This is a genomic window from Acinetobacter sp. 479375, assembly GCF_000581715.1.
Classification (GTDB): Bacteria; Pseudomonadota; Gammaproteobacteria; order Pseudomonadales; family Moraxellaceae; genus Acinetobacter; species Acinetobacter ursingii.
Genome location: NZ_JEZN01000013.1, coordinates 1 through 57,671, shown reverse-complemented (window position 1 = coordinate 57,671; position 57,671 = coordinate 1). Strand labels below are relative to the sequence as shown.

The following is a 57,671-nucleotide window of genomic DNA, read 5'->3' as shown; positions in this document are numbered from 1 at the left end:
ATCAAACCACGGGTATCACGTCCATAAGAACCAGCTTCACTACGGAAACAAGGCGTATGCGCCGCATATTTAAGCGGCAAACGATCTGCATCAATGATTTCGTCACGCACAAAGTTGGTCACAGGGACTTCAGCAGTGGGGATTAAGTAATATTCTTTTTCGCCTTGTAGTTTGAACAAGTCTTCTTCAAACTTTGGCAGTTGACCTGTACCACGTAATGAATCTGCATTGACCAAATACGGTACATACGCTTCGGTATAACCATTTTTTAAGGTATGAGTATCTAGCATGAATTGCGTTAAAGCACGTTGTAACCGAGCTAAAGGCCCTTTCAATACGCTAAAACGTGATCCCGTCAACTTGGTTGCGGTTTCAAATTCAAGACCGCCCATCCACTCACCCAAATCGGTGTGATCTTTTATTTCAAAATCAAACTGGCGTGGTGTTCCCCATTTTGAGATTTCCACATTGTCATTTTCATCTTTGCCTTCTGGCACAGAATCATCTGGCAAGTTTGGAATACTCAGTGCTTTGTCTTCAATTTCAGCCTGTAATTCTGCTAAAGCAACTTCTGCTGCCTTAATTTCATCACCAATGGCCTGCATACGCGCCATGATCTCAGAGGCATCACCGCCTGCTTTTTTAATCTGACCTACCTGTTTAGCACCAGAATTACGTTCTGCCTGTAAACTTTCAGTTTTGGATTGAAACTCTTTACGGCGCGCTTCCAAAGATGCCCATTCAGCAGGATCAAGTTGTACACCACGTTTTGCCAAAGCCTGATTTACAGCTTCAATATTATTTCTGAGTAATTTTGGGTCGATCATAGCCAATCATAAGTTGCAAAGAAAAACTGCCTATAGTGTAAGTGCTTCACAGCAAAAAATATAGTCACTATGAAGTGACTATATTTACAAATCATGATTTTAGCTTTCAGGTATTGATTATTCTTTAGGTAGCACAGGCTGACTAGGTAAATATTCAGGTTTGACTACATCTATGGCCTGATCATAAGGTAATGTCAATTCACTTAAACCTTCGGCATAAGAAGCCAGTTCATACAGTGGATACACAAAGACAATGCCTTCATTACCATAGTAGAAGTTATCGCTCAGTTGAAATTTATCTTTGCTAATATTGTGTTCTTCCAGCCAGCTTTGATTAAAGCTATATAAGCGATCACGCACAGTTGTATCGCTTCCTTCTTTCAGTAAGTCTGCAACACTCACGCGCTTTTTCTTATTCAAGTCAAAAATGACATATTCTTCATGATGCATCCCATGTGCAGCGCCCGCTGAGTAGGTATAGCTATATAACTGAAATGAAGCCAAATTATAGTTTTGTCCTAAATAACGCACGAACATGATGCTTTGACCATCTTGTGGCATACCTTCTGGTAATTTGACTTGCTGATCCTGAATATTGTCAAAAGCATTTGGATCTGCTTTTTTTATACGATTGATAAAATATTCATTGATCCATGGCTGATTGGTTTCGACTGTCTGAAAGTTGTATTCGGTACAGCCGTCTTCCAGACACAGCTTATTTTTCGGTAATTTGACGGCGACTACTTTCGACTGAATAACAGGAATACTAACTTTTGCAACTTTGGTTTCAGTCGAAGTTTCCTTTTTACTCTCCGTTTTTGGCTGACAGCCCACAGTGAGAAATACAGCGCTTAAAAATGGCAGAATCAATAATGTTGTTTTAAAGTGTCGTGCAGACATTGCCGCCCCTTTTGATCGTTTTCGATGTTCATTTTGATCTACTATACAAAGCTCTATTTATACTGAACATTGAAAATATGTATCTATACGATCCATCAAAAAATTAACCGCCCAAAATGAGCGGTTAATTAAAACGATGTTCTGGAAATCAACGAGATATTATTGATCAATAATATCTGTTCCCTTTGGAGGGGTGAAATTGAAAGTCGAAGCGGGAATCGATGGATTTAGCTTCACATTATTAAAACGCACATAAGTCGTTTGGCCCAAAGAGTCCTGTAAAATCATCAAACTTGGGGCTTTATTTGCACCAAAACTAATGGTCAGACTTTGAAAAGCACCTTCACTATCTTTAGGGTATAAGGTGTAATAAGTTTTGCTGCTATCGGGCTGAGTCACACGATAAGATTGCATAATCTGATTGGTATTGCCTGACAACAATAACGCAGGTGTATTGGCAACCTGATCATCCAGATTTTGGCGTACCGCTTGCTGTAAATCAGGGTCATAAATCCAGACGGTTTTACCTGTTGTCGCAATCGTTTGTTTTGAGGGTGAAGTCGTTTCCCAGAAGAATTTACCCGGACGTTCTACTTTCATCACCCCTTTAAAGGTTTGATTCATATGTTGTGCGGTTAGACCTTTATTTTTTGGCGCACGGGTATTATTGGTGGCTTTTGTCGTTTGTTCAAAATTGGCAGATAAACTTTGCATACCACTCAATTGTTTCACTAGGTTTGAGGTCGCTTGCTGTTCCGAAGCTGCCGTGGCCGCAAAAGCAGTTGCGCTCATGACAGGTGCAACCACACTGGCGCTTAGAGTTAATGCATATGCCACTTTTTTTACGGAAATCATAAAATAAAACCTCTAATCAGTTTTTACTGTTATATCGATATCTTACTGTTTTTGAAAACTAAAATTGTGGAGAAACACATGGATTTTGTGTAATTAATGTCTCCAACCACAATTTTATGTACAAAAATCACTGCATTATGAAGAAAATAACAAGATAAAGATATTCAATTAGATACCGAACTATTATGAGAGGAGATATCAAAATTAAAATACAGTGTTCTATTATACGGACTGATCTTATCTGGATAAAAGTCATATGCTAAACAGATGACAATAGATTAAAAATAATGGAGTTCACCTATGAAAAGCCTTGCATTTATTCATCGCAACGATACCCGTTTTTCAGTCGGTGACTTCTACCCTGTACTTTCCGTGTTTTCTTATCATGAACTAGGCAATACCGTTTCCCCTTTTTTATTGTTGGATCATTTAGGTCCTGGCGTATTAAGTCCGCCAAATAAACGTCGTGGTGTAAATGAACATCCACATCGCGGCTTTGAAACCGTAACCTTTATGTTTGAAGGTGAGTTAGAACATCGTGATTCTACTGGCAGTGGCGGAATCATTGCAAAAGGCGACGTACAATGGATGACTGCGGCCTCTGGCGTGATGCACCGCGAACAATTTAGTTCTGCTTTTCGTGAGCACGGTGGAGCTTTTGAAATGGTACAACTTTGGGTCAACTTACCCACTAAAGATAAAATGACCGAGCCACGTTATCAAAGTTTAAAAAATGCCGATATTCCAAAGGTTGAATTGGCTCAACAGGCAGGTTCAGTTCGAGTCATTGCAGGACAATACCAACACGTACAGGGTCCCGCACTGACCTACAGTCCAATGACTGTTTTAGATATTGATCTACGTCAAGGACAGCACCTGATCTTGCCTGCCCAACATGGGGACAGCACTTTGCTTTATTTGCGTCATGGTCAGATACAATTTACCGAACAAGATGAGCTTTTAGAAGAGCAAGCGTTGGCTGTGATGTCGAGTCATGGAGACAATATTGAAATCACGGCATTGCATCACAGTAAATTACTTTTACTTTCAGGAAAGCCATTAGGTGAACCTATCAATGGTCAAGGTCCTTTTGTCATGAATACTTATGATGAAATTTTACAAGCCTATGACGACATTAAACATCATCGATTTATTCGCAATCAGGCTAAAGAGACAAGTTCGTAAAACAAGTAATAGCTTTAAACATAAAAAAACCCGCAAGATGCGGGTTTTTTAAACTATTAAAACTTATACAGATTCAACAGTTACATAGCGACGGCCAAATTGACCTTTCACTTCAAACTTTACTACGCCATCAGCAGTAGCAAATAAAGTATGGTCACGACCCATACCTACGTTAGCACCAGCGTGGAATTCAGTACCACGTTGACGAACGATGATGTTACCAGCAGTTACTGATTGACCACCGTAGATTTTAACACCTAACATTTTAGGATTCGAATCACGACCGTTTTTAGTCGATCCACCAGCTTTTTTAGAAGCCATGTCTATTACTCCTCGTGATTAGCCTGCAATACCCGTAATTTTCAACTCGGTAAACCATTGACGGTGACCTTGTTGTTTACGGTAGTGTTTACGACGACGCATTTTGATGATGCGGATTTTGTCGTGACGACCATGACCAACCACTTCTGCAGTTACTTTTGCGCCAGCAACAACTGGAGCACCGATTTGAATGCTATCACCATTTACAACCATTAATACGTCATCAAACGTAATAGTTGAGCCAGTTTCAGCTTTCAACAATTCAACTTTAAGGGTTTCACCCTCAACTACACGGTGCTGTTTACCACCGCTTTGGATTACTGCGTACATAACGTACTCCAACCAAGCCCGTGTCGTCGTGTCGATAAAGGGATATATCGATCTTAAAACGAACGCCACTGGGATGTATAAGGCGAAAGATTTTAAGGGATAACTGGGCAAACAACAAGTATTTTGATGCAAAATTACGCAAGCTAAAACAAAAAAACAAGAAGAAAGACAGTTAAACTTTATGATCGGCTGAATCAATCTAGTATTTCGTTTGAATATGTGTAAAATCGCAAATAAGGTTTAAAAACAAATTGCTACTATAAAACCACTCAACATGGAGCTTCTCCCTATCGCTGGCTAGACAATATTTAACATCAAACGTTTATACCATTGTATCGGTATGAAAACTTGTGTTTTGTCATTCATTTGAGTTTAAGATTTTATAGCTTTAAATCCATTGAGCAAATTACCAATATATTGATGAGGTTTCCTTTCATATGGCCATCGACTTTAAGCAAGATATACTCGCGCCTGTAGCTCATGACTTTGCTGTGATGGACACATTTATTAATGAAGGGATTACCTCAAAAGTCGCTTTAGTCATGGCGGTTAGTAAACATGTAGTCGAAGCTGGCGGTAAGCGTATGCGCCCCATCATGTGTTTGCTGGCAGGTCAGGCATGTGGAGTTCAAGACTTAGAACATCATCGTAAATTGGCTGCGATCATTGAAATGCTGCATACCGCGACGCTAGTACATGACGATGTTGTGGATGAATCAGGCTTACGTCGTGGCCGCCCAACAGCCAATGCGACATGGAACAATCAAACGGCGGTTTTGGTAGGTGATTTTTTAATCTCCCGTGCTTTTGATTTATTGGTCGATCTAAACGACATGGTCTTACTCAAGGACTTTTCAACAGGAACCTGTGAAATTGCCGAAGGTGAAGTGTTACAACTTCAGTCGCAACATGACCCTGAAACTACAGAAACAACCTATTTAAATATTATTCACGGCAAAACTTCCCGACTATTTGAACTGGCCACCGAAGGCGCAGCGATTTTAGCCAATACCCCCCAATATCGTGAGCCATTACGTCATTTTGCCGGTCATTTTGGCAATGCTTTCCAAATTATTGATGATATTTTGGATTACACTTCTGATGCAGAAACCTTAGGTAAAAATATCGGTGATGACTTGATGGAAGGTAAACCCACATTGCCATTGATTGCCGCGTTACAAAAAACTACTGGCGAAGAACATGACATTATTCGTAAAAGTATTTCCACAGGTGGGATCACGCAACTTGAGCAAGTCATCCAGATTGTGCAAAATTCGGGTGCTTTAGAGTATTGTCGCGCCCGTGCTGAACAAGAAACACAAGCTGCGCTTGATGCTTTAAATCAATTACCAGATAGTGAGGCGCGTCAAGCACTTACCAATCTAACTTTAATGGCTTTACATCGGATTCAATAATCTCTTTTGCCTATGCATATAAATTTATCTGATCTTTACATTCAAATGCAACAACAGCTTGATCAAACTCAAGCTGTTTTAGATGAACATATTATTATTGAGCTGATCAATCGTATTCGTCCAAGCGACAGCAAAGATCAAGATGAAATCAATGATAAGTTTGAGGCATTTGTCGAGTCTTTACTGATCGGACCTAACGCCGCCAACACCTTACAAAGCTTTTTATTACGCCTAATCAACCAATACAAACAAACCAGCTTATATGCCGACAGTGGCATATTGTCTTTAGATGGTTTTTGGAACCAGTTAGTCAAACGTCTTGGCGCACATTTTCTCCCTTTGATTCAGGATGACCATGACCTAAGTACCTTGATTGGCAAGGTATTTCATCAACGTAGTGACAAATATTGGCTAAATGCGATTGATGAAAAGCACTGGTATGCTCTTTTTGAAATCATTGGGCAAAGTAATAGCAATATCGATGAAAAACGTGCCATTCAGGATCAAATGATTAAAGCCATTACGGTTTTATCTTACCGTATCAGTGGTATTGGCTTATATCCAGAATTTATTAATGCACAGCCTGAACTGACCGAATATGAATCGCCCTTTTTAGTGCAAAATCGAGAAGTGATCGATTTTATTGAAAAATTTAAAAAGCAGCATTATACCGGTCACGAAGTTGCAGTGCTCGAACCGCCTGATGCCTCTCAAGCCTTTGTTATGTTTGAGCAATGTCGGGAAGTTGTACTTAAAATACGACGAGCCACCAAACGGATCGGTGTCAGTCTGAGTCTGACTTATTTATTGTCCTTGCTTGAGCAATGTCTGGATCGAATTGAGTTACTTTTAAATATTGTGGTGGGTGATGCCCAAATTCGTTATCTCTCACTGGGTGAATTTTTAGAAGATATTACAGAAGCACATTATAGTGAAAAAAGCGTACGCTCACTGATGACCACAAACAGTGAGTTAATCGCCTTACAAGTGACAGAAAACGCCAGCCGTACTGGTGAACACTATGTAAGTACCGATAAAAAAGGTTTTTTTGAAATGTATCGGGCCGCCGCAGGTGCAGGTGTGATCATTGCCATCATGGCAACGCTGAAAATATTGGCAGCACGACTCACCCTTGCCCCCATGATGCATGCCTTTATTTATAGTATGAACTATTCATTGGGCTTTGTTCTGATTCATGTTTTGCATTTTACTGTTGCGACAAAGCAGCCTGCCATGACTGCGGCTGCGCTTGCTTCGACTGTACAACAACGTAAAGGCTCAAGAACGGCTCAAATTGCAGAACTGGCAGCCCTGATTATCAATATTATCAGGACACAGTTTGTTGCGATTTTAGGAAATATTTCTATCGCCATTCCTACGGCTGCCATCATTACTTATCTGTGGCAATACTTTTTGGATGAACCATTACTCAATCACGCAAAAGCCAATATCGTACTGCATAGTTTGAACCCTTTTACCTCGCTGGCTATTCCCCATGCCGCTATTGCTGGTGTGTGTTTATTTTTATCAGGCTTGCTGGCGGGTTATTTTGACAATATGGCTATCTATCGTAAAGTCGGCCCACGGTTGAAAGCACACCAACGGTTGGCAAACTGGATGGGTCAAGAGCGTCTCAATAAATTTGCCGACTACATCCAACGTAATCTTGGCGCACTTTCGGGTAATTTTATTTTCGGGATTATGCTCGGGAGTATGGGAACCATAGGCTTTATTTTAGGTTTACCTCTAGATATCCGACATATTGCGTTTGCTTCTGCCAACTTTATACAAGGTTTGATGTGTATTAATGGCCCCCCAGATATTGGACTCATTATCGTATCGTTTATGGGGGTATTGCTGATTGGTTTAACCAACCTTTTCGTCAGTTTTACATTGACGATTATTGTTGCTTTACGCGCACGTCGGGTACGCTTTGAACAATGGAAACCTTTAGCCAAACTGGTAATCACACATTTTCTCACTCGTCCTAGTGATTTTTTCTGGCCACCCAAACAGCCTCTTGAAGTGGATGATGGTACAGCCAAGTCAGGATCAGCATCACACTAGCCTCGGCTCTAATAATGAAGAAAATGTGCCAAAATTCACTTAAAATTGTTATATTTGTGTGCTGATAGTTAAATATTTTCAAAAAAGAAATTAGTATAAATAACCTAGTCTTGAAAAAAAGTGTACTGGCGAGTACACTTCATAACCATATTCCAACCGATAAGCTTGGTTAAACTGAAGGTTGTAAGCATGCCCTACCTAATACTCTGTATTGGTTGCATTTTATTTTTGTTGAGTGTGTTTGGTTTATACTCTCCCGTCATCTCAGGATTTGATCTACATGCAATTCAAATCCTGAATGAACACCGAAATAAAACGCTCAATCAAATTGTAATTACTTTAGCTTATTTAGGTGGCATGCCTTTTGTATTATTTTTTACTATGGTCTGGTGTTTAGTCTGCGCATGGTATAAAAAATACTCAACACTCATCTTCATTTTAATAGGTGTGAGCGGAAGTATTGTTTTAGGATGGTTATTAAAGTGGTGTTTTAATCGGCCCAGACCGCCAGAAGTCTATCAGCTGGTGGTCAACTATGGCGCATCATTTCCCAGTGCTCATAGTGCCTACGCGGCTACTCTTGCCAGTTTAGTCATCTTGATTTATCAAAATCATCCTAAAAGATTATATTTCCTAATGGTTTCCTGTTTTTGGCTGCTTAGTATGGGGCTCTCAAGAGTGTATGCAGGTGTTCATTATCCTACAGATGTATTAGCGGGTTGGAGTATCGGTTTTATTTGGATCTCACTGCTTTGGTTGTGGAAACAAAGCAAGTTGAACAACAACAAATTATTTTTAGATAAAGCTCTAAATGAGGTGAAACAATGATGTCTGCAAAGCTTTGGGCTCCAGCCCTTACTGCTTGCACATTAGCAGCAAGTATCGCACTTGTTGGCTGTAGCAAAGATCCAAAAGATGCGCAGCAAGCTGGTGCAGCTCAGCAAATGCCCCCGACTGAAGTGGGTGTGCTTGTCGCACAGCCACAAAATGTCGAACAAACAGTTGAGCTTTCTGGGCGTACAACAGCCTATCAAGTTTCTGAAGTGCGTCCTCAAACGAGCGGTGTGATTCTGAAGCGTTTATTTACAGAAGGAAGTTATGTTCGTGAAGGTCAGTCATTGTATGAACTGGATTCAAGAACAAATCGTGCCACTTTAGATAACGCCAAGGCAGCATTGTTACAACAGGAAGCGAATCTAAACTCACTTAAAACCAAGATGAATCGTTATCAACAATTGGTTTCAAGTAATGCGGTTTCAAAACAGGAATATGATGATCTGGTTGGACAAGTAAATGTTGCGCAAGCTCAGGTTACAGCCGCTAAAGCGCAAGTTAAAAATGCCGAAGTCGATTTAGGTTACTCAACTATCCGCTCCCCAATTTCTGGTCAATCTGGTCGTTCCTCTGTAACGGCTGGGGCATTGGTTACTGCGAATCAGACCGATCCATTGGTGACGATTCAACAGTTAGATCCAATTTATGTTGATATCAACCAATCGAGCGCAGAATTGTTACGTTTACGTCAACAATTAAGCAAAGGCAATCTGGACAACAGTAATAATACTAAAGTCAAAATCCGCCTAGAGGATGGTTCAACCTATCCAGTTGAAGGACATCTTGCATTTTCAGATGCGAGTGTAAGTCCAGATACGGGCAGTGTTACTCTACGCGCAGTATTCTCAAATCCAAATCATTTATTACTTCCAGGCATGTACGCAACCGCTCAAATTACACAAGCGGTTATTCCGAATGCTTATCTGATCCCACAGCAAGCGATTACTCGTACGCCAACAGGCCAGGCGACCACTATGCTGGTCAACGATAAGGGTGCGGTAGAAACCCGTCAGATTCAGACTGCGGGTGTCCAGGGGACAGACTGGATTGTAACGGAAGGGCTTAAAGCAGGCGATAAAGTAGTTGTTGATGGTGTGGCTAAAGTGAAAGAGGGTCAGAAGGTTTCAGCTAAGCCTTATCAGCCGCAATCAAAAGCAACGCCAGCACAAGTACAAAAGCCTGATGCTGATAAAGCGAAAATAGCTGAATCAAATAAAGTTCAACCTGAACAAAAAGCTACTTCAAATACATAAGGGGTAGACTGAATGGCTCAATTTTTTATTCATCGCCCCATCTTCGCATGGGTGATCGCACTGGTAATTATGCTGGCGGGTATTATTACCCTCACCAAAATGCCTGTTGCACAATATCCGACGATTGCTCCCCCCACGGTAACGATTTCTGCAACTTATCCTGGGGCTTCTGCTCAAACTGTTGAAAATACTGTCACTCAAATCATTGAACAACAAATGAACGGTTTGGATGGCTTACGTTATATTTCATCGAATAGTGCGGGCAATGGACAAGCATCCATTAACTTGAACTTTGCACAAGGTGTCGATCCAGATATCGCCCAAGTTCAGGTTCAAAACAAATTGCAATCTGCAACAGCACTTTTACCAGCTGACGTACAACGTCAGGGTGTAAAGGTGACAAAGTCAGGCGCAAGCTTTTTGCAAGTGATTGCCTTTTACTCACCAGATAATAGCCTTTCTGCTTCTGACATTAAGGACTATGTAAACTCAAATATCTCTGAGCCACTTAGTCGTGTCGCAGGTGTAGGTGAAATTCAGGTATTTGGTGGTTCGTATGCAATGCGCATCTGGCTAGATCCAGCCAAGCTCACGAGCTTTAAACTTACACCAAATGATGTTGCAACAGCCATTCGTGCACAAAACTCTCAAGTTGCGGTAGGTCAGTTAGGTGGTGCACCATCGACCGAGGGTCAAGTGCTGAATGCGACTGTCAATGCGCAAAGTATGTTGCAAACACCTGAACAATTTAAGAATATATTTCTAAAAAATACATCTTCTGGTGCTCAAGTCCGTTTGAGTGATGTTGCGCGTGTTGAACTCGGGTCAGATAACTATCAGTTCGACTCTAAATTTAATGGTAAGGCTGCTGGCGGTGTTGCGATTAAACTGGCAACTGGTGCAAATGCACTAGATACAGCAGCGGCTGTAGAAAAGCGCCTCAGTGAACTTCGTAAAAACTACCCAAATGGTTTAAAAGATCAACTGGCTTATGACACTACACCGTTTATTAAGCTGTCGATTGAAAGTGTTGTACACACGTTGATTGAAGCTGTCGTGTTGGTGTTCATTGTCATGTTCTTATTCTTACAGAACTGGCGTGCCACGATTATCCCAACATTGGCTGTTCCAGTGGTTGTATTGGGCACATTTGCTGTCATTAACATCTTCGGTTTCTCAATCAACACGCTCACTATGTTTGCGATGGTCTTAGCGATTGGTCTTCTGGTCGATGATGCGATTGTTGTGGTGGAAAACGTTGAACGGGTAATGCAGGAAGAACATCTGGAACCTGTCCCTGCGACCGAAAAGTCGATGAGTCAGATTTCAGGCGCCTTAGTCGGTATTACCAGTGTGTTAACAGCGGTATTCGTACCGATGGCGTTCTTTAGTGGAACCACTGGGGTAATTTATCGTCAATTCTCGATCACGCTGGTTACTGCGATGATCTTGTCATTGATCGTAGCACTTACCTTTACCCCTGCCCTATGTGCAACCTTGTTAAAACAGCACGATCCAAACAAGCAGGAAAGCAACAATATTTTCGCGCGTTTCTTCCGTTGGTTTAACCGTAGCTTTGAAAGACTTTCGGAGAAATACCAAGGCGGTGTCAATCGTATGACCCACCACAAGTTATTCTCTGGGGTACTTTATATTGTTGTGATTGCCGCTTTGGTTGGCATTTATAAAGTTTTGCCATCTTCATTCTTACCAGAAGAAGACCAAGGTGTGGTGATGACACTGGTTCAGTTACCACCGAGCGCGAGCTTGGAACGAACCGACAAAGTCATCGATACCATGACAGGCTATTTCTTGAATAAGGAAAAAGAAAATGTAGAGTCAATCTTTACAGTTGCTGGTTTCTCATTCACAGGGGTGGGTCAAAACGCGGGTCTTGCCTTTATTAAATTAAAAGACTGGAGTGAGCGTACGACACCAGAATCACAAATTGGTGCCATCATCCAACGTGGTATGGCATTGAATATGATTGTGAAAGACGCATCTTACATCATGCCATTACAGTTACCTGCAATGCCTGAATTAGGTGTATCTGCTGGTTTTGACATCCAATTAAAAGATGCGAGTGGTCAAGGTCATGAAAAACTGATTGCTGCACGTAATGCGATTTTAGGTATGGCTGCACAAGACAAACGTCTTGCAGGCGTCCGTCCTAATGGTCAAGAAGATACGCCTCAGTATCAAATTAGTATTGACCAAGCACAAGCAGGCGCAATGGGTGTGAGTATTGCGGATATCAATACAACCATGAGCATGGCTTGGGGTGGTACTTATATCAATGACTTCGTTGACCGTGGTCGTGTGAAAAAGGTATATGTCCAAGGTGAAGCAAATACACGTATGATGCCTGAAGACTTGAACAAGTGGTATGTGCGTAATAGCAGTGGCACGATGGTTCCTTTCTCAGCATTTGCAACAGGCGAATGGACTTATGGTTCACCACGTCTAGAGCGTTATAACGGTGTATCTTCTGTAAACATCCAAGGTACTCCAGCACCGGGCGTAAGTTCAGGTGATGCAATGCTCGCGATGGAAGAAATTATTGGTAAGTTACCTTCTATGGGCTTAACCGGTTTCGACTATGAATGGACAGGTTTATCTTTAGAAGAACGTGATTCGGGCAATCAAACAGCACCTCTTCTTGTTCTTTCATTATTAATCGTATTCCTGTGTCTTGCTGCACTCTATGAAAGCTGGTCTGTACCTGTTTCGGTATTGCTGGTTGTACCTTTAGGTATCGTCGGTGCATTTGCCTTGACATGGTTAGGTATGATCATTAAGGGCGATCCAAACTTATCCTTTAACATTTACTTCCAGGTTGCAATTGTTGCCGTAATTGGTCTATCCGCGAAGAATGCGATCTTGATCGTAGAGTTTGCAAAAGAGTTGCAAGAACAAGGTGAAGACTTGTTTGATGCAACCCTTCATGCTGCAAAAATGCGTTTACGCCCAATTATCATGACCACCCTTGCATTCGGTTTTGGTGTACTTCCGCTTGCCCTTTCAACAGGTGCTGGTGCAGGTAGCCAACACTCGGTAGGCTTTGGTGTCCTTGGTGGTGTAATTAGTTCTACACTGTTGGGTATTTTCTTCATTCCAGTATTCTTTGTTTGGATTCGTAGTATTTTCAAATACAAACCTAAGAAACAAAATAATCAGGAGCAAACATCGTGATGCAAAAAGTATGGTCTATTTCAGGTCGTAGCATTGCGGTATCTGCACTTGCGCTTGCTTTGACTGCATGTCAAAGCATGCGTGGTCCAGAACCCATCGCTCAAGCGGATATCCCAACAGGATATATTGGTTCAACGACAGGTCCATCTGTTGCAGAACAAGGCTATAAAGACTTTTTTGCTGATCAGCGTTTAGTCCAAGTCATCGAGTTAGCACTAGCCAATAACCGTGACCTCCGTACGGCGACTTTAAATATTCAACGTGCTCAGCAAGCGTATCAAATTAGCGAAAACAACCAACTGCCAACCATTGGTGCAAGTGGTAGTGCTGTTCGTCAAGTCACACCGACTCGTGATCCAAATAATCCTTATTCCACCTTTCAGGTCGGATTAGGAGTGACCTCTTATGAGTTGGATTTTTGGGGACGTGTTCGTAGTCTAAAAGATGCTGCCCTCGATAATTATCTCGCGACGCAAAGTGCGCGTGATGCGACACAAATTAGTTTGGTCAGTCAGGTGGCTCAAGCTTGGTTAAGTTATTCTTTTGCTAGTGCGAATTTGAAACTGGCTGATCAGACCTTAAAAGCTCAACTTGATTCATATAATTTGAACAAAAAACGCTTTGATGTCGGGATCGATAGTGAAGTTCCTTTACGTCAGGCGCAGATTTCTGTTGAAACTGCACGCAATGATGTAGCGAACTATAAAACCCAAATCGCGCAAGCACAAAACTTGTTAAATTTACTGGTCGGGCAACCTGTTCCACAGAACTTACTACCAAATCAACCTGTTAAATCTGTAACACGTCAAAATTTATTTGCGACGGGCTTACCAAGTGACCTGTTGAATAATCGTCCTGATGTAAAATCTGCGGAATATCAATTGAGTGCTGCTGGTGCCAATATTGGTGCAGCAAAAGCTGCGTTGTTTCCAACGATTAGTCTTACAGGTTCGGCAGGTTATGCGTCTGCTGAATTAAGCGATTTGTTTAAATCTGGCTCAGGTATGTGGTCAATTGGACCAAGTATTAACCTGCCAATCTTTGATTGGGGCACTCGTCGCGCGAACATTAAAATTTCTGAAACTGATCAGAAAATTGCATTGTCTGATTATGAGAAATCAATTCAGTCAGCATTCCGTGAAGTTAATGATGCATTAGCCACACGTGCCAATATCGGAGATCGTATCTCAGCGCAACGTCGTCTGGTGGAAGCAACCAATACAACTTATAACTTATCTAATGCCCGCTTCCGCGCTGGTATTGATAACTACTTAACGGTATTGGATGCACAGCGCTCATCTTACTCAGCAGAACAAGGCTTATTGTTACTTGAACAAGCCAATTTGAATAATCAAATTGAGCTATACAAGACTCTGGGGGGTGGTGTTAAAGCCAATACCACAGATACTGTTGTTCATCAGCCATCAAGTGCTGACTTGAAAAAACAGTAATTCTCAATAGTTTGAATAAGCTCACTTCGGTGGGCTTTTTTATTGCATCTATATGACTTTTTTTATATCTTCATAACACCATTTTTAAAAAAATAAGTATATGTTATTAAGTAATTTAGAAAGTATGCCAGGTTATCTCATCAGACAACAACTTGATGTCGTGTACGGAAGCACTGTTCGTAGTAAACATGCGGGACGCGATTTACTTGCAGGTTTAAAAAATATCGTAGGCGGTGAACTCACCGCATATACCGAGCTTCTGGAGGAATCCCGTCAGGAGGCTATGCAACGTATGATTGCTAAAGCTGAGCAATTAGGTGCAAATGCAATTGTAGGAATACGTTTCTCGACATCTAACATTGCACAAGGTGCATCCGAACTTTTTGTGTATGGTACCGCCGTGATTGTGCAACCTCATGCACCCAAACTCCCCGACCCTTTTAGTTCTTAAGGCATACTTATGGAAAATCTTATTTTTCAGGTTGTTCTTTTTTTGATTCTTTGTGCTATTGGATGGGGTTTTGGTCGGTATTTTGAACGAAAACACTGGCGTGAACTTGAGCACAAAGAGCAGCAACTTGCTCATATTCGCATTGATAGTAATCGCTTTGTCTATAGTGAATTATCAGGTCAATTTATTTCAAGTAATGTTGTGATTTCTCATGATTATTTTAAATACATCATTGCCAATATCCAGAATTTTTTAGGGGGGCGACTCACCAGTTATGAAACCGTAGTCGATCGTGCACGAAGAGAAGCCATTGTCCGACTTAAACAAGAAGCTATTCGTCACGGCGCAGATAAAATCATGGGACTACGTTTAAGTACCACGGAACTCGGTATGCAAGGCGGTATGGTCGAAGTATTTGCTTATGGAACAGCTATTTTTGCTAAAGCTACAGCAGAACAATCAAGAAGTTGAGAGCAACTTCTTGATAAAACCAAATAAAGCTATTATTTCACTTTCATTTTACGAATCATTTTATAAAGTAAAGAAGGGGCTAAGCGAGAGATTAAAACACCTAGTTTTTCTTTAGTCCCCCCGACTACAATATATTCCTGTTCCTGCATAAGTGCCTTCACCACTTCCTGCGCAAATTCATCGGCTTCCAGTCCATTCTCAATTGCTTCATCCTGATGAGCTTGTGGCTTTCCTTCGCCATTAAGCGCATTAAAAGACACATTGGTTTTAACAAAGCCTGGAAAGATCACCGAAACTCCTACGCCAAACTGCGCAATTTCAGCACGTAAGCTATTCGCCCACATATGAATCGCTGCTTTAGCTGCCGAATAACTAGCGCGATATTGAGTGCCTAACAAACCCGCCACACTAGACACAAAGGCAATTCGACCTGATTTTTGCTGAATAAATGTCGGAAGTACGGTTTTAGTCAGATAAACTTGTGAAAAATAATCCACTTCCATAATCGCACGTTCAGTTTGCATAGTGGTGTCCTGAATGAGCGCGCGTTGACTCAATCCTGCATTGTTAATGAGCCAGTCAATTTTTCCTTTTTCTTCCAGAACTTGTACATAGGCATGGCGAATTTGAACTTCGTCGGTAATATCCGCAGCAATTGAAAGATGTCGTTCAGGTTTAAATAAACTGATTCTGACATTTTCCAGTTCATCGTATCGGCGCGCGGTTAAGATAACCTGCGCTCCCTGTAATGCACATTCACGTGCTAAAGCTTTGCCTAAACCCGATGATGCCCCAGTAATCCAGACGACTTTATTTTCAAGTGTTGTTAACTTCGCCATGTTTATTTCCTTATAAATAATGAAACTATGTTTCTTTTTGCATAAAAATCAGAAAGTGTTCAATATATTCATTTGCTGTGCTTGAATCAATTTTTTCACCTAATTTTTCAAGACGTTTGTATCCTAGATGCGTGGTCATCTTAATCACACCATTAAGGGTTTTATCGACAACCAAATTAAATTTGAGCAGTTTCTTAGGCTTACGAATAAGACTGGTAACCCCCTCGTCCACAATCTGAGTCAGTACCTGAAATGCCTTAGGCACATAACTCATCTGCCCTTCGCGCACTTTTTCAATATGTGCAAAAGCTTCTTGAACCAAGGATGGATCTAACTCATAACGAACATAAATTTGTCGATTATGCTCACTTAATAAATCTGAAAAATAGTTGACTAGCGGTGTTAATCGTTCATTGCTAAAAAAAGAAACAGACCACGGCATATATTTACGCATAGTCTCTAAAACCTGTTGAACTACTTTTTCTGATTCTGCGACATGCTTTTGCGCATCTACACTATTCTTTTGCTTTTGTTGATATAACAAATCGGCAAAGACCTGCTCAATAATTTCACAGGCAATTTCAGATAAGACATTCCCCAATGCCTTAGACTGACTTTGTTCAGCGCCCAAATTTAATTGGGTACGAATATTTTCAAAACGACCATGTGTTGCTTCATTAATTTTTAAAAAAACTGCATATCCCATTGCATCATCCCTAAATTCCTAACATCTTCTGTAGTTTGTTTTTATAGACCAGTGAAACATTGATCTGATGTAAATTTAACAAGTTTCGATTAAAACATAAACTTTTTTACTGACTCTACAGATTACTTTTGCACCAAAATAGATAACAATTTTTTAGCCCAATCCAATCTGATCGTAACACGCCATTTTCATTGTTTTTTTGCTACAATAGATGCAATTTTTTATACACTTTTGACTTTTAAATTATGTCTGACGCAAACGCTCCATCTGCTCAAAACATTGCGACCACTTACGATCCGACTGAGATTGAAAAAAAATGGTATCAAACTTGGGAACAACAAGGTTACTTTAAGCCATCTGGTCATGGTGAATCATTCTGTATCATGATTCCACCGCCGAATGTCACGGGTAGCTTGCATATGGGACATGGTTTTAATAATACCATTATGGACGCTTTGACCCGTTATAACCGTATGATGGGAAAAAATACCTTATGGCAACCGGGAACGGATCATGCAGGTATCGCTACGCAAATGGTGGTTGAGCGTCAATTGGCCGCGCAGAATGTCAGTCGTCATGACTTGGGGCGTGAGCAATTCATCGACAAAGTCTGGGAATGGAAAGAACAATCTGGCGGCACCATTACCAAACAAATTCGTCGTTTGGGTTCTTCGGTTGACTGGTCGCGTGAACGTTTTACCATGGACGAAGGTTTATCTAATGCCGTTAAAGAAGTCTTTGTTCAACTGCATGAACAAGGTCTGATCTATCGTGGCAAACGCTTGGTCAACTGGGATCCAAAACTCCAAACTGCCCTATCTGACCTTGAAGTTGAATCAGTTGAAGAAAAAGGCTCTTTGTGGCATTTCAAATATTTCTTTGAAGATAAATCTCTTAAAACCCAAGATGGCAATAACTATCTCGTCGTTGCAACCACACGTCCTGAAACCTTATTAGGTGATAGTGCAGTTGCGGTACATCCTGAAGATGAACGTTATCAACATCTGATTGGCAAAAATATCGTATTGCCGATTACTGGCCGTTTAGTGCCGATTGTTGCGGATGAGTATGTCGAAAAAGACTTTGGTACAGGCTGCGTCAAAATTACCCCTGCGCATGACTTTAATGACTATGACCTAGGCAAACGTCATGACTTGCCAATTATCAATATTTTTAATAAAAATGCCGAAATTCTGGCTGATTTTGAATTTATTGCAAAAGCAGGCGAACAGATTTCAGCGACGATTGCGGCACCGACAGACTATATCGGTCTGGAGCGTTTTGCTGCACGTAAAAAATTGGTTGCACAGGCAGAAGCAGAAGGCTGGTTGGATCAAATTCAACCGTATGACTTAAAAGCACCTCGTGGCGACCGTTCAGGTGTCATTGTTGAGCCATTATTAACTGATCAATGGTATGTGAAAATTGCACCGCTTGCCAAACCTGCGATTGAAGCGGTTCAAGATGGACGCATCAAGTTTGTTCCAGAGCAATATACCAATATGTATATGGCATGGATGAACAACATTCAGGACTGGTGTATTTCACGTCAATTGTGGTGGGGTCATCGTATTCCTGCATGGTACGACGTTGATGGCAACATCTATGTCGGTCGTAACGAAGAAGAAGTCCGTGCCAAACATAATATTGCTGACAATGTGACTTTACAGCAGGACGAAGATGTTTTGGATACTTGGTTCTCATCGGGTCTTTGGACATTCTCCACCTTAGGCTGGACTGGTGATGCTGCCAAAGATAAAGAAAACTATTTCTTAAACACTTTCCACCCAACTGATGTGTTGGTGACTGGTTTTGACATTATCTTCTTCTGGGTGGCACGCATGATCATGCTGACTATGCACTTTATGAAGAATGAAGATGGTACTGCACAAGTACCGTTCAAAACTGTGTACGTACATGGTTTGGTTCGTGATGGCGAAGGTCAAAAAATGTCAAAATCTAAAGGGAATGTACTTGATCCTTTAGATTTGATTGACGGGATTGACTTGGAAAGTCTGGTGGCGAAACGTACTTTTGGTTTAATGAATCCAAAACAAGCTGAAAAGATTGAAAAATCAACGCGTAAAGAGTTTCCCGAAGGGATTAATGCTTACGGTACAGATGCGGTACGTTTTACTTTCTGTGCACTTGCCAATACTGGCCGTGACATTAAGTTTGATTTAAAACGTGTCGAAGGCTATCGTAATTTCTGTAATAAAATCTGGAATGCCACTCGTTTTGTCTTGATGAATGTAGAAGGTCAAACCGTGGCTCAGGAAGCTCGCCCAGAGCTTTGGGAACTTCCAGAACAATGGATCATCAGCCGTCTGCAAAAAGCAGAACAAGCCGTTCATCAAGCATTTGCAACTTATCGTTTGGACCTTGCTGCACAAACCATTTATGACTTTATTTGGAATGAATATTGCGACTGGTATGTTGAACTGACCAAACCCGTCCTGAATGATGCAGAAGTATCTTCCGAGCGTAAAGCAGAAGTTCGTCGCGTACTACTTGCGGTGATGGAAGCATCTTTACGTTTGGCGCATCCACTCATGCCATACCTGACCGAAGAAATCTGGCAAACGCTTGCGCCGATGATTGGTAAAGGTGGCGACACCATTATGACGGCGCAATACCCTGTACCTGAAGCTGCAAAAATCAATGATCAAGCCGAAGCTGATATGCAATGGCTTCAAGGCTTGATTGGTGCCGTACGTAATATCCGTGGTGAAATGGGCTTGGGTAATGCGCGTTTGTTGCCAGTGTTGCTTCAAAACATCTCAGATGCCGAACGTACTCAGATTGAGCGTATTGAGCCGCTCTTTAAAGCGTTGGCAAAAGTTGAAAGCATTGAATTTTTGACCAAAGATCAGGAACCACCGCTTTCTTCTTCGAGTGTAATTGGTCATGCGTCTGTCTTTGTTCCAATGAAAGGTTTGATTGATCCGAAAGCTGAACTGGGTCGTTTGCAGAAGGATTTGGATAAAGTTCAAAAGCAACATGACCAGATTGCCAATAAACTGGGCAATGAAGGTTTTGTGGCAAAAGCTCCTGCTGCTGTAGTTGAAGGTGAAAAAGCCAAGTTGGCTGAATGTGCGGATCAGTTAAGTAAGATTAAAGCAAGTATGGAGCAGATTGCTGCGCTTTAAAATACTTATTCTCAACATAAAAAATACCCATCCTAATTTTATTTAAGATGGGTATTTTTATGTCATTCAATAAACAAGCTCAAATTAAAATATCATCTAGATAAATTTATGAAGTATCAATTTACATATAACCAATCCATAAGTTCGTTATCTTTTCTACATTAGCTCTCAATTAATTTGGGCTAAGTCCACTTAAAAATATTAAAACATGCATAATCTTCATATTTTATGGTTGTAAATCATTAACAATCGTCATTACAGCTTTTTCGATATCCTCGATTTCATTCTGTGGAGTACCAGTACTAGATAAATCACGAGCTATTTTTTAAAATTTCCTATCATTCCACCTTTAGATGCTATTTGTTGTTTACGTTGAAACGTTTGAACGACTTCTCCGTTATAAGTAACTTTCACATTGTAAGTAAAAACAGTATCCGCATAGCCACCAACAAGTTTATCTCCACCTATAAACTTTAACCCTTCTCCCATAAATACTCGTTTATGAATTAAGCCTATATCTACTAGTGCAAACCCTGTCGATACATTAGTTATATTCTTATGCTGACGTTCTAGTTGCTTATTTAGCTCATCTACGTATGTTTGCTGAATGTTGTCTTTTGTGAGAAAACCTTCCTTTTGCACACTGCTCTCTAACCGAATATTTACGTCATTCAATTTATATTGTTTAGGGTGCATATTGGTGAAGGCAATAATATTTTGTGATTTTTTATCAATATTAGGTGGATTAGATGCACAACCAACCATACCCAAGACTACTGGTAAAATCACCATTAAAAATTTTTTCATATTTTAATTTCACATAAAGATTAATATAAGCATTAACAAAGACTAAGTCTTTGAACGCATCAAAATTCTATCTGCTTTTCAAATTAAATTACATGCATATTTAAAACTGAAATAACAGGATATTTAAACTATGTCTTTTCAAAGTAAAAGCGTTAAATAAATTTGATTACAGATACTTATCAATATCATCCCCAAACAAATCACCAAACACAACGTCATTGCAGCACACAAAGTCTGTAAACTAATCACCGCAGCCATTAGTTGGCTATCTGCTTTTAAAACTTTAGTTAAAATATAAACTGTCGATGTAGTCGGTAAAGCAAAGAAGTTCATTACAATCTGGATTTCAAGATGCGATAACCCAAACCACAGAGACTTCGTTTACTCATCACTACAAGCACCATATTTGCCCAATATGCACCACAATTATTGAAAAAATGATGAATCACATCCAAACTGGTGCGTTTTTTGCTTAAAGTTTCAAATTATCAAAGCATAATGACTTTGGTTCCTATTTTTTAGATTTACTAAACCATTTTGGTGCATTAACTTTAAAAGTTATGTATTAAAACTGGTTTATAGCACCTATTTTGAGCAAACTATGCAAAATGTAGATCTCTTTTTCTTATTGCTTGGAGCAGTACTCGTCTTAGCCATGCATGCTGGTTTTGCATTTTTAGAGCTAGGTACAGTTCGCCATAAAAATCAGGTCAACGCCCTCAGTAAAATTTTAACCGATTTTTCTATTTCAGCAATTGCCTATTTTTTTATCGGTTATTACATCTCCTATGGGCTGCATTTTTTTCACATGGGCACAACGCTTTCAGCAGAACATGGTTATAACCTGATGCGTTGTTTCTTCTTACTGACGTTTGCCGCAGCCATTCCTGCCATTATTTCAGGTGGTATAGCCGAACGAGCCAAGATGCGACCACAAGCGATTGCCACCTTTTTATTGGTTGCTCTGGTTTATCCATTTTTTGAAGGTATTGCATGGAATGGAAATCTTGGTTTACAGAATTGGTTACAAACACATTTTGGTGCGCCATTTCATGACTTTGCAGGTTCAGTTGTGGTACATGCCATGGGTGGCTGGATTGCACTTGCCGCCGTAATTTTATTGGGTGCGCGTCATGGTCGTTATAAAAATGATGGTCGTGTCAGCGCGCATCCACCCTCTTCAATTCCTTTTCTGGCCTTAGGTTCATGGATTTTGATTGTTGGCTGGTTCGGCTTTAATGTCATGAGCGCCCAGCGCGTCGATGCAATTTCTGGCTTGGTGGCAATCAACTCATTGATGGCAATGGTTGGCGGTACATTGAGCGCAAACTTAGTCGGAAAGAATGATCCAGGTTTTTTACATAATGGGCCTTTGGCTGGACTTGTTGCAATTTGTGCAGGCTCAGATGTCATGCACCCTTTTGGGGCATTGCTGATTGGGTTAATTGCGGGTGTGATTTTCGTTAAGTTATTTACTTATACCCAAAACAAACTGAAAATTGATGACGTTCTAGGTGTTTGGCCTTTGCATGGCGTTTGTGGGGTTTTTGGTGGTCTTGCTGTAGGAATATTTGGACAACAATGGCTAGGTGGATTAGGTCATGTTTCTTTTATATCACAGTTAATTGGAAGTGCTTTGGCTGTCAGTATTGCTTTACTGGGTGGTTTCATTATCTATGGTGTTTTGAAAATGACGATGGGCATTCGATTATCACAGGAAGAGGAATTTCAGGGCGCAGATCTTTCTATTCATAAAATTTCTGCGAACTCAGAAGAAGGCATGTTTTAGATCAATTTTTTGATTACCTTTTATATTACCTTAGCGGCTCCATTGAGCCGTTTTTTATACATAATCATTTAAATTTACACAACAAATCCCATCGTGACAGCACGTATCAATCCGCCTAGAATAAAAAATAGATGATGATAGGATTATATTGATGGGGAATTTTGCAGACTTCTTGAACGCGTCTATTGATCAACAAAATGAATCGATACAGTCTTATGAGTTCAACGATCGTAAAGTTTGGTTAAAGAAAGCATCTGAGCGTCATGCACTTTGGTTATACACTCCTTTGAGATGGTTTGCTCGCTTGCTTCAACTAGATGCACTGATTCCAGTTCCTAATCGTGGTGGCAAAGAAGCCATTCAATGTGAATATCAACGCCTTACTGCTCTGAAAAAGTTAGGTATCAAAACGCCACAGGTTTTGGCTGTTTCACATGAAGGTATTTTAATTGAAGATGCAGGCTCCAGTGAGCACGAAGTCGTACAACTAGATCATGCCTTAGCCAGAGCTATCAGCTCTGAACAACGCATTCAACTCTATACCGATGCAATTTTGGCAATTCAATCTATACATGCAAAAGGCAGCTATTTGAGTGAAGCATTTGTCCGTAATATTTTAGTCGATGAGGATCATCAGTTTACCTTTATAGATTTTGAGACAGATCCGGGAGAACTTTTAAGTTTAAATCAATGTCAGGTACGTGATTGGTTATGCTTTATTTTTTCATCGTCATATCGACTTGAACTCACGGAACTTGATCAAGCAAGTGCTATTTTTTATCATGCTTTAAATAACAATAAAAAGGTCTATCGTGACATTTGCAATGTTGGTCATAAATTGCAGTGGATCTTGAGTTTTAAACCTGAAAAATTAGGCAACGACGGCAAACGTATCCAAAAAAGTATGTTGTTTTTAAAGAAACTAGAACGCCAAGACCCATTACCGATGATTTAAAACACAGTTGATCCAATTGCTTTGGCTCTGATCAATGCTTTAGTCTCTTGGCATTTTTAAAATCTTTTTAATATTTGGACTTTTAATAGGCTAGCTCTTAAATATCTTAACTTTTTAAGATCTTGGGTAAGCAGACTAAAACACTGAGTCCACCCAATTCTGTACTTTGGGAAAGAATCAGTTGACCACCTAAGCGCTGTGTTGCTTTATCCACAATGGATAACCCCAAACCACTGCCCACTTCCAGATGATGATGTACTCGATAAAAACGTTTTAACACCTGATCATAATATTGAGGATCAATCCCCGCACCACTGTCTTCAATTTGCACACAGGCACAGCTATTCTCATCTTCATAGACGGAAATATTAATCACTCCTGCTACAGGAGTGTACTTAATCGCATTATCAATCAGGTTAAAAATAATGGAATGTACTGTGGGCTCAATACTCACCATTTCGATATCTTCATTGCGTTCAAAACCCAGATCGATTTCCTTTTCCATTGCTAAATTCATCAATTGCTCAACGCAATTTAAGGCAACATTATTAAGCTGAAAAGTACTGAATCGCTCAAGACTACTCATTGAGGCATCTTGTTTAGCCAGAGCCAACAGTTGACTGACCAAATGCTGAATTCGCGCGAGCCCTTTGCTCAGATTTTGAAAGGCAGCATGATCAGGAAACTGACTGAGTAGAATCTTGGTTTGCAAATTTAAAGCAGTAATGGGTGTCCGTAACTCGTGAGCGGCATCAGCGACAAATTGTTTCTGCTCTTGTTGAGCCGTCGAAATTCGTTCAAACAACCGATTCATTTCATGAATGGTTGGAGAAAGCTCTTCTGGATAATCTTTTTCATGAATAGGCGCTAGATCATTAGAATCACGCTGTATCAATTCGGATTTGAAGTCATCCAAGGGTTTTAAACTACGTCGAATAATACCTGCCAAACCAATTAAGGCAAAAGGCAAAATAATGACATAAGGGAGGAACATACTACCCGCAAGTTCCAACGCCATCACTTGTCTGACTTTTTCTTGCTGACTGATCTGGATTTGAAAATCTTTGGTCGGCATCACATAAGTACGCCAGATGCCATGGTCGGTTTGCTGGGTATAAAATCCAGCATACTTCACCGGAGGAACCAATAAACGGTCTGCATGACTTAAATGACTTTGATCTTTATAAGCCCAAATATCAACAAATAAATCTTCTTCACGATACACACGATCTTTTTCAAAATGACTGACGACTGCTCCATAAGGTTGAGTCGCAGCACGTTTGGCCAAATATTGCATTTGTGCATCAAGAATTTGATTACTTTCCTGCAATGCAATTTTATAAGCTGAAAATATCAGAACACAGCCGAGCAATATACTAAAAATAGACGTGTACCAGATTAAGCGTCGCTTTAAAGAGTAATGCAGGGCCATAATGGATAAAATTCCTTAACTGTGACCCAGACGATAGCCTAAACCACGAATGGTACGGATGAAATCTTTACCCAGTTTAGAACGTAAATGATGTACATAGACTTCAATGGTATTACTGGTGACTTCGCTATCAAAGTCATACAGTTTATCTTCGAGATTTGCTTTGGAGAAAATCTTGTTTGGATGCGTCATCAGTGGAATTAAAATTGCCCATTCACGATTGGAAAGTTCAACTTCCTGACCTCTGACTGTTGCAACATGCTTTTCGATATTTAAAGTCACATCACCACTTTTAAGAATTTGATCCTGACTTGTAGCCTGGGCTTCTTTTCCACTTCGACGTAATAAAGCATGAATACGAGCCAAGAGCTCATCAAACTCATAAGGCTTAATCAAATAATCATCTGCCCCTTGATTTAAACCATCAACACGATTTTCCAGTTGATCACGCGCTGAAATAATAAGTACAGGAACAGCCGTTTTTTGACGAATCTGTTTAAGCACTTGCATGCCATCCATCATCGGCAAACCGAGATCAAGCAATACCAGATCAAAACTTTGTTTTGAAAGTTGCGATAAACCATCAATTCCGTTATTTACCCATTCCACATCAAATTGATGATACTTAAGCAAAGTGAGCGTAGACTCTGCAATCATGAAGTCATCTTCAATAATCAGGATTTTAGGCATGGTATTGGCTCACAGCTAATCAGTTTATTATCAGGATTTATATCAGTATGTCATCAGGCTCAGATCTTCATAAGATGTGAAATATCTGAAGTACAATGACTGCGTATCTGAACATTAAAATGTTTATTTTCATCTGTATTTAAACAGGTTATGTTTAAAATGACTAGACCAATATAAATCCTGCACACAATTTTATATTGAATAAATAACGTCAATCATTTTCGGCTTGATGAAATTTTATTTTGACCTAATTGAATGATTTGAATAAATCATCTTGATTTGTCAAATCTACTAAAGTCTCATATAAGCTTAAAAAATGGAATTGGGCATCAACATCATATTCAGATTACATGCACTAATCTAAGAATTTAAGCTTAAAACTCTCTTAAATAAAGAAAGGCAAGCGTAATACTCAACTTTAATTAGCCTATTGATTTATTGGAATTTAAGCGACAGCCTAGTTTCTCTAGCTGCTGTTCATCTTTGTTCAGCCACTTTTCAGAATGAAATCACTTGAGTAAAGGTGCATTCTATAAGCTTTGCAAAAGGTGCAACTACCATCTGTTATAGTGAATTTATCTGTAAAGGCTCATCCATCAGTTTTAAAGTGGATTTTATGGTGACATATCGCTGAGTCATTTTTGAGTTAGTGGATATTGAATGAATTGATTTTATTTAACACTTATAAGCTAGTTAGAGCATTTTTCTCCAGCGATAGATGGGAACCAAGCAAACGATCGCAATCAATACAATCAGTGCCAAATACAGGGCATAACCCAACCAATCCCCCATAATTCCACTTAAGATATATAAACCACCGCTTACTGTTGCCATAATGGCAACCTGAAAAGTGAAATCTGTTCCTGCAAACGCTTTTCGACTATATTGCATCACCAAAGTCAGCATAACCACCAAAAGCATCGCTGATACCGCATCTTCCAGTGCATTAATCAAATACACAATAAGATTAGGAATCTGGACATTCCGCTCAAAAGCGAAGGCTAAACCTGCATATGCGAAGAGCGTTAAAATTTTGCAATAAGAAAACGCCACCAGCAAGGTTGGTCGTGTATATCGCTTAAGTAAATAACCTGCGATAACTGCTCCACATAATGCCGCCAATGCACCGAACATGGTGATATAGACACCAATCTGAGTAAAGTTCAGTCCTATATCGACCATAAGGGGTTTTAATAAAGGACCACTCAAACCATCCGCAATTTTAAAACTGATCAGTACCCACAACCAGCAACGTAACTCAGGCGACTGCGTAAAATGCTTAAAATAGTCTTTCAATGAAAATTGCGTTGGGGTTGGTTGCGATGCATGATTTATTCGGGTTTGTTCATTGTTATAAGACCAGACAGGAATGGTATTGACGAGTACCAGCAAAGCCAGACCGAGAAAAGTCATTTGCCAACTAAACCAATCCAGAGCCCAAAGCAAAACGCCTCCACCCACAATAAACCCAAGACGTGAACCAATCACCTGAAAGGTATTGCCCCAATGTTGCTGATCTGTTTTCAGTAGATTCACTGCCAATGCATCAGTGGCAATATCCTGTGTCGCACCAGTTAGATTAAGGCAAAGCAGCAATACAAAAAATAAAAATAGGGAATCTGTTTGGCTGAGTGATTCAATCGGATAAAAAGATAACGTTACTAAAATAAGCACACTAAAAATCTGAGTTGGTAAAATCCAGCTTCGATAATGTCCTAATTTAGCGCTACCAAAGCGATCGACTAAGGGTGCCCAAAGAATCTTGATTGACCACGGCAACATCAGTAAACCAAACCCACCAATATGTGCCAAAGAGACTCCCTGCGATCTTAAAATCACAGGCAAGGCATGGGTCATGAAACCAACAGGCAATCCTTGTGCCCAATACAATGAAAATAATAAGACATATAAGCGCACAGGATTGAGCATCCTTTTCCCTTTGCAAAAAAGTTGAGCAGTAAAGTCTACATTTTGCCAATGTCAGTTCAATTTCAAAAGCCTATGATCATAAAAAAGGATTTTTATAGTGATAAATATATGCCACATTTTCCAGAATTACCTGATCAAGTCCCGCATCGGGGTACACCTTTGAGCCGGGCATTATTTAAAACCCTTTTTTTAGCGCAAGGCTGGAGCATTGAAGGTGAATTTCCAAATTTAAGTAAGGCTGTTGCGATTATTGCGCCACATACCTCGAATATTGATGCATGGTATGGTTTCTTGGCGATTGGTGGACTAGGCATTAAGATTACTGTATTGGGTAAAGATAGCCTCTTTAAACCGCCCTTTAAGCCTTTTTTAAAATGGGCTGGTTTGATTCCTGTGAAACGTGATCGCATCAATGGATTAACTGCACAAGTGGTGGAGTTTATTCAACAGCAAGATCAAATTTGGGTCGGTATGGCGCCTGAAGGCACTCGAAAAAAAGCAGAAAAAATTAAAAGTGGTTTTTATCAAATCGCTTTAAAAGCACAAATCCCAATTGTCATTTTTGCTTTTGATTTCGACCATAAAATTATTCATAGCTTGGGCGTGTTTAATCCAACAGGTCACTATGAACAAGATTTGGATCAGATGATGCAGCGATTTGCAGGAAAATTCTCACCGCATAATCCAGACTGGCTCTCGCTACCTTTACAAAATCTAGTCAAAAAACGCTAGTATTCAGGTCTCAAATCTGTTGAGATGTGCGCATCTTTTTGACCATTTTTTGCTATTTTAACTGAAAATGAAAGTTGCACATTTTGCCTTGATTGGCACCCTGAGCCTTGCACTATTTGGCTGTGATAAAACCGTTAAAACTCCGACTCAAACTACTCCCCTCAAAGCCCGAGAACCTGTTATTGCCTTGGCACTTGGCGGTGGTGGTGCGAAAGGATTTGCACATATTGGGGTGATTAAAGTTTTAGAATCTCATGGGATCAAGCCTAAAATCGTGACAGGAACCAGTGCTGGAAGTTTTGTTGGCAGTATTTATGCGAGTGGTCAAACGCCTTACCAAATGCAGAGTCTTGCGCTGAAGTTACAGGAATCTGATCTGCGCGATCTTACCCTCAATCGTCAGGGCATTATTTTAGGTCAAAAATTACAGGATTATGTGAATACTCAAGTCGGAAATAAACCGATTGAAAAGTTCCCGATTCGTTTTGCCGCTGTTGCTACTCGTCTGGACAATGGTCAAAAAGCCGATTTTATTAAAGGCAATGCAGGTCAGGCCGTTCGCGCATCGTGTAGTATTCCCAATGTCTTTGTACCTGCAACGATTGGGAATGTAAAATATGTCGATGGTGGTTTAGTGAGTCCAATTCCAGTTAAAACGGCCAAAGATATGGGTGCAGATATTGTCATTGCTGTCGATATTTCTGCCCGTCCGACAGGTTCTGGCGCAGGCAATATGCTAGGTTTATTGGATCAGACCATTAATATTATGGGTCAGCAAAGTATTAGCACTGAGCTCAATCAGGCCAATGTCGTCATTCAGCCTAAAGTTGGCAATTTAGGCGTACTGGATTTGAAATCGAGCAATCAGGCCATTTTGGAAGGTGAAAAAGCGGCACAGCTCAAAATTAAACAAATTCAAGGCATCATTAATGCCTTTAAACAATCTCCTGCCGCACTCAAACCTGCACCACGTCCAAAATTTTAAAGCTTGTTCATCTTAGACTTCTTTTATCAATCCCTTTGATGTCCCGCTAAGAGAGAAAAATAAAGAGAGTCTAAAAAGCGATGAAAAAAAGCCATTCTCAAGGGTATTTGACTCTGATTTAAATACCCTACACCCCCATCAACTAGAAAGCATTTTTTTGATTTTTATATTCATTTCGCTATTTTAATATTCATCTTTGCCCAGTTCTGTTACATTGATAACTGATGATTTTTTCATCTTTCACATAAGTAATATGAGCAACGCTATGGAATTAGTTTTAGAACCCTGGCATTGGTTTGTTTTAGGTATCATTCTCATGCTTTCTGAGTTGATTTTACCTGCCTTTGCCGCCCTTTGGTTTGGTATTGCCGCCATTATGGTGGGTGTTTTATTGTGGCTTTTCCCCATCATGAGTTTAAACATACAAATTATGATGTGGATCATCTTGTCTATTCTTTGTACGATTCTATGGTTTAAATTTATTAAGCCACTTTCAATTGATAAAACCAAAGCCGGATTATCCCGCGAAGCCACCATTGGTCAAATTGGCATGGTGATTCAGGTTGGTTTAACTCATGATCAGGTCGTGGTGCGTTTTGCCTTGCCCGTATTGGGTGCTGATGAATGGAACTGCCGTAGCCTCTCACCTGTAGAGGTGGGTGATCGTGTACGTGTAGTCGATATTATGGGCAATGATCTGGTTGTTCAATTACATAAATCTCAAGAAACATAAGAGGATTTTTTATGCCAGTCGGTACGATTATTGGTTTAGCCTTTCTCATTTTTGTGGGAGTGACCATCTTTAAAGGGGTACGTATTGTTCCTCAGGGCTATAAATGGATTGTTCAGCGTCTAGGAAAATATCACGCAACACTTAGTCCTGGACTAAATTTTGTGATTCCCTATGTCGATGAAGTCGCTTATAAAGTCACGACCAAAGACATTGTCTTAGATATTCCTTCGCAGGAAGTCATTACTCGCGATAACGCGGTTTTGGTCATGAATGCCGTGGCTTATATTAATTTAACCGCGCCTGAAAAAGCGGTGTATGGTATTGAGAACTATACATGGGCAATTCAAAATCTGGTTCAAACCTCGCTACGTTCTATCGTCGGTGAGATGGATCTGGATGATGCATTATCCTCGCGTGATCATATTAAAGCTAAGCTTAAAGCTGCCATTTCAGATGATATTTCAGACTGGGGCATTACCTTAAAAACCGTTGAAATTCAGGATATTCAACCGTCAACAACAATGCAGGCGGCGATGGAAGCGCAAGCCGCAGCAGAACGTCAACGTCGTGCAACCGTCACTCGTGCAGATGGTGAAAAACAAGCGGCGATTTTAGAAGCCGATGGTCGTCTGGAAGCTTCGCGTCGTGATGCTGAAGCTCAGGTGGTCTTGGCTGAGGCTTCGCAAAAAGCCATTGAAATGGTCACTTCGGCAGTCGGTGAACAGGAAATTCCTGTGGCTTATTTGTTGGGCGAACAATATATCAAAGCCATGCAGGATTTGGCGAAATCCAATAATGCCAAAACCGTGGTACTCCCTGCCGATATTCTCAATACGATTCGTGGTGTGATGGGACGAAATCCGTCATAATCTCCAATAACACCTCAACACGTGCAATTTTTTTGAAAAGAATTGCACGTTAAAACCCTGAAAATTAGTTTTTTCTCGATAATACAAACTGCGCAATTTCCAGCAAATCTTTGGCAGATTCACCAAAATAATCCAAAGCAACCAGCGCTTGTTGCTGTAAAGATTGGGCATATTGTTGTGCTTGTTCTAAACCCATCAGTGCAGGATAAGTTGACTTTTCTACCTGTTCATCTTTACCTGCGGTTTTACCCAATGTTTCGGTAGTGGAAATAATATCCAGTACATCATCATGCACCTGAAAAGCCAGTCCAATGTTTTGCCCAAATTGACGCAACTGAGGAATGGCTTGATCTGTGCCTGAAAATGCGGTGACGGCACCCATCATAATGGCAGCCTGAATCAAAGCCCCTGTTTTATTGCGATGGATGGTCTCAAGCTGATCTTGATCGATTGCTTTGCCTTCTGCCTGCAAGTCCATGACTTGACCACTCACCATTTTAGAACTAGCAGTTGCCAAGATTTGGACTTGTTTTAGTACAACTGTACTATCTACACTTGCCTGTTGGTCAAATAAGCGACTGGTCAAAACTTCAAATGCCATCGACTGTAAAATATCTCCCGCGAGTAAGGCGGTGTCTTCCCCAAAGGCCACATGACAAGTCGGCTGCCCACGGCGTAATAAATCATTGTCCATACATGGCAGATCATCATGCACCAATGAGTAACAATGAATAAACTCCACCGCAACCGCAGCGCGGCGTGCCGCAGCAAAATTTGAATGTTGATTGAGTGATGCTGCTGCATAACACAACGCTGGACGCACACGTTTTCCACCTAACATTACAGCGTGATAAACGGCTGACTTCAAAGGTTCAGCCAAAGAAAAAGCATCTAAGGCCAATTTTAAATCTTGCTGAATACGCTCTTGTGCCGCAAATAATGCATTGGCATTTACTGGTGAAATCGATGTCACGACAGCCTCTGATGAAACAAAAAATAAGAGATCTTTACACGCCCAAGCGCGATCTGATGAGTTGCCCACAAAGATAACATATTCATATCAGGCTTAAACTTTTTTCATCAACTAAAATGTGACAGATGTATCTGTTTTACATAAAATTTAAACTTGATAAAACCTTAATCAAAATTTTATGCAATGGATCATTCTAATGAAATGCTTTTATTCTTTTCTTGGACTTTGACATTCTTGATCGCAAAACGTAAACGCGATTCAATTTCAGAAAATGACGTCGATTCTTGAAATGAAGGTTTGTAAATCGCAACCGTTGCAGTAAGGCGATCATGAACACCTTCTTCAAAAAAATATGCAGCATCATAAATTGCAATGCGCAAACGCTCTGCCAATGTATAAGCCGTAAGTTCTGAGGCGTTAGGCATAACAATGACAAATTGAGCAGAATTTAGTCGATACAGCATACTTTCTTTGGGATTTAAATAACTTTGTAAAAGTTCTGCAATTTCTTTTAAAACAATGTCTCCCTGACTGTAACTATAGGTCTGATTGAATTTTTTAAAATCATCTAGATCAAACATCAAGGCATAAAAAGGGGTCTTCTTTTGCTCGGATTGAGTTTCACTTAACCATTGTTCCAGTGCCAAGCGATTGGCAGCCCCAGTAACGGCATCAATATACAGATATTCCTGTAAACGTAGATTATTAAGTTCGAGTACTCGCTCTCGGCGTTTTAATTTAGTCACTTCTGCCCAAACCGTCATCAACGCGATAATTTGCTCATTATCGTTTTTTAAGGCTCGACAATACGTATTATAAAAATGGCCCTTTACATAGAGTTCTTTTTCATAATGACCGTCATTATGTTCAAATTGTTCAAGTATAGCGAATATTTCAGATTCAATATTGTCAATAAAGCTCTTGATCGACTTGCCTTGCATATATAAAGCATCACTAGCATAGATATCGGCAAATAACTGATTGACCTTTAGAAAAATGCCATCACTACTTAAAATAAATGCTGGAACAGGTAATTTATCCAATAAAGACAGAGTGGGTACTGAACTTTGTATAGATTCCTTGGAGATTAGAGGTGTCAACGTACGTAATTGTTGCTGCCCCAAAATAAACAACGTTTCTAAATCATTATCATTAAGCATATTTGCAATTATATTTTCCCACCAGAAGGACATTGTACTCAAAATTTCTTCAAAATATGCAATAAAATCCACTCATTTAATTATTTTAATGATCTAATTCTCACAAATAAATGAGACTTCTTTCATAAGTCCTTTTTACTTCTGCCTATGCAAGAAAAATCACGAGAGTTTAAACAAGGATTAAAGAAGTGTATTTAAAATAATCTTAAAATAAATCGCCTTTTGCATTACATAGTATTCAAAAGCCTCACTTTAACGCGATAAATTCACACGTAATATCGATTCTCTTTACTCAACGATAAAGTTCCGCTATAGCTTAAATAAGCTATAGCGGAACTTTATGTCGAAATTAACTCATACTGCTTTTGCAGCAGGTGAGCTGTTTTCTAAAGCATATTTTTCATTAGAAACTATCTGCTGGAACGCGTACCCAGCCTTCCATTAATACACGCGCACTGCGGCTCATGATGGCCTTTTTTACCACCCATTTTTCACCCTGTTGTTCGGCTTGCGCTCCTACTCTTAAGCTGCCTGATGGATGCCCAAAACGTACAGCTTCTCGTGCACCGCCCCCTGCCGCAAGATTGACCAAAGTTCCAGGAATAGCAGCAGCAGTTCCTATGGCAACAGCTGCCGTGCCCATCATGGCGTGATGTAATTTACCCATAGATAATGCACGTACCAATAAATCAACATCTTGTGCTTGAACCGTTTTACCGCTTGAAGATTGATAAGTACTTGCAGGAGCGACAAATGCAATTTTTGGCGTATGTTGGCGCGCTGCGGCTTGACTCACATCTGAAATTAAGCCCATTTGAACTGCACCATAGGCACGAATTTTTTCAAAACGTGTCAAGGCTTGAGCATCACTATTAATCGCATCCTGCAATTCCGTGCCGGTATAACCCAAATCGTGAGCATTTAAGAAAATTGTAGGAATACCTGCATTGATAAAAGTGGCTTGAAAACTTCCAACTTCTGGTACATCAAGCGTATCTACGACATTTCTTGTCGGAAACATGTCGCCGCCCTCTTCGCCATCATCAGCAGGGTCAAGAAATTCAATTTGTACTTCTGCTGCGGGGAAGGTTACCCCATCTAGTTCAAAATCACCTGTTTCCTGAACCTGACTATTGGTGATTGGAACATGTGCAATGATGGTTTTTTCAATATTTTTTTGCCAGATTCTCACCGTACAGATGCCATTTTCAGGAATACGGCTCGGATCGACCAAGCCATGACTAATGGCAAAAGAACCGACCGCAGCAGTTAAATTGCCACAATTTCCACTCCAATCCACAAAAGGCTGGTCAATGGATATTTGTCCAAATAAATAATCAACATCATGTTCCGGCTGCGTACTTTTGCTCAAAATGACGGTTTTACTGGTGCTGGATGTTGCACCTCCCATGCCATCAATTTGTTTTCCATAAGGATCTGGACTTCCAATCACTCGGAGCAACAATTGATCACGCGCCTGTCCAGCCACTTGTGCAGATTCAGGCAAGTCATCCAGTTTAAAGAAAACGCCTTTACTGGTTCCACCACGCATATAAGTTGCTGGAATTTTAATTTGTGGTTGCGAACTCATGATCCGTTATCCTTTTCATTTATTTTTTGCTTAAGACAAAATGTAACATGACTGATTTCATACATCATATAAGTAAAAAAAGCCAATGTATGAATCTCTAGACTTAAGTCTAGAGATTTATTTTCTTACAACGGAGCATGTTTTCTCAATGACCCAAATTTTGACGAAACGATTTAAAATGTCCATGCATTGATCGAAATCAAGACAAATTCGACTATTAAGTTCAACTAAAGTTGATCGCTTTTTTTATAGTCAGGCTAGGCTAAAATCACTTCATCTATTAGAATGTCCCACTTATTCACGGTCGAGCGAAGTCCTTTGAACAACGATTCTTCAAAACTTCAGCGGGGGTTAAAAAACCGTCATATCCAATTGATTGCCATGGGAGGCGCAATTGGTACAGGTTTATTTCTTGGTTCCGCACAAGTTATTCAATCTGCTGGTCCCTCTATTATCCTAGGTTATGCCATTGGTGGTTTGATTGCTTTTCTCATCATGCGCCAACTTGGTGAAATGATTGTAGAAGAACCTGTTGCGGGTTCATTTAGCCATTTTGCAAATAAATATTGGGGCAAGTTTCCTGGCTTTTTAGCAGGCTGGAACTACTGGATTCTTTATGTTTTGGTGGCTATGACTGAACTGACAGCAGTCGCTAAGTATATTAATTACTGGTGGCCTCATATTCCGTCATGGGTTTCTGTCTTATTTTTCTTTGTGGTGATCACGGCAATTAACTTAACCAATGTTAAATTTTATGGTGAATCCGAGTTTTGGCTCGCCATCATTAAAGTCGTTGCAGTGATTTCCATGATCATTTTTGGTCTGTATCTGTTATTTACAGCAGGTCCAGATTCAACTGCATCATTTAGTAATCTATGGACACATGGTGGATTTTTCCCTAATGGGTTTGATGGCTTATTTTATATGTTGGCATTTCTCATGTTTGCCTTTGGCGGCATTGAATTGATCGGAATGGCAGCAGCAGAGGCAGATGATCCTAAGAAAACTATTCCTAAAGCGATCAATCAAGTCGTGATTCGTATCCTGATTTTCTATGTGGGTTCATTGACTATTTTGCTTTCTCTAGTGCCATGGAATCAGTTGGATTTAGGCGGTCTGGATAAAAGCCCATTTGTGATGATCTTTAGTCAATTGGGAATTGGCTGGGCAGCTCATCTACTGAATTTCATTATTTTGACTGCGGCTTTATCGGTTTATAACAGTGGGATGTATGCCAATAGTCGGATGCTCTATGGTCTAGCGCAGCAAGGCAATGCACCAGCCGTGTTTAAAAAGGTGAATAAAGAAGGCGTTCCTATTCCAGCCGTTTTATTGTCTGCGGTGTTGATTTTCGGTTGTGTATTATTGAACTATTTTGTTCCAGAAGATGCACTTGGTCACTTGATGTATGTCGTTGTGGGTGCTTTGGTTCTAAATTGGGCGATGATCAGTCTGACTCATTTAAAATTCAGATCTGCAATGAAAACATTGCATCACAAAGTATCTTTCCCCGCGCTTTGGTCACCTGTGAGTAACTACATCGTTCTTATGTTTATTGCGGTTGTACTCTATATCATGTGGACACAAGGATTTAAGGAATCCGTGATTATGATTCCGATCTGGATTGTGCTGATGTATGTTTTATATAAGTTATTAAATTCAAAGCCCTCTGCTTCTGACTAAAATCACGATATTGCATGTTAAAAAAGTTTGACTTTTTTTGATGAAAGCCAGTTACGCAAATAACTGGCTTTTTGCTTTATTAGACTTCTTTCATCATTGTCTAAAATTCTTTATTGTTCAAAGCCTCTCTATTTTTCTCTCAGACGGAGAAATAAAAGAAACTGATGAAAGAAGTCTATTCTAATCTCTAATTTGGAGCCAACATTGCCACACTTTGAGTGTGGTCTCGCATTATTACTGAATTCAATCCATTAAGGATAAATACATCTTATTTGCAAGTATTTCGTCAGCGTATAGTGAGAAATTTCTATTCGATTTTAGCCAATCGCGGTATTTTGAAGATAATTCAAGCCTATTTGCATTCATAACACTTGTATTAAGACAGGTGCTAAGACAGCTGTTTCATGTTTTTAAATGACTTTAGAGCCGAACAATAAAAGCCCGAACTTTAACTCATAAAAAAGCGCGTTAATTACGCGCTTTTTTGTTGGCTCTGCTCATTGATTAATTGTCTAATCTGATCAGATGTCGCCAATGGATATTCCAATGGGAACATATGTCCGCCTTTAACTACCGTATATGGAATACTTAATGTTTTTTTGGCTTTTTGAGGAAAACCTCGTTTTAGAAAATCACTTCTTTCTCCAACCACCAAATGTACAGGGACATGTGGAGAATGACGCGGTGTTAACCACCACCAAGATGGATTCTGTCGGAAGATCTCAACTTCATCTGCCTTAGGAATGGTCAGCGTCACACCACCGCGCGCAGGATCTGGACTTAAGCCATACTGAATATAAGCCTCGAAACATTCTGGATCAAAATGCTGATAAAAACCCTTAGGACGCAATAATTCAGCGGCTTGCTCTTTCGATGCCCAATGATCCCGACGTCGTGAAGACAAACCAGCAGGTGTCATTTTATCCACTTGCTTTGGACTGATCAGCTTTGCCATATGAAAAGCAAAGGAGTATTTACCCAAAATCAACGGCGGATCTAGCATGATCACTTGAGAAAACAATTCTGGACGTTGATAGCAAGCCATCAAGGTTAACACTGAACCCAGAGAATGTCCTAGACCAATCACTTTGCGACCTTGCGCCTGTTGCACAATACTATCAACAATTTGCTCAACCAGATGCGGCCAATGATTGGTAATCGGATAACGCTTATCTGGCCCGATCAAAGGCACATAAATGATGTCATAGTCATCTTTAAGTGCATCAAAAAGTTTTTGATAGACTTTGGACGGAACGCCATTGGCGTGCGCAAAGTGAATTATTGGTTTATCAGATATCATATTTACGAACTCAATTACTTGAATTGCGCCTGCTGTTCCGTCTGCAATTGCTGAGAAATCGACTGGCTAATTCCCTGACCTATTTGTGATCCCATACGTCCAAGCAAAGACTCAAATGGACTACGTTCAATGGTATAGTTTACTTTAGTATCAAGTTTTAGCTCACGCATCAAACTATCTATGTTACCTGTACGGTCAGCAATACCGAGTTTAATCGCTTGTTCACCTGTCCAGAATAAACCTGAGAAGATCGCAGGATCATCTGTTTTCAGGCGTTTACCGCGACCTTGTTTCACTGCATCGATAAAGTGTTGATGCACATTATCCAATAATGCCTGAATATGTTCACGCTGCTGCGGATTAATCGGTTTGGTCATGCTCAGAATGTCTTTATTTGAACCTGAAGTCATGGTGCGGTCTTCAATACCTAACTTTTGAGCAAGCCCACTTATGCCGTAATTCGGCATAATTACCCCGATCGACCCGACCAGACTTGAAGGGTTGACAATAATTTCATCTGCCGCCGACGCGATATAGTAAGCACCAGAAGCTCCCATATCACCAATCACTGCATAGACTTTCTTGTCGGTATGCTGTTGTTTTAAATATCGAATTTGTTGCCAAATTTCATCAGACTGCACAGGTGATCCACCTGGAGAGTTGATATTTAACACTACAGCTTGACTTGATTTTGACTCAAATGCTCGTTTCAGTGCTTTATTGGTATCTTCGCTGTTGACGGACTGGTTACCTGAATCAATCGTACCAATAATATTCACGACCGCCAGATGCGGACTTGAACTTGAAGTCGTTGTACTACTTTCTACACTAGAACACCCACGACCCAAAACAACGATAATGAAAATTAAGTAAAGAAAGGTGAGAAGTTTGAAAAATATTCCCCAACGTCTGGCTCGACGTTGTTCTTCTACAGAGGCAAGAACCGCTTTTTCCAAAATTTGCCATTCCTGTCCAGCCTTATTATTGCTATTCGATGGTTCATTTTGTGGTTTTGGTGGCCAATCGGACATAAAAAACAACCCAAAAAGTTAAAATCTCTGCCATTATATACACTGAATCGGTAAAAACTATTTAATCGATAGGATTTCACTTATAATATTTTTGTCCGATGATTTTTTCCTTACTTTATTCAACACTTTTTTGATAATGACGACACCTGATACTCATAGCTTCAATTACCGTCTTTTAAGGTTCGTTAGCCGACAGCCTATTCAATTTTCACGTTTTATTGCGCGTATGCTCGCAGGATTAGTCAACACTTTAAAAATTACCAAAACGTCTAGAACCATTCAGCTAAACCTACAAATCGCTTTACCTTATTTGACTGAAGATGAACGTGATCAGATTACACAACAAGCCATTCGTAATGAACTCACTTCATATTTTGAGTTCTTTAGTGTTTGGGGTTCGTCTAATCAGAAAAATATTTCTCGTATTCAAAATATTACAGGTGAGCATTATTTCCACGAAGCCTTAGCCGAAAATAAAGGCTTGGTTTTAATTGTTCCACATTTTGGTACATGGGAAGTGATGAATGCATGGTGTGCACAATTTACAGCCATGACCATTTTATATAAACCTGTTAAAAATGCAGATGCAGATGTATTTGTCCGTGAAGCAAGAAGCCGAGAACAGGCAAATCTGGTTCCCACTGATGAAAGTGGTGTTCGTCAGATTTTTAAAGCCTTGAAGAAAGGTGGAACGACAGTGATTTTACCCGATCACTCCCCACACGTAGGTGGAGAAATGGTCGATTATTTTGGTATTCCACTTGCATCAAGTAACCTAAGTTCAAAACTCATTCAAAAAACCAAAGCCAAGGCACTTCTTCTGTACGCGATTCGAAATGAAAGTGATGGTTTTGACATGTTTATCGAACCGATTGATCCTGCAATCTATGAAGGATCAGATACACATGGCACCTTGGTCATTCATCACGCCATTGAAAATCTAATTCGTCGATATCCTCAACATTATCATTGGAGTTATAAGCGCTTTAAAGCGAATCCTGAACTCGACAATGTTTATACGCTAGAGAATGAAGCTGCTTTGAAAAAAGTAGAACAAGTCCGTGAACAAGCCAAAAAACTTAATATGACTTGTACAGATTCAGCCACTTAACTGTATTTCGATATTGTTCCAGTTTTACTTCATGATCTTCCACCTTAAACGTGATCGTTCCTGACTGGATCGTGGTATAAAGCGGAATATGTAAAGCATCTAATCTAGATAATGTCTCTAAACTCGGATGTCCATAACGATTGGTATATCCAACGGATGCAACCGCGATTTTAGGCTGATAATGTTTTAAAAAATCATAAGATGAGCTGTGCTTGCTACCATGATGCCCCAGCACCAAAACATCAACTTTTAAGTCGGGATACTTTTGAAAAATTTGATATTCGGTCTCCCAGCCAGCATCGCCCATAATTAAAAATCGACGTAAACCATTCGCCTTTAATAGCTCCAGATAGACCACGCAAGAATATTCATTTCGGTTGTATTGAATTGTTTGATCATCAACAGGTTCTGGAGAGAGTATTTGTAAGCGTATCTCTGGGGTCTGCCATGTTTGACCCGTATAACATCTGGAAAAAGAAGTGCCTGTTTGTAACGATAATGTGGGCTGTGGTAGGGTTTCATTGGCCATTAAATGCTTGACTCTGGTTTGCTGCAAAACAGCAGCAAGCGCTCCACTATGATCCTGATCCAAATGAGAAAGTAAAATACGATCAAGTTGTGCAACCCCTTGAGATTTTAAATAAGGAACCACAACATTTTGACCAATACTAAATTTGCTTTCATCATAATAACCGCCCGTATCAATCAGCATACGCAGAGATGCATCTTGTACAAAAACAGACTGCCCTTGCCCTACATCAATCACCGATATCTGTGTATCCCGTTTAATCCATGCCAATAAAAATATGGGGCAAATACATAACACTGCCCATGACTTTGGAATACCACCGCTAGGTAAAAATAACAACACAATACCGAGACTAAAACTGAGTAAAAGCATGGGAGTTAAAGCAAATGCATACAGCTCAGGCTGAAAAAGATAATCCAGACCGTTTAAAATAAAAAATAAAAGACTTATTAATAAGTCATTAATATGAAAAAGTAGCTGTCCCAAAGACGGAATGATCAAGGAGATACAAGCTGCAATAATGCCCAGTGGCACGATCACCCCACCTAAAAATGGGATCACAATCAGATTGGCAATCGGTGCGATCCAAGACAGCTGTTTAAAAAATATAAGCACCAGTGGACATAAAGCAATAAAAATTTTCCATTGCGATTGAACCAATATTTTGCTGTTTTTCCAGATCTTTTGCCTTAGATTAGGTACTGAATCTGACTGATGCTGCATGGATTGATAAATATTCAACAAAATAAAACAAGCACCATAAGATAACCAAAAAGCAGCCGATAAAATACTCAATGGATCAATCCATACACTGAAACTGGCGGTATATAACAGCAAATTAAACGGTCGAATTTCATGTTTAAAGATTAAGAATAAACTGGCAATCATGGTGAATAATAAGGTGCGTAATGCTGGAATTTCAAAGCCCACAAATGCAGTATAAATAAAGACACAACCACAAAATGGCACAATCATTAAAATTTTTCTGGGAAATCTTAAATAAAGTGTGGGCTGGTATTTATGGATTATGGAGCTTAGTAGCCATGTAAATAATGCCGCCAAGATGAGTACATGTGGACCAGAGATCGCCAGTAAATGTGAAATACCAAAGCGCTGAAACATTTGTTCCGTATTTTTATCCAATAAACTACGATCACCTGTCAACAGCGCCAGCATCAGCGCTTTATATTTCAGAGGTTGCTGTTGTAATTGAATACGAAAATCCAGTCGCAATTGCTCAATATTTAGACTAAATTTGTACCAGAGATTATTTTGCTGTTTGAGATGTTGCTGAAAACCCAAACCATAAACTTGTTGCATCGATAGGGGCTGAATCTGTTGGACTTGAAAGCCTGACATCCAGTTTTGCTGAACAAACCACTTTTCCTGATCGAATCCTCCTGCATTCGCATAACCATGCACAGGCTTCACGATTCCTTGTACCTGATAATATTGTCCTAGTGCTAAGCTATTATTGTTAATCTGCATATTTTCCAAAAGCTGATCATCAATATAGGCTAGCCATATAACAGTAGGTTTATTTTGAGATAAAATTTCAATAGGCTGCTTAATTCCGTGTTCTGTACTTTCTCCGATTTTTCGAATATAGATGACTTCAGATGCCCTTCTTGACGTCATTTCTTTATATTTAAGATGTTCAGTCAAGGCATGATCTGCGTATAGATCACCAAGTATCAACATACCAAATGTTGAACTTGCGATTAGAACTGCTTTAAAGGATATATTTTCGCTGCATGTTTTTATTTTTACAAAATAAATCATCCATAAAATCAAAACAAATACAATAAAATAAACGCCGATCGATTTCAGGTAAGGCAATGAATATCCCATCAAACTGATGCCTGCAATCCATCCCAACAATATAATTTTTAACATGTAATTTTATAGGCATTCTTTTTGGGCAAAATTAAAGCCCATTTTCATGAGCTTTAAAAGGTTATTGGTCGGTAAATCATTTCATCTTAGCTAATTTGATCAACCCATAGACCATCTTGCATATGCAAAATAGAGTCTGCGGATTGTGCCAATTGTTCATCATGAGTCACAATAAGCATCGCCATATTCAATTCTTTTTTCAGATCCATCAGCAACTGAAAAATCGTCATCGCTGTTTTACGATCCAGATTACCTGTAGGTTCATCAGCTAACATTAAAGCAGGTTTAGTCACTAAGGCACGAGCTAAAGCCACACGTTGTCTTTCACCCCCTGATAACTCACCGGGTTTATGGTCAAGACGGTGTGATAATCCGACTCGCTCTAGCAAATACTCTGCACGTTGTTTCACCTCTTTAAAGTTGCTATTACTACGCAGCATCAGCGGCATTGCTACATTTTCGAGTGCCGTAAACTCAGGTAACAAATGATGAAACTGATAAACGAAGCCTAAATATTCATTACGCTTAAAACCGCGCTCCGCTTCATCTAAAGTGTCAAAGCGCTGACCATTTAAAAATACTTGACCTTGCGTTGGCTGATCCAGTCCGCCCAATACATGCAGTAAAGTACTTTTACCCGAGCCACTTGCTCCCACGATTGAAACAAAATCACCCGCGTTCACCTGTAAAGACAGACCTTTAATCACGTCGACCTTGGATTTACCATCGGTAAAACTTTTATAAATATCTTTGGCTTCCAGAACGATTTTACTCATAACGTAAAGCCTCCGCAGGCTGAATTTTTGCAGCACGCAAAGCTGGATAAATGGTCGCTAAAAAGCTTAAGATTAAAGACACAGAAACAATCAACACCACATCTTGCCATCTTAAATACGACGGTAAATAGTTAATAAAGTAAGCGTCAAACAAATGCCAGCCAAAAGCAGTATTGAGCCAGTCGATCACATTACTGATACTGGTCGCCAGTACGATGCCCAAAATCGCACCTGCAACGGTCCCAATCACACCAATCACCGTGCCTTGTACCATAAAAATTTTGGTAATGGTCGCTGGAGAAGCACCCAAGGTTCGCAAAATGGCAATATCTGATTTTTTATCGGTCACGACCATCACTAAAGAGGATACGATATTAAATGCCGCTACCAACACAATTAAGAACAGTAGCAAACTCACCATCGCCTTTTCCATCTGAATCGCACTGAATAAGTTACCGTGAGTATAGGTCCAGTCAGATGCATAAAAGTTCGGTGGCAGGGTTTTCACAATGTCATTTGCGACTTGAGGTGCCTGAAAGATATTGTCTAATTTTAGTCGGATACCTTGTGCACCATCGGGCAAACGTAACAGCGTTGAAGCATCATTTAAGGCGATATAGCCAATCATCGAATCGACTTCTGCGCCAATGCTAAAAATTCCTACCACTTTAAAACGCTTAAAGCGCGGCACGACGCCTGCTGGCGATGGAGTTGCTTCGGGAAGCACCAAGGTAACATTGTCATTAAGTCCAAGACCTAATGCATCTGCCATTTGTTTACCCAATACTATGCCAAACTCACCTTTTTGCAGGCTATTAATATTCCCTGCAACCATATGATTTTGGATAATAGAAACCTTGGTTTCGTATTTGGGTTCAATCCCAGTCACCATAATGCCTGCCACCTGACCATGTGCAGTCAACATGCCTTGTAACTGAGTAAAAGGTGCAACACCCGTGACATGCGGATGACTTTCAATTTTTTTTGCAAGTTCTGGCCAATCTGTTAAAATTTGTGTTGAAGAAACAGTAGCTTGAGGTATCATGCCTAAGACACGGTTTTTCAACTCACGGTCAAAACCATTCATGACCGATAGCACGGTGATGAGTACGGCAACACCCAAGGTGAGACCAATCATGGAAACCAATGCAATAAAAGAAATAAAGTGATTACTACGCCGTGCGCGAGTATATCTCAACCCGATATATAACGAGATTGGTTTAAACATACCATCTAATCCGAGGTAATTTCATTATGGAAAATTCACAGCATTCGAGTGGTATAACTGAACGCCGTGTCATGTCTCGTATAGATGCTGCGTTAAGAATCAACTATCAGATTATTTCTGATGCAGTTGCGCTTAACGATCCTTACGATCCAAGTTTTGTTTTGCCGCGCTATTTTCTACTACTTGCAGAATTAGATCAAATTGATCATGCGTTTAGCTACGAATTAGAACAATTAAATCAAAAAGATCAACAAATTGCTCGTATCTTATCTTTATTTAATCAAAAATTGAATTTAATTACGGGTTCTCTGTACGACTCTATCGTTCAATCCATCTTACCGAGTACTGAACAAGTCAATGTCTCTGAAACTGGACTCAGTTTTTATGCATCTGAGTCATTAAATGAAGGCACTTATATTCATATCACCCTTAGTCATCCTGACAATTATTTTCATATTGCGGTGACAGCTCAAGTGGTATATAGCATTCCTGAAGATGATCATAAATTTAAAACAGGGGTTTATTTTATTACCTTGCATCCACACGATCGAGTGAAGCTAGCAGAATGTATTGCGGAACAAATATTAAACGACTAACTAAATCTTTATGAAGGTTATTCGTTTTCAAATGATTGCTTGGAATTTTGCTGTTTTAAATGCATTTGTAATCTACGACTGGCTTGTAAATCTTTATAAAAATATAGAAATAACCCAATTAAAATAATCGCTGCGCCTATCACTCCAAACATGGATAGTTTTTCGTGATTGACCAATACACCAACCAACATGGCTAAAAGTGGTGTCATGACATTGGTCAGCGATAAAGTCGTCGCTTTGATATTGCGTACCAATTTAAAATAACAAAACATCGCGATCAACGATGCCATAATCACGGTATAAATTAAGGCCAATAACGATTTAGCTTCAGGTAGATGTGTGGGTGCATATTGCCAAATCCACGGCATCAAACAAATTGCTCCTAAAGCTGAGACTAAAATCGACCCTGTTGCCTGTGCCATCGGTTGTACATTGGCATTGACTTTCTTGACCCAAAAAATGGATAGACAATACATAAATACACTGATTAGCATTAAACCAATTCCAATGGGCTGAATATTCTGCTCAGATCCAGCAAAACAAATCAGTGCAAGCCCAGAAATCGCCACAAACATTCCTAGCCATTGCAATCGATTCAGATGTTGATTCAAAGCAAAATGTGCCATTAGTCCTGCAATAATCGGCGCTAGACCAAACATTAACGCGATAATTCCCGAACTTAAATATTGTGTTGCGATATAGGTAAAAATCTGCGAACCAATCAGACTAAAAGAACCCGCCACATAACTCTGTAGTGCAACTTTGTCGGTAGGAAATTTAACTTTGAGAAAAAACAATAAAATCGCAGCAATGGGTAAAGCAATAAAAAAACGTAACGCCATTGCCCACAAAATATAGAGATCAGACACGCTCCACACAATCGCAAGAGGCGTAGTGGCCCAGATAAACACCAACACAACATAGGTTATGACAATGTTACGTTTAGATAGCATTCTGGATTCTCATGCTGTTTTACGCTTTTGTTTCAAAATGGTTTGATCCAAAGCACTCGAAAACTCTCGTTTATCTCGTTCTGATATCGGCGGTGGCCCACCTGTTTGTACACCTGCGCCACGTAAGGTGTCCATAAAATCACGAAGATGTAGACGCGCCTTAACATTTGCCGTGGTATAAACCTCACCACGCGGATGAATTGCAACACCGCCTTTTTCAATCACTTGCGCAGCAAGCGGAATATCTTGCGTAATGACAATGTCATTTTCCTGCATCCGCTCCACAATTTCTTGATCTGCCTGATCTGCACCACTCATGACTTGAATGGATTTAATTCGAACTGATGGTGTAATCCCGACATTTTGATTGGCGACGAAGGTCACTTCGAGTTGATAACGATCAGATGCCCGTAAAATCACTTCACGCAGAATTTTAGGCAATGCATCTGCATCTACCCATAACTTGAATGCTAACAACTGCATGTCTCTTGGACGAAAATAAGCAATATTTTAACAGATTCAGTTTTACGCATGGATATTTATTCGGGTGAAAAATCCTGATGATTTTTTTACATAATTACAGTGCTAGACTTGAAAAAACCAAGATATGCTCGATTTAATATATCAAGTTATCCATTTTCGATTCACAGCCAATATGAAAAATCAAAACAGCCCTGAAATCATTCACATTGAAGAAAATAATTTTGGCAGTCATGCGCAGCATTGGACACTTTTATCTACCCAACCTGAGCAAGATGTCCCAAAATGGTTGGGCTTGGCTTTAGATAGCCCAGTCATGCCGATGGGGATTTGTGAATGTGAAGAAGAAATGGATCAGGCTTTTTGGCTCATTCAAGGCCCTGCAAAGTCCTCTATTCAACTGAATCAGATTATTGCAGTTGAAAATAATAAACCGAAAGCATTAAAAACTGCATTTCCTACATTTGAAAGTCCGTATAAATTTAATGCGACCATTGATCGAATTATTACTTCGGATTCTGCGACTCAAGCAGTATTACGACTAAAAGTAAATGCAAACACGATTATTTATGCCTTTGATAATTTATATGCTGTCAATCATGGTCATTATCAAAAGGATCAAAATTATCAGGTTCAACTCAATGCTTGGGCCTATGAGTTAGAACAGGTAGCGGATAATGAAACGATTATTGTGGATGATCCAGCCTCAATTAAACACCATCGTGCATTAAATGATATTTTAGCTGAACATAATGGCGTGGCACCTGAAAATTTACAGGAACTGATTAATGCATGGGAGCCGAAAACCCCTGAAGATAAAGAACCTGTCACTGTTGATTTTTCTAAAATGGTGGCCTATCTATATGGCGAAACTATGGGTCAGGAAGATGAAGCGTGGTTTCAGGGTAATATTGTAGGTAAAACTTCCATGACGTTTATGAATGAGGAATATACCCTTTATGATGTCACTTTAGTTTTAGAAGATAATCTGCCTGCAACATTAATTCGTATTGCAACAAAACAACATTTGTATAAAAACTTTGAAATTGGGCAGTATATTCGTGGCAACCTCTGGATTCAGGCGAATATTTATGCTAAAACTACGAATAATTAATATATTTTCACAATAATTTAATTATTAGGCTCATTAATGAAAATTATTCGAGAACAACAAAGCTATAGTCTCATCCAATTTAGTGGTCAACGAATTAAGTTGGACAAAGGTGCCTTTTGCTTTTTTGTTCTTGGAATGTTTCTCGCAGCCATGATTTTTTACCATTTTGGCTTATTAGCTGCCTAGTTTATTGGCTTTTTGATATATCAAATATGCAAAATAAAGCCCTCACATTTTTGAGGGCTTTATTTTTTTCGCTTAATTAACCATTGCGTCGAGCAAAGTCATCCATAAAGTTCACCAAAGCTTGTACACCTTCAAGCGGGACAGCGTTATAAATACTTGCACGCATCCCACCAACTGAGCGATGTCCCGCCAGATTTAACAAATGATTTTCTTCAGCTTCTTTCAAAAACAGTTTTTCCAAAGCTTCGTCTGCCAAAGTAAATGGCACATTCATAATTGAACGATTCGCTTCAGCAATCGGGTTATTATAAAAGTCACTGGCATCGATATAACCATAAAGCAATTTGGCTTTTTCCAGATTCACCTGATGAATAGCCTCTACCCCACCCTGTTCGAGTAACCATTCAAAGACCAAACCAGACAAATACCATGAATAAGTCGCAGGCGTATTCACCATTGAATCATTTTTTGCTTGTGCAGAATATTTCAAAATACTAGGAATCTCTGAACGAGATTGATCCAGTAAATCATCACGAACAATGACAATCGTTAAACCCGCTGGACCAATATTTTTTTGCGCACCCGCGTAAATCAAACCGAACTTGGATACATCAATTGGCGCAGACAAAATACTTGAAGACAAATCAGATACCAAAGGTGCATTCACCTCTGGAACACCCGCGAACTGTAAACCGCCAATGGTTTCATTATCAGCATAATGTACATAGGCAGCATCTTGAGATAAACTCCATTCGCTTTGGTCTTTAATCGCCAGTTTGCCATTGAGCGTTGTACCCGCTTCTACGATATTGATCTCGCCATAACGCTGTGCTTCTTTTAAGGCTTTTTCTGACCAAATCCCAGTATGAATATAGTCCGCTTTAGGGTTTTTACCCAAAAGATTGAGTGGAATCGCTGAAAATTGAAGTGATGCCCCGCCCTGTAAAAATAAAACCTGATAATTTTCAGGAATATTCATCAATTTACGCAAGTCCGCATCAGCTTTTTCCGCAACCGCGACATAATCTTTACTGCGATGACTCATTTCCATGATGGAAAGGCCCTTACCGTGCCAATCCAATAACTCAGCTTGAGCTTTTTCTAAAACGGCAGTGGGTAATGCAGCAGGACCAGCACAGAAATTGTACGCGCGCATGATTTTTCCTTTGTTAGAGTGAAACAAAACTGAATGTGGCATTTAACCATATCTTGAAGTTTCGTGCAGTAATTGAACCCATAAATATTTCAATATGAACTGCTAAGTCTCTTGATTTAGTCTATTCAAAATCTTAATTTAGGCTAATATCAAACTGACAGTCTCCTGCTTGATCAAGATTAGGGTTTGATTTGGACTTGATCAGCGGTTTAAGCCTGTTATACAAATGTATTGTAAACAATTCAATAACTTACTTTTATAAATAATCGATTACACTAGCTGAAAATATTAAAAGTTGTTTTCTATGAAATTTAGACGTCAGGTTTATACAACAAAACCAACCTTCTTGACGCAGACTTTATTCAAGATCATGGCGGTTGGATTAGGTTTTACAGGCTTGTGCGCTCAAGTACAAGCCCAAAGTTATAGCTATGTACAAGCTGAACAGCAAGTGCTTGAAAACTCGTACACCTCTCAGGCCAATCAAGCCCTGCAAAGTTCTGCAAAATTGGATGCCGAAGCTGTAAAAGGTTTGGGGCTACCACGGATTGATTTGAATGTTCGCGCCTATAAATTTCACAGCGAAGTAGATGTGCCATTAAATTCATTTAAACAGGGCATTGAAAATGCGCTGAATGAGAAACTCGATAACCAGTTGAATGAATGGGAAAATGTGATTCCTCCTAATATCATTGGTGATATTGAAAATGGGGTCAGTGGTGTTATTCATGATGGCGTCAACATGGTTCCTAATTACGCCAATTTAACCTTACAAGATGAACAAATCAGATCATCTATCTCAATGGTCATGCCGCTTTATACAGGCGGTTTACTCAAATCAACCAAACAAATTGCAGCGATCCAATCACAACGTTCTGAACTTAATACCGAGCAACAACAAGACGTACAACGCTTTGAAATGATTCAGGCTTACTTCAATGTGCAATTACAACAGCAATTGCTGAAATCTAGTCAATTTAATTTTAACGCTATGCAACGCCATTTGGATAATGCTCTCAAACTTGAAAAACAGGGATTTTTAAGTAAAGGACAGCGCATGCAGTTTGAAGTGGCGAGGAACAATGCGCAGCGTTTATTGCAAAATGCACAGGCAAATTTACAAAGTAGTCAGTTTCAACTCAATAATCTGCTCAGAACCAATCAAGTGAATCAACTTACTACACCGTTATTTGTTAACAAGGCCCAAACTCAGTCATTAGACAATTTGATGGCCACCTATCCAGAACAGTCCAGTCTGGTGCGCAAAATGCAAATGGATACTCAAATTGCCAATGAAAATGTTCGAGCCCAGCAAGCTGCCAAAAAACCAAATTTATTTGCTTTTGGTGAATATAGCCTCGATGATAAAGAAAACTGGATCGTAGGAATTGCAGCTCGCTATAACTTATTTTCAGGCATTGATAAAAGTAAAAGTATCCATTCTGCCGAACTTAAACGCTATGCCACAGAATTACTTACGGCACGTACCAAACAAGAAATTGAAAATGTGCTGAATAAATCTTATAGCGAACTTCATTCAGCACAACAGACCCATAGCTTACTTTTACAAAACCAAAAAGCGGCACAGGAAAATTTACGCATTCAAGAGCTGTCCTTTAAAGAAGATATGGGTACTGCAACACAAGTGATTGATGCTCAAAATGCCTTAAATGCTTTAGATAGCGAAATGGCGCTCAATGCCTATAAATATATTTTATCATTGGCGACTTTATTACAAAGTCACGGATCGATTTCAAACTTTAAAGCCTATGTAAACCAACCAAATACCGATTTCATTCGTTAAAGGAGAGGACATGATGAATCAAGATCAACCACCATCTGACGCTCAACATCCAGATTCCTCTTCTAATCCAGAGAATACAGAAGCAAAACCTGATCAGATCGAGCAAAATCAAACGGAACAACAGCAAAGTAAGCCTGAAAAACCTAAAAACAAAGGACTCTTGAAAGTCATCGTTGCAATTGTGGTGTTATTACTACTGGGACTGATTGCTTATGGATTATGGAAAGCCTACCAACCCAAACAAGTACAAGTGCAGGGTCGAGTAGAAGCCGAAACCTTACATATCAGTACCAAAGTGCCTAGTAGGATCGAACAAGTTTATGTCTCTGAAGGGCAAAAAGTAAAAAAAGGACAGGAACTGGTGTTGTTAACTAGCCCTGAAATTCAGGCAAAGAAACAGCAGGCTCTGGCTGCTTTACAATCTGCACAAGCGCTGCAATCCACGGCTGAACGTGGTTCACAGCAGGAAAACATTGAGACGTTGTATGCCAATTGGAAAAGTGTACAGGCACAGGCAGAACTGGCCACTAAAACTTATCAACGTGGGGCCGTGCTCTATCAAGAAGGTGTAATTTCACGGCAACGTCGTGATGAAATGTATGCCACCCAACAATCTGCCAAAGCACTCAGCGAAGCAACTTATCAACAATATGCCCGAGCCAAACGCGGCAGCACCCCTGAACAAAAATCAATGGCGGATGCGCAGGTTGAAATTGCTCAGGCTGCATTAGCGGAAGCTAACGCACTAGAAGGCGAAACCAAACTGTATTCCCCTGTCAATGGAACCATTTCTAAAACTTACGGCAAACCATCCGAGCTGGTCGCGACCGCTGTACCCGTGGTTAGTATTTTGGAAGATGATGAACTTTGGGTGAGTTTAAATGTGCGTGAAGATCAATATCGCTCGGTTTATAAAGCCAAAACTCTAGAAGGTTATATTCCTGCACTCAATCAAAAAGTCGAGTTTAAAATTAAAAATATTGATGCGGAAGGTGAATTCGCCACGATTAAAACCACGCGCCAAACAGGTGGGTATGACATTCGTAGTTTTAAACTACATTTAGTCCCAGAACATGCCATATCAGATTTGAAGGTAGGAATGAGTGTGGTCTTTAAAGTGACTGAGGCAAAATAAACATGCTTGCCAGTATGTTACGAGAGCTACGCTATCTCCTCCACAATAAGTGGGATCTGGCCATGGTGGTGATTGCCCCACTATTTATCATTTTGTTATTTGGTAGCATGTTTTATACGGGCAAACCAGATCATTTGCCAATTGCCGTCATTGATCAGGATCAGAGTGAACTTAGTCGTAACATTGGTCGTGATTTATCCCTCAATCATACCCTCGATGTAAAATACCAAACTCAAAACCAGACTGAAGTTGAGAATTTACTCAACCAAACCAAAATCTGGGGTTATGTCCATATCCCTGCGGGCGCAGAACAACGTTTGGTCAATGCGCAGGATGCCCAAATTAGTATAGTGTTTAATCAGTCATTTTTTAGTGTGGGAAATACGGTTTCATCGGCCATGCTTTTGTCTGTTTTGAATGGCATGGCAGATTTTGCTGGAGAAAGTTATCTGGGAAATGTGCTGCCTTACCTCAGTATGCCAACACCCAACGTTAAAATTTCAACTTTATATAATCCAAATTTAAGTTATGAATTTTACTTAGAACCTTTTGTTATTCCTGCTATTTTACATTTATTACTATGTTGCTGTGTGGCATTTGCGATTGGACAGGAATTAAAAAGAGAAACTGTACCTGACTGGGCAAACCAAGATGATTATATCCAAGCACTTTTTGCAAAAATATTGGTCTATGTGGTGATTTATACTTTCTGGACTTGGGCGTGGATGTTTTGGTTAATCGAGATTAGAGGTTGGTTTGTTGCAGGAAGCTTAGTGATGATACTGGCAGGACAAATTTTACTGTATTTTGCCTATGCCTTTATTAGTTCAACGGTAGTGCTTGCCAGTAAAAATTTAGGACGAACTTTTGGGTTTATTGCAGTTTATGGAGGCTCATCGTTAAGCTTTGCGGGTGTCACATTACCATTAAATAATGCTCCCATTTTTACTCAGTTTTGGTCAATGATCATTCCTTATACCCCTTATGCACGTTTACAAACAGAGCAATGGGTCGTAGGGAGTGATATCTTAATTTCAGTCTGGCCTTTTCTTATTTTACTGGGCTATTGTCTATTTTATTTTGCGCTGAGTGTGTTACTCATGAAAAAGTTAGTGAAGGAGCAAAGCAATGCATAATTTCTTTCACTACTATCTTGAAACATTTAAAAATATTTTTAAAAACTCATCTATTTTGACCACCGTCATTTTATCTGTTTTCTTTTATAGTATCTTTTATCCAACGGCTTATAAGGCAGAACACGCTGAATCCCTTCCTATCGTCATTGTAGATGAAGAACAGAGCGTCGTTACTTCAACGATCATTACTCAAGTTGCCAATAGTCCTGATGTGAAGATTAAAGCAGTTACTGGTAATTTTCTTGAAGCCGAACAAATGGTGCGTAACCAAAAAGCGGATGGCATCTTGTATTTACCCAACAATCTGTCTAATAGTATTCAACGCGGCGAAGTTGGAGGGATCGGACTTTATATCAGTACTGCCTACTTTTTAAAAACCAAAGATATTGGATTAGGCTTAGCCACTGCGATTGAAAATGCAATTCGTGAACAAGCCGAACGCTTTGGAAAAATTTCACATTTCAAACCCGAACTTTCAATCCACCAAATCCCTTTATTTAATACCTTATCAGGTTATGGAAGTTATATTTTTCCTGCGGTCGCACCTGTGATTATTCATCAAACCATTGTTTTAGGTTTGGGCATGTTGATTGGCGGTTTTCGAGAAAAAAACTGGCGTCCGAAAGCAAGTGAATTTTGGGGAATTTTTGCCTGCTTTTTTACCATTGGCTGCTTAGGTTGTTTTTATTTATTTGGCTTCATTTTTTGGGTTAATGACTATCCACGTGGCGGAAACTTCTGGGGAATGCTGTTGGCTGTACCCATTTTCGTCAGTTGTGTCACTGGATTAGGTCTACTTTTTGGTTCGCTCTTGGATATGTCTGAACGAGCTGGACTTTTTCTGGTTTCGACCTCTATTCCCTTATTTTTATTAACAGGCATTGCCTGGCCTATTCAAGCAATGCCGTTATGGATACAGGGTTTTACTTGGCTATTACCTTCGACCCATGCTGTGCAATTATTTATACAACTCAATCAGATGGGTACCCAAACTTATTTTGTATTACCTAAACTGATCTTTTTGAGCTGTGCCGCAGGGATTTTCTTATTCATTGCTTATTATCGTTTAGTGATGCATCCAAAAGTGTTATCAAATAAGCCGTAAAAAAGTACGCCTCAAGCGTACTTCTTTATCAATTTGCTTGACTTACCAATTTACATTGACACGGCGATTGGGTTCTAGACATTCAACCAGTTGAGACTTATCTGAGTTTGTCCCACATTGTTGATAGGCAGTGGTCTGATTTTTCGCTTCTATCTTTATACGATTTGAATCAATGCCATATTGCGTCAACAATGTTGCTACCGTTTGTGCGCGTTTTGCAGAAAGTTTTTGGTTATATGCATAAGACCCTAATCGATCAGTATAACCCGCAACAATCACAGGACGATGATCTTGTGAATGATTAATCTGTTCTGCAATTTCTTTGACCGAATCTACTCCAGTTGTAATTCCTGCAACATCTGAGCGATCAAAAGCGAATAGGATATCTTTTGATCGAACGGGTGCTGGAGCAACAGGTACTGGAGTTGGGGTTAAAGTTGGTGCTGGATTGCTAGGATGTATTAAAGCTTCACAATCCTGACCTTTCCAAGATAATCGCTCAGCCTTATTGTTCTTGTCAAAATCAATACGAAGCTGGCAACGTTTATAATCATTACTGTTCGGTACACGAATATCCAACACATAATTCCAGACTTTTGCACCAAAAATTCCTTCATTAAATTGTGGATTACCTAATAGGTGCCTGATCTGGTCTTTATTCAATCCAGTATCTAAACGAACTACATCAGCCACTTCATAACGTAATACCTGTTTAAGATAGCTTTTACTGATGTCAGGGAAAGTAATTTGTTCTGTCGTTGCCGTCGGTTCAGCTGCTGTTGCAGACATCATAAAGCCCAACATTGCAGCGAACATAAAAGTTTTTTTGATTTGCATAGCTTTTGTTCTCTTTAATATTTTTGTGAAAGGAGATGGCCCATCCATCTCCTGTTGAGCATTCATGAAATTAATCAATCACACCACTGATACCCACACGGACACTTGGATCTCCCTGCGACGCTGCTGCAACACCGCCTGTAATTGACCAGCGACCATTATCCGCAGTTTTACGCAAGGTTGCACCGACTGCATTTTCTCCACCATGATAAGCAGCGCCTACAGCATAGGTAAATTTACCCGCAACAAAAGGCGCTCCTTCCAGTGCCATCGCAGAAGCAATACCTGCATTGGCTTTTTTCTCAACATCATCAATACGGCCATTTACGTTATAGAACACTTGTTCCAAACGATCTCCAAGATTGGTAATTCGATTTCCGAGATTGATATCTGCCTGATTTAATGCGCCTAATGCATCTCCGACATTGTTGTAACTTCCGTTATTCACATTGTAGGTAGGGCCAGTAAATTGACCATTTTCATATTTGGCACCACCACCCAGCGAGTTCACGATATATTGATTCGAGGTATTTAACTGTGAACCATTGACAGCATCTTTGGATGTACTGGAAATTTCACCTGGTGCAACATTTGTGATTTTATGATTGCCTGCATTGATACCATTTTGGTCAATATTTACATCGCCAACTTTCACATTATTTGCAGTCACGGTATTTGAGGTGACCGAGTTAAATTTCACATCATCTGCGGTCGCAACGGTATATTCTTTACCGCCATTACTATTGGTACTTTCTTTAACCGTAATATTTTGACCTGCTTCAACAGTGCTATGTTGACCTGCTTTTTGATTGATTGATCCAATCGCATCATTAATGTTGGTTGCACCCGTGCCTCCAATATTGGTAATGGTATTGCCATCTCCTCCCTGAAATGCACCATCACCGATAATGTCATGAATCTGGCTGCCATTGACTGCATCTTTACTGCCTTGAGCAATGCTGCCTTCTGCAACACCAGTGACTTTATTGCCAGCTGCATCGATACCATTTTTGGTTACACTTGGCCCGCCATTGATGGTTAAACCATTGTTATTCACCGTTGTATCACCAGCCGTAACACTATCAACTTGAATATCTTTCGCCAAGTCAACCGTAATGTTATTGCCTGTGTTATTGACTTTGATATTGCCGTCTTTATTAGCAAAATCCACAGTATCCGTTGGTTTTACCTGACTTGCATTTTGACCATTGGTGGAAACTGTCCAACCTTTATTGGCATTTTGGGCGGTGTCATTGATCGATTTGATCGCATCATTGATGTTATTTTGTCCAGTATCCCCAATATTATTATTGGTATATGTCCCAGTATTAGGATCATAAGTGGTATTGCCACCAATAATATTTTGAACACCACTACCCAGATCGTGAAGCTGACTGCCATTTACCACATCTTTTGAATTTGCTGCGACGGTTCCCGCTTCTACTCCCGTAATTTTATTGGTGGTTTTATCAATGACTACATTGCCGACCGTTACTTTATCAAAATTCACTTCTGGTGTGGTGGTAATAGTCACCTTGTCGCCATTTTGAATAAGCTCCACGTTATCACCAGAAATCATGGTAAATCTTTGATTCGGCTTAATCGTTTGAAGTGATGAATTTACTGTTTGCCCCTTACCTGATGTAGCTGTAGTAAACACCCACCCTTCTTCTGCAATCGCCTTCACATCATTTAACTGATTCACATTGACTGCATCTGTTCCATTTTTACCCGGAGCCACATTACTAATAATTTGGTTACCCGCATTAATTCCACCTAAAGAGATCGATGGTGTATTAGACAAAGGTAGACCTGTAATAGGGTCAACAAATCTTAGGCCGCTCTTATCAATAACTGTTCCACCAGCATTCACACTATCTAGCAGCAAATCTTTACTCAGACTAAAGTCAATGGTCGTGGTTCCATTACTATTAGTCGCTGCAACCTTAAGATTCTTTTCGTCATTCGCGAGACCTATATCGACAGTATCTTCTGGTTTAACTTGAGTAGATGCTAAGGTTGAATCCGATTTAACATTCCAGCCTTTATTGGCATTTTGAGCAACGTCACTAACCGATTTAAGCTGCTCTTCTGTAGCCGCTTGCTTTTGGTTATAGGTTGCATTCGGATCCCATGCGGTATTGGTTAATCCACTAACACGACCTGTAGCTCCATTAATAATAACTGGGTTTGATCCAGCCCCAACCGTAATTTGAGATGCACCTACGGTGGTCGTATTTGTGCCATCAGACACCACGGTACCATCTACCGTACTGCTATTTGATTTTGCGCCATCTTTTAGTTCAACCTTGCCGTCAGTCACTTTACTGTTACCGACCGTTAAACTACCCGTTTTGCTCAAATCTATATTTTTGGAAAGCTCAACGGCAACCTGACCATTCACGACTTTGGTGGTGATATTGCTATCGGCACCTACAATATCAATGGTTTCACCTAACTTCTTATTAACCGTATTACTATCCGCTGCTTTAAGGCCAAAACCTGAATCAGTTAAACCTGTCTGGATCGTCTTTAATTGTTCTTCTGTCGCTGCACGACCTACGGTTGCAAAGTCCGAACTTGTCGTGGTTTTATTGGTTAAGCCTGTAACATTGCCAGAGGTCACACTGGTCGAACCCACTGTCAATCCATTGTCAGTCAAGGTATTAGAGCCCACTTTGACTTCATTATTTTTTATGCTAGAAGATCCAACTGTTAAACTTC

General features: G+C 39.9%; 48 protein-coding genes and 1 pseudogene (1 of these 49 running past the window's edge). 24 read left to right on the top strand and 25 right to left on the bottom strand.

Annotated features, from left to right (window positions below; genetic code table 11):
- The 3 genes from serS to lolA form a co-directional block, all read right to left on the bottom strand.
- Positions 1 to 827, bottom strand: the 5' portion of a protein-coding gene (gene serS, locus J500_RS11470) for a serine--tRNA ligase (RefSeq protein ID WP_034699712.1). It extends 445 nt beyond the left edge of the window; 827 of the gene's 1,272 nt are visible here — the first part of the coding sequence; it begins with the start codon at positions 825 to 827; the stop codon falls past the left edge of the window.
- A 117-nt stretch (positions 828 to 944) separates the two neighbouring features.
- Positions 945 to 1,727 carry an RsiV family protein gene (locus J500_RS11465; RefSeq protein WP_004996478.1) on the bottom strand — a complete coding sequence of 261 codons (783 nt, stop codon included), beginning with the start codon at positions 1,725 to 1,727 and terminating at the stop codon, positions 945 to 947.
- Positions 1,728 to 1,886: 159 nt separating this feature from the next.
- Positions 1,887 to 2,582, bottom strand: coding sequence for an outer membrane lipoprotein chaperone LolA (lolA, locus tag J500_RS11460; RefSeq protein WP_004996475.1), 696 nt, complete (start codon positions 2,580 to 2,582; stop codon positions 1,887 to 1,889).
- A gap of 300 nt (positions 2,583 to 2,882) precedes the next feature.
- Here lolA and J500_RS11455 point away from each other — a divergent pair, with 300 nt between their 5' ends.
- Positions 2,883 to 3,767 carry a pirin family protein gene (locus J500_RS11455; protein ID WP_004996474.1) on the top strand — a complete coding sequence of 295 codons (885 nt, stop codon included), beginning with the start codon at positions 2,883 to 2,885 and terminating at the stop codon, positions 3,765 to 3,767.
- Between the two features lie 63 nt (positions 3,768 to 3,830).
- Here the strand turns inward: J500_RS11455 and rpmA are convergent, their stop codons facing one another.
- Together rpmA and rplU are read right to left on the bottom strand one after the other, a co-directional pair.
- Positions 3,831 to 4,088 carry a 50S ribosomal protein L27 gene (gene rpmA, locus J500_RS11450; protein ID WP_004929519.1) on the bottom strand — a complete coding sequence of 86 codons (258 nt, stop codon included), beginning with the start codon at positions 4,086 to 4,088 and terminating at the stop codon, positions 3,831 to 3,833.
- Between the two features lie 18 nt (positions 4,089 to 4,106).
- Positions 4,107 to 4,418, bottom strand: coding sequence for a 50S ribosomal protein L21 (rplU, locus tag J500_RS11445; RefSeq protein ID WP_004664501.1), 312 nt, complete (start codon positions 4,416 to 4,418; stop codon positions 4,107 to 4,109).
- 437 nt (positions 4,419 to 4,855) lie between these two features.
- Between rplU and sdsA the strand changes: the two genes are divergently transcribed.
- The 8 genes from sdsA (at position 4,856) to J500_RS11405 (ending at position 15,552) form a co-directional block, all read left to right on the top strand.
- Positions 4,856 to 5,833 carry an All-trans-nonaprenyl-diphosphate synthase gene (gene sdsA / locus J500_RS11440; RefSeq protein ID WP_034699705.1) on the top strand — a complete coding sequence of 326 codons (978 nt, stop codon included), beginning with the start codon at positions 4,856 to 4,858 and terminating at the stop codon, positions 5,831 to 5,833.
- Between the two features lie 12 nt (positions 5,834 to 5,845).
- A complete protein-coding gene (locus J500_RS11435) occupies positions 5,846 to 7,900 on the top strand; it encodes a site-specific recombinase (RefSeq protein WP_034699702.1) in 2,055 nt (684 codons plus the stop codon).
- Positions 7,901 to 8,089: 189 nt separating this feature from the next.
- Positions 8,090 to 8,728 (top strand): phosphatase PAP2 family protein, encoded by a 639-nt coding sequence (locus J500_RS11430; protein ID WP_034699700.1) that lies wholly within the window; start codon positions 8,090 to 8,092, stop codon positions 8,726 to 8,728.
- Complete coding sequence (locus J500_RS11425; protein ID WP_034699697.1) at positions 8,725 to 9,987, top strand: AdeA/AdeI family multidrug efflux RND transporter periplasmic adaptor subunit; 1,263 nt, start codon at positions 8,725 to 8,727, stop codon at positions 9,985 to 9,987. The genes J500_RS11430 and J500_RS11425 overlap by 4 nt, the downstream gene beginning before the upstream one ends.
- A 12-nt stretch (positions 9,988 to 9,999) precedes the next feature.
- Positions 10,000 to 13,179, top strand: a complete 3,180-nt coding sequence (gene adeJ / locus J500_RS11420; protein ID WP_034699694.1) for a multidrug efflux RND transporter permease subunit AdeJ — start codon at positions 10,000 to 10,002, stop codon at positions 13,177 to 13,179.
- Complete coding sequence (adeK, locus tag J500_RS11415; RefSeq protein WP_004996466.1) at positions 13,179 to 14,630, top strand: multidrug efflux RND transporter AdeIJK outer membrane channel subunit AdeK; 1,452 nt, start codon at positions 13,179 to 13,181, stop codon at positions 14,628 to 14,630. The genes adeJ and adeK overlap by 1 nt, the downstream gene beginning before the upstream one ends.
- A gap of 100 nt (positions 14,631 to 14,730) precedes the next feature.
- Positions 14,731 to 15,081 (top strand): YbjQ family protein, encoded by a 351-nt coding sequence (locus J500_RS11410; protein WP_004996465.1) that lies wholly within the window; start codon positions 14,731 to 14,733, stop codon positions 15,079 to 15,081.
- A gap of 9 nt (positions 15,082 to 15,090) precedes the next feature.
- Complete coding sequence (locus J500_RS11405) at positions 15,091 to 15,552, top strand: YbjQ family protein (protein ID WP_004996463.1); 462 nt, start codon at positions 15,091 to 15,093, stop codon at positions 15,550 to 15,552.
- 32 nt (positions 15,553 to 15,584) lie between these two features.
- Here the strand turns inward: J500_RS11405 and J500_RS11400 are convergent, their stop codons facing one another.
- Both J500_RS11400 and J500_RS11395 read right to left on the bottom strand, forming a co-directional pair.
- Entirely contained in the window at positions 15,585 to 16,391 is an 807-nt protein-coding gene (locus tag J500_RS11400) for an SDR family NAD(P)-dependent oxidoreductase (protein WP_004996462.1), read from the bottom strand.
- A 25-nt stretch (positions 16,392 to 16,416) separates the two neighbouring features.
- Positions 16,417 to 17,097: a hypothetical protein gene (locus J500_RS11395; protein ID WP_004990399.1), complete on the bottom strand. Its 681-nt coding sequence runs from the start codon at positions 17,095 to 17,097 to the stop codon at positions 16,417 to 16,419.
- A 245-nt stretch (positions 17,098 to 17,342) separates the two neighbouring features.
- Here J500_RS11395 and J500_RS11390 point away from each other — a divergent pair, with 245 nt between their 5' ends.
- Positions 17,343 to 20,246 (top strand): valine--tRNA ligase, encoded by a 2,904-nt coding sequence (locus J500_RS11390; RefSeq protein WP_034699691.1) that lies wholly within the window; start codon positions 17,343 to 17,345, stop codon positions 20,244 to 20,246.
- Positions 20,247 to 20,564: 318 nt separating this feature from the next.
- Here J500_RS11390 and J500_RS11385 read toward each other — a convergent pair whose 3' ends face one another.
- Positions 20,565 to 21,053 (bottom strand): hypothetical protein, encoded by a 489-nt coding sequence (locus J500_RS11385; protein WP_228130680.1) that lies wholly within the window; start codon positions 21,051 to 21,053, stop codon positions 20,565 to 20,567.
- Between the two features lie 138 nt (positions 21,054 to 21,191).
- Positions 21,192 to 21,422 (bottom strand): annotated as a pseudogene (locus J500_RS17625) (hypothetical protein); the annotation flags it as partial.
- Between the two features lie 232 nt (positions 21,423 to 21,654).
- On the opposite strand from J500_RS17625, the gene J500_RS11375 reads away from it, so the two are divergent.
- Together J500_RS11375 and J500_RS11370 are read left to right on the top strand one after the other, a co-directional pair.
- Positions 21,655 to 22,842 carry an ammonium transporter gene (locus tag J500_RS11375; RefSeq protein WP_034699686.1) on the top strand — a complete coding sequence of 396 codons (1,188 nt, stop codon included), beginning with the start codon at positions 21,655 to 21,657 and terminating at the stop codon, positions 22,840 to 22,842.
- 151 nt (positions 22,843 to 22,993) lie between these two features.
- Positions 22,994 to 23,797, top strand: coding sequence for a serine/threonine protein kinase (locus tag J500_RS11370; RefSeq protein WP_034699683.1), 804 nt, complete (start codon positions 22,994 to 22,996; stop codon positions 23,795 to 23,797).
- Positions 23,798 to 23,903: 106 nt separating this feature from the next.
- Here the strand turns inward: J500_RS11370 and J500_RS11365 are convergent, their stop codons facing one another.
- The 3 genes from J500_RS11365 to J500_RS11355 form a co-directional block, all read right to left on the bottom strand.
- Positions 23,904 to 25,223, bottom strand: a complete 1,320-nt coding sequence (locus J500_RS11365) for an ATP-binding protein (RefSeq protein ID WP_026039880.1) — start codon at positions 25,221 to 25,223, stop codon at positions 23,904 to 23,906.
- Between the two features lie 21 nt (positions 25,224 to 25,244).
- Complete coding sequence (locus tag J500_RS11360) at positions 25,245 to 25,919, bottom strand: DNA-binding response regulator PmrA (protein ID WP_034699679.1); 675 nt, start codon at positions 25,917 to 25,919, stop codon at positions 25,245 to 25,247.
- Positions 25,920 to 26,612: 693 nt separating this feature from the next.
- Positions 26,613 to 27,848, bottom strand: a complete 1,236-nt coding sequence (locus J500_RS11355) for an MFS transporter (RefSeq protein WP_034699675.1) — start codon at positions 27,846 to 27,848, stop codon at positions 26,613 to 26,615.
- 108 nt (positions 27,849 to 27,956) lie between these two features.
- Here J500_RS11355 and J500_RS11350 point away from each other — a divergent pair, with 108 nt between their 5' ends.
- The 4 genes from J500_RS11350 to J500_RS11335 all read left to right on the top strand — a co-directional run bounded on the left by J500_RS11350 (position 27,957) and on the right by J500_RS11335 (position 31,167).
- Positions 27,957 to 28,580 carry a 1-acyl-sn-glycerol-3-phosphate acyltransferase gene (locus J500_RS11350; RefSeq protein WP_034699740.1) on the top strand — a complete coding sequence of 208 codons (624 nt, stop codon included), beginning with the start codon at positions 27,957 to 27,959 and terminating at the stop codon, positions 28,578 to 28,580.
- Positions 28,581 to 28,647: 67 nt separating this feature from the next.
- Positions 28,648 to 29,565, top strand: a complete 918-nt coding sequence (locus J500_RS11345; RefSeq protein WP_034699672.1) for a patatin-like phospholipase family protein — start codon at positions 28,648 to 28,650, stop codon at positions 29,563 to 29,565.
- A 265-nt stretch (positions 29,566 to 29,830) separates the two neighbouring features.
- Positions 29,831 to 30,298: an NfeD family protein gene (locus tag J500_RS11340; protein WP_034699668.1), complete on the top strand. Its 468-nt coding sequence runs from the start codon at positions 29,831 to 29,833 to the stop codon at positions 30,296 to 30,298.
- An 11-nt stretch (positions 30,299 to 30,309) separates the two neighbouring features.
- A complete protein-coding gene (locus J500_RS11335) occupies positions 30,310 to 31,167 on the top strand; it encodes an SPFH domain-containing protein (protein WP_034699665.1) in 858 nt (285 codons plus the stop codon).
- 64 nt (positions 31,168 to 31,231) lie between these two features.
- On the opposite strand, the gene J500_RS11330 is transcribed toward J500_RS11335, so the two are convergent.
- The 3 genes from J500_RS11330 to prpF all read right to left on the bottom strand — a co-directional run bounded on the left by J500_RS11330 (position 31,232) and on the right by prpF (position 34,891).
- Positions 31,232 to 32,140 (bottom strand): polyprenyl synthetase family protein, encoded by a 909-nt coding sequence (locus J500_RS11330; protein ID WP_004996431.1) that lies wholly within the window; start codon positions 32,138 to 32,140, stop codon positions 31,232 to 31,234.
- A 188-nt stretch (positions 32,141 to 32,328) separates the two neighbouring features.
- Positions 32,329 to 33,300: a sensor domain-containing diguanylate cyclase gene (locus J500_RS11325; protein WP_228130679.1), complete on the bottom strand. Its 972-nt coding sequence runs from the start codon at positions 33,298 to 33,300 to the stop codon at positions 32,329 to 32,331.
- Between the two features lie 403 nt (positions 33,301 to 33,703).
- Positions 33,704 to 34,891 (bottom strand): 2-methylaconitate cis-trans isomerase PrpF, encoded by a 1,188-nt coding sequence (gene prpF / locus J500_RS11320; protein ID WP_034699661.1) that lies wholly within the window; start codon positions 34,889 to 34,891, stop codon positions 33,704 to 33,706.
- Positions 34,892 to 35,209: 318 nt separating this feature from the next.
- Between prpF and J500_RS11315 the strand changes: the two genes are divergently transcribed.
- Complete coding sequence (locus tag J500_RS11315; RefSeq protein WP_034699737.1) at positions 35,210 to 36,574, top strand: amino acid permease; 1,365 nt, start codon at positions 35,210 to 35,212, stop codon at positions 36,572 to 36,574.
- Between the two features lie 472 nt (positions 36,575 to 37,046).
- On the opposite strand, the gene J500_RS11310 is transcribed toward J500_RS11315, so the two are convergent.
- Positions 37,047 to 37,871 (bottom strand): alpha/beta fold hydrolase, encoded by an 825-nt coding sequence (locus tag J500_RS11310; RefSeq protein ID WP_026039882.1) that lies wholly within the window; start codon positions 37,869 to 37,871, stop codon positions 37,047 to 37,049.
- Positions 37,872 to 37,888: 17 nt separating this feature from the next.
- Entirely contained in the window at positions 37,889 to 38,905 is a 1,017-nt protein-coding gene (sppA, locus tag J500_RS11305) for a signal peptide peptidase SppA (protein WP_004990442.1), read from the bottom strand.
- Positions 38,906 to 39,041: 136 nt separating this feature from the next.
- On the opposite strand from sppA, the gene J500_RS11300 reads away from it, so the two are divergent.
- Positions 39,042 to 40,016 (top strand): lysophospholipid acyltransferase family protein, encoded by a 975-nt coding sequence (locus J500_RS11300; protein ID WP_034699658.1) that lies wholly within the window; start codon positions 39,042 to 39,044, stop codon positions 40,014 to 40,016.
- On the opposite strand, the gene J500_RS11295 is transcribed toward J500_RS11300, so the two are convergent.
- The 3 genes from J500_RS11295 to J500_RS11285 all read right to left on the bottom strand — a co-directional run bounded on the left by J500_RS11295 (position 39,985) and on the right by J500_RS11285 (position 44,445).
- Entirely contained in the window at positions 39,985 to 42,441 is a 2,457-nt protein-coding gene (locus J500_RS11295; protein WP_034699655.1) for a DNA internalization-related competence protein ComEC/Rec2, read from the bottom strand. The two genes, J500_RS11300 and J500_RS11295, sit on opposite strands and share 32 nt — an antisense overlap.
- Before the next feature lie 86 nt (positions 42,442 to 42,527).
- Entirely contained in the window at positions 42,528 to 43,217 is a 690-nt protein-coding gene (gene lolD / locus J500_RS11290; RefSeq protein WP_034699653.1) for a lipoprotein-releasing ABC transporter ATP-binding protein LolD, read from the bottom strand.
- On the bottom strand, positions 43,210 to 44,445 hold the full coding sequence (locus J500_RS11285) for a lipoprotein-releasing ABC transporter permease subunit (protein WP_034699652.1): 1,236 nt from the start codon (positions 44,443 to 44,445) through the stop codon (positions 43,210 to 43,212). The genes lolD and J500_RS11285 overlap by 8 nt, the downstream gene beginning before the upstream one ends.
- A gap of 26 nt (positions 44,446 to 44,471) precedes the next feature.
- Here J500_RS11285 and J500_RS11280 point away from each other — a divergent pair, with 26 nt between their 5' ends.
- Positions 44,472 to 45,041, top strand: coding sequence for a PilZ domain-containing protein (locus J500_RS11280; protein ID WP_004990450.1), 570 nt, complete (start codon positions 44,472 to 44,474; stop codon positions 45,039 to 45,041).
- A gap of 17 nt (positions 45,042 to 45,058) precedes the next feature.
- Here J500_RS11280 and J500_RS11275 read toward each other — a convergent pair whose 3' ends face one another.
- The gene (locus J500_RS11275; protein WP_004990452.1) at positions 45,059 to 45,994 is read right to left on the bottom strand and encodes a DMT family transporter; all 936 of its coding nucleotides are present in this window, start codon (positions 45,992 to 45,994) and stop codon (positions 45,059 to 45,061) included.
- A 9-nt stretch (positions 45,995 to 46,003) separates the two neighbouring features.
- Positions 46,004 to 46,477, bottom strand: coding sequence for a YaiI/YqxD family protein (locus tag J500_RS11270; RefSeq protein WP_004990454.1), 474 nt, complete (start codon positions 46,475 to 46,477; stop codon positions 46,004 to 46,006).
- Between the two features lie 172 nt (positions 46,478 to 46,649).
- On the opposite strand from J500_RS11270, the gene J500_RS11265 reads away from it, so the two are divergent.
- Complete coding sequence (locus J500_RS11265) at positions 46,650 to 47,588, top strand: hypothetical protein (protein WP_004996412.1); 939 nt, start codon at positions 46,650 to 46,652, stop codon at positions 47,586 to 47,588.
- Positions 47,589 to 47,850: 262 nt separating this feature from the next.
- Here J500_RS11265 and serC read toward each other — a convergent pair whose 3' ends face one another.
- Entirely contained in the window at positions 47,851 to 48,930 is a 1,080-nt protein-coding gene (gene serC, locus J500_RS11260) for a 3-phosphoserine/phosphohydroxythreonine transaminase (protein WP_034699650.1), read from the bottom strand.
- A 304-nt stretch (positions 48,931 to 49,234) separates the two neighbouring features.
- Here serC and J500_RS11255 point away from each other — a divergent pair, with 304 nt between their 5' ends.
- Genes J500_RS11255 through J500_RS11240 form a run of 4 tightly spaced genes read left to right on the top strand, consistent with a single transcriptional unit; the run spans position 49,235 to position 54,110 of the window.
- Positions 49,235 to 50,734 (top strand): TolC family protein, encoded by a 1,500-nt coding sequence (locus tag J500_RS11255; protein WP_004990462.1) that lies wholly within the window; start codon positions 49,235 to 49,237, stop codon positions 50,732 to 50,734.
- A gap of 13 nt (positions 50,735 to 50,747) precedes the next feature.
- Entirely contained in the window at positions 50,748 to 51,869 is a 1,122-nt protein-coding gene (locus J500_RS11250; RefSeq protein ID WP_034699648.1) for an HlyD family secretion protein, read from the top strand.
- Between the two features lie 2 nt (positions 51,870 to 51,871).
- Positions 51,872 to 53,005: an ABC transporter permease gene (locus tag J500_RS11245; protein WP_004990466.1), complete on the top strand. Its 1,134-nt coding sequence runs from the start codon at positions 51,872 to 51,874 to the stop codon at positions 53,003 to 53,005.
- A complete protein-coding gene (locus tag J500_RS11240) occupies positions 52,998 to 54,110 on the top strand; it encodes an ABC transporter permease (RefSeq protein ID WP_004990468.1) in 1,113 nt (370 codons plus the stop codon). The genes J500_RS11245 and J500_RS11240 overlap by 8 nt, the downstream gene beginning before the upstream one ends.
- 42 nt (positions 54,111 to 54,152) lie before the next feature.
- On the opposite strand, the gene tpgA is transcribed toward J500_RS11240, so the two are convergent.
- Complete coding sequence (tpgA, locus tag J500_RS11235) at positions 54,153 to 54,947, bottom strand: trimeric autotransporter adhesin/peptidogylcan-associated protein TpgA (RefSeq protein ID WP_004990470.1); 795 nt, start codon at positions 54,945 to 54,947, stop codon at positions 54,153 to 54,155.
- 70 nt (positions 54,948 to 55,017) lie between these two features.
- Positions 55,018 to 57,671, bottom strand: a 2,654-nt coding sequence (locus tag J500_RS11230; RefSeq protein WP_171071575.1) for a YadA-like family protein, incomplete at its 5' end; no start/stop codon positions are given.

Coding starts and splice junctions, on each gene's coding strand:
- J500_RS11465 (WP_004996478.1), bottom strand. CDS start 1,727: ATGTCTGCACGACACTTTAAAACAACATTATTGATTCTGCCATTTTTA.
- lolA (WP_004996475.1), bottom strand. CDS start 2,582: ATGATTTCCGTAAAAAAAGTGGCATATGCATTAACTCTAAGCGCCAGT.
- J500_RS11455 (WP_004996474.1), top strand. CDS start 2,883: ATGAAAAGCCTTGCATTTATTCATCGCAACGATACCCGTTTTTCAGTC.
- rpmA (WP_004929519.1), bottom strand. CDS start 4,088: ATGGCTTCTAAAAAAGCTGGTGGATCGACTAAAAACGGTCGTGATTCG.
- rplU (WP_004664501.1), bottom strand. CDS start 4,418: ATGTACGCAGTAATCCAAAGCGGTGGTAAACAGCACCGTGTAGTTGAG.
- sdsA (WP_034699705.1), top strand. CDS start 4,856: ATGGCCATCGACTTTAAGCAAGATATACTCGCGCCTGTAGCTCATGAC.
- J500_RS11435 (WP_034699702.1), top strand. CDS start 5,846: ATGCATATAAATTTATCTGATCTTTACATTCAAATGCAACAACAGCTT.
- J500_RS11430 (WP_034699700.1), top strand. CDS start 8,090: ATGCCCTACCTAATACTCTGTATTGGTTGCATTTTATTTTTGTTGAGT.
- J500_RS11425 (WP_034699697.1), top strand. CDS start 8,725: ATGATGTCTGCAAAGCTTTGGGCTCCAGCCCTTACTGCTTGCACATTA.
- adeJ (WP_034699694.1), top strand. CDS start 10,000: ATGGCTCAATTTTTTATTCATCGCCCCATCTTCGCATGGGTGATCGCA.
- adeK (WP_004996466.1), top strand. CDS start 13,179: ATGCAAAAAGTATGGTCTATTTCAGGTCGTAGCATTGCGGTATCTGCA.
- J500_RS11410 (WP_004996465.1), top strand. CDS start 14,731: ATGTTATTAAGTAATTTAGAAAGTATGCCAGGTTATCTCATCAGACAA.
- J500_RS11405 (WP_004996463.1), top strand. CDS start 15,091: ATGGAAAATCTTATTTTTCAGGTTGTTCTTTTTTTGATTCTTTGTGCT.
- J500_RS11400 (WP_004996462.1), bottom strand. CDS start 16,391: ATGGCGAAGTTAACAACACTTGAAAATAAAGTCGTCTGGATTACTGGG.
- J500_RS11395 (WP_004990399.1), bottom strand. CDS start 17,097: ATGGGATATGCAGTTTTTTTAAAAATTAATGAAGCAACACATGGTCGT.
- J500_RS11390 (WP_034699691.1), top strand. CDS start 17,343: ATGTCTGACGCAAACGCTCCATCTGCTCAAAACATTGCGACCACTTAC.
- J500_RS11385 (WP_228130680.1), bottom strand. CDS start 21,053: ATGAAAAAATTTTTAATGGTGATTTTACCAGTAGTCTTGGGTATGGTT.
- J500_RS11375 (WP_034699686.1), top strand. CDS start 21,655: ATGCAAAATGTAGATCTCTTTTTCTTATTGCTTGGAGCAGTACTCGTC.
- J500_RS11370 (WP_034699683.1), top strand. CDS start 22,994: ATGGGGAATTTTGCAGACTTCTTGAACGCGTCTATTGATCAACAAAAT.
- J500_RS11360 (WP_034699679.1), bottom strand. CDS start 25,919: ATGCCTAAAATCCTGATTATTGAAGATGACTTCATGATTGCAGAGTCT.
- J500_RS11355 (WP_034699675.1), bottom strand. CDS start 27,848: ATGCTCAATCCTGTGCGCTTATATGTCTTATTATTTTCATTGTATTGG.
- J500_RS11350 (WP_034699740.1), top strand. CDS start 27,957: ATGCCACATTTTCCAGAATTACCTGATCAAGTCCCGCATCGGGGTACA.
- J500_RS11345 (WP_034699672.1), top strand. CDS start 28,648: ATGAAAGTTGCACATTTTGCCTTGATTGGCACCCTGAGCCTTGCACTA.
- J500_RS11340 (WP_034699668.1), top strand. CDS start 29,831: ATGGAATTAGTTTTAGAACCCTGGCATTGGTTTGTTTTAGGTATCATT.
- J500_RS11335 (WP_034699665.1), top strand. CDS start 30,310: ATGCCAGTCGGTACGATTATTGGTTTAGCCTTTCTCATTTTTGTGGGA.
- J500_RS11325 (WP_228130679.1), bottom strand. CDS start 33,300: ATGCTTAATGATAATGATTTAGAAACGTTGTTTATTTTGGGGCAGCAA.
- prpF (WP_034699661.1), bottom strand. CDS start 34,891: ATGAGTTCGCAACCACAAATTAAAATTCCAGCAACTTATATGCGTGGT.
- sppA (WP_004990442.1), bottom strand. CDS start 38,905: ATGTCCGATTGGCCACCAAAACCACAAAATGAACCATCGAATAGCAAT.
- J500_RS11300 (WP_034699658.1), top strand. CDS start 39,042: ATGACGACACCTGATACTCATAGCTTCAATTACCGTCTTTTAAGGTTC.
- J500_RS11295 (WP_034699655.1), bottom strand. CDS start 42,441: ATGTTAAAAATTATATTGTTGGGATGGATTGCAGGCATCAGTTTGATG.
- lolD (WP_034699653.1), bottom strand. CDS start 43,217: ATGAGTAAAATCGTTCTGGAAGCCAAAGATATTTATAAAAGTTTTACC.
- J500_RS11285 (WP_034699652.1), bottom strand. CDS start 44,445: ATGTTTAAACCAATCTCGTTATATATCGGGTTGAGATATACTCGCGCA.
- J500_RS11280 (WP_004990450.1), top strand. CDS start 44,472: ATGGAAAATTCACAGCATTCGAGTGGTATAACTGAACGCCGTGTCATG.
- J500_RS11275 (WP_004990452.1), bottom strand. CDS start 45,994: ATGCTATCTAAACGTAACATTGTCATAACCTATGTTGTGTTGGTGTTT.
- J500_RS11270 (WP_004990454.1), bottom strand. CDS start 46,477: ATGCAGTTGTTAGCATTCAAGTTATGGGTAGATGCAGATGCATTGCCT.
- J500_RS11265 (WP_004996412.1), top strand. CDS start 46,650: ATGAAAAATCAAAACAGCCCTGAAATCATTCACATTGAAGAAAATAAT.
- serC (WP_034699650.1), bottom strand. CDS start 48,930: ATGCGCGCGTACAATTTCTGTGCTGGTCCTGCTGCATTACCCACTGCC.
- J500_RS11255 (WP_004990462.1), top strand. CDS start 49,235: ATGAAATTTAGACGTCAGGTTTATACAACAAAACCAACCTTCTTGACG.
- J500_RS11250 (WP_034699648.1), top strand. CDS start 50,748: ATGAATCAAGATCAACCACCATCTGACGCTCAACATCCAGATTCCTCT.
- J500_RS11245 (WP_004990466.1), top strand. CDS start 51,872: ATGCTTGCCAGTATGTTACGAGAGCTACGCTATCTCCTCCACAATAAG.
- J500_RS11240 (WP_004990468.1), top strand. CDS start 52,998: ATGCATAATTTCTTTCACTACTATCTTGAAACATTTAAAAATATTTTT.
- tpgA (WP_004990470.1), bottom strand. CDS start 54,947: ATGCAAATCAAAAAAACTTTTATGTTCGCTGCAATGTTGGGCTTTATG.